This is a genomic window from Streptomyces griseoflavus, from assembly GCF_014649995.1.
Lineage (GTDB): Bacteria > Actinomycetota > Actinomycetes > Streptomycetales > Streptomycetaceae > Streptomyces > Streptomyces griseoflavus.
The window spans coordinates 54,755-110,748 of the sequence record NZ_BMUC01000003.1; the positions used below are offsets into that span (position 1 = coordinate 54,755).

At 74.1% G+C, this 55,994-nt stretch carries 49 protein-coding genes, 1 tRNA gene and 3 pseudogenes (2 of these 53 running past the window's edge); 26 read left to right on the forward strand and 27 right to left on the reverse strand.

Annotated elements, in window-relative coordinates; genetic code table 11:
• The 3 genes in view from IE172_RS08880 to IE172_RS08890 are tightly spaced (at most 58 nt apart) and all read left to right on the forward strand, a layout consistent with a single transcriptional unit that may run on beyond the window.
• Positions 1–126, forward strand: partial view of a PRC-barrel domain-containing protein gene (locus IE172_RS08880; RefSeq protein WP_190096577.1) — the final stretch only. 453 nt of this gene lie to the left of the window's left edge; 126 of the gene's 579 nt are visible here — the last part of the coding sequence; its start codon lies beyond the left edge, outside the window; the stop codon is at positions 124–126.
• Complete coding sequence (locus tag IE172_RS08885) at positions 126–557, forward strand: PRC-barrel domain-containing protein (RefSeq protein ID WP_190096941.1); 432 nt, start codon at positions 126–128, stop codon at positions 555–557. Before IE172_RS08880 ends, IE172_RS08885 begins: the two co-directional genes overlap by 1 nt.
• Before the next feature lie 58 nt (positions 558–615).
• Complete coding sequence (locus IE172_RS08890) at positions 616–1,890, forward strand: streptophobe family protein (protein ID WP_190096578.1); 1,275 nt, start codon at positions 616–618, stop codon at positions 1,888–1,890.
• 62 nt (positions 1,891–1,952) lie between these two features.
• Here the strand turns inward: IE172_RS08890 and IE172_RS08895 are convergent, their stop codons facing one another.
• Entirely contained in the window at positions 1,953–2,363 is a 411-nt protein-coding gene (locus IE172_RS08895) for a hypothetical protein (RefSeq protein WP_190096579.1), read from the reverse strand.
• A gap of 367 nt (positions 2,364–2,730) precedes the next feature.
• Between IE172_RS08895 and IE172_RS08900 the strand changes: the two genes are divergently transcribed.
• Positions 2,731–3,114 carry a nuclear transport factor 2 family protein gene (locus IE172_RS08900; RefSeq protein ID WP_190096580.1) on the forward strand — a complete coding sequence of 128 codons (384 nt, stop codon included), beginning with the start codon at positions 2,731–2,733 and terminating at the stop codon, positions 3,112–3,114.
• A 21-nt stretch (positions 3,115–3,135) separates the two neighbouring features.
• Here IE172_RS08900 and mgrA read toward each other — a convergent pair whose 3' ends face one another.
• Complete coding sequence (gene mgrA / locus IE172_RS08905; RefSeq protein ID WP_190096581.1) at positions 3,136–4,128, reverse strand: L-glyceraldehyde 3-phosphate reductase; 993 nt, start codon at positions 4,126–4,128, stop codon at positions 3,136–3,138.
• Positions 4,129–4,256: 128 nt separating this feature from the next.
• Between mgrA and IE172_RS08910 the strand changes: the two genes are divergently transcribed.
• Entirely contained in the window at positions 4,257–5,141 is an 885-nt protein-coding gene (locus IE172_RS08910; protein WP_190096582.1) for a LysR family transcriptional regulator, read from the forward strand.
• 27 nt (positions 5,142–5,168) lie between these two features.
• Positions 5,169–5,684, forward strand: a complete 516-nt coding sequence (locus tag IE172_RS08915; protein ID WP_190096583.1) for a mycothiol transferase — start codon at positions 5,169–5,171, stop codon at positions 5,682–5,684.
• On the opposite strand, the gene IE172_RS08920 is transcribed toward IE172_RS08915, so the two are convergent.
• The 7 genes from IE172_RS08920 to IE172_RS08950 form a co-directional block, all read right to left on the reverse strand.
• Complete coding sequence (locus tag IE172_RS08920) at positions 5,648–6,745, reverse strand: adenosine deaminase (protein ID WP_190096584.1); 1,098 nt, start codon at positions 6,743–6,745, stop codon at positions 5,648–5,650. The genes IE172_RS08915 and IE172_RS08920 overlap by 37 nt on opposite strands.
• 45 nt (positions 6,746–6,790) lie before the next feature.
• Positions 6,791–7,183 (reverse strand): VOC family protein, encoded by a 393-nt coding sequence (locus IE172_RS08925; RefSeq protein WP_190096585.1) that lies wholly within the window; start codon positions 7,181–7,183, stop codon positions 6,791–6,793.
• A 105-nt stretch (positions 7,184–7,288) separates the two neighbouring features.
• A complete protein-coding gene (locus tag IE172_RS08930; RefSeq protein ID WP_190096586.1) occupies positions 7,289–8,659 on the reverse strand; it encodes a PI-PLC domain-containing protein in 1,371 nt (456 codons plus the stop codon).
• Positions 8,660–8,759: 100 nt separating this feature from the next.
• A complete protein-coding gene (locus tag IE172_RS08935; protein WP_190096587.1) occupies positions 8,760–9,650 on the reverse strand; it encodes a glycoside hydrolase family 19 protein in 891 nt (296 codons plus the stop codon).
• A 232-nt stretch (positions 9,651–9,882) separates the two neighbouring features.
• A complete protein-coding gene (locus IE172_RS08940) occupies positions 9,883–10,062 on the reverse strand; it encodes a DUF8839 family protein (protein WP_190096588.1) in 180 nt (59 codons plus the stop codon).
• 139 nt (positions 10,063–10,201) lie between these two features.
• Positions 10,202–12,286, reverse strand: coding sequence for an MMPL family transporter (locus IE172_RS08945; RefSeq protein WP_190096589.1), 2,085 nt, complete (start codon positions 12,284–12,286; stop codon positions 10,202–10,204).
• Positions 12,287–12,401: 115 nt separating this feature from the next.
• Complete coding sequence (locus IE172_RS08950) at positions 12,402–12,920, reverse strand: MarR family winged helix-turn-helix transcriptional regulator (protein ID WP_190096590.1); 519 nt, start codon at positions 12,918–12,920, stop codon at positions 12,402–12,404.
• A gap of 158 nt (positions 12,921–13,078) precedes the next feature.
• Between IE172_RS08950 and IE172_RS08955 the strand changes: the two genes are divergently transcribed.
• Both IE172_RS08955 and IE172_RS08960 read left to right on the forward strand, forming a co-directional pair.
• The gene (locus IE172_RS08955) at positions 13,079–13,519 is read left to right on the forward strand and encodes an SPW repeat protein (protein WP_190096591.1); all 441 of its coding nucleotides are present in this window, start codon (positions 13,079–13,081) and stop codon (positions 13,517–13,519) included.
• A gap of 132 nt (positions 13,520–13,651) precedes the next feature.
• Positions 13,652–13,915, forward strand: a complete 264-nt coding sequence (locus IE172_RS08960) for a GlsB/YeaQ/YmgE family stress response membrane protein (RefSeq protein ID WP_190096592.1) — start codon at positions 13,652–13,654, stop codon at positions 13,913–13,915.
• 245 nt (positions 13,916–14,160) lie between these two features.
• Here IE172_RS08960 and IE172_RS08965 read toward each other — a convergent pair.
• A pseudogene (locus IE172_RS08965) lies at positions 14,161–14,937 on the reverse strand (GNAT family N-acetyltransferase); the annotation flags it as partial.
• An 84-nt stretch (positions 14,938–15,021) separates the two neighbouring features.
• On the opposite strand from IE172_RS08965, the gene IE172_RS08970 reads away from it, so the two are divergent.
• A complete protein-coding gene (locus tag IE172_RS08970) occupies positions 15,022–15,507 on the forward strand; it encodes a nucleoside deaminase (RefSeq protein WP_190096593.1) in 486 nt (161 codons plus the stop codon).
• Positions 15,508–15,651: 144 nt separating this feature from the next.
• Here IE172_RS08970 and IE172_RS35235 read toward each other — a convergent pair whose 3' ends face one another.
• On the reverse strand, positions 15,652–16,275 hold the full coding sequence (locus IE172_RS35235; RefSeq protein ID WP_229885902.1) for a chaplin: 624 nt from the start codon (positions 16,273–16,275) through the stop codon (positions 15,652–15,654).
• Positions 16,276–16,574: 299 nt separating this feature from the next.
• On the opposite strand from IE172_RS35235, the gene IE172_RS08980 reads away from it, so the two are divergent.
• The 3 genes from IE172_RS08980 (at position 16,575) to IE172_RS08990 (ending at position 21,484) form a co-directional block, all read left to right on the forward strand.
• Positions 16,575–18,176, forward strand: coding sequence for an alpha/beta fold hydrolase (locus tag IE172_RS08980; protein ID WP_190096942.1), 1,602 nt, complete (start codon positions 16,575–16,577; stop codon positions 18,174–18,176).
• Between the two features lie 495 nt (positions 18,177–18,671).
• On the forward strand, positions 18,672–19,769 hold the full coding sequence (locus IE172_RS08985) for a baeRF3 domain-containing protein (protein ID WP_190096595.1): 1,098 nt from the start codon (positions 18,672–18,674) through the stop codon (positions 19,767–19,769).
• A 293-nt stretch (positions 19,770–20,062) separates the two neighbouring features.
• Positions 20,063–21,484 (forward strand): PP2C family protein-serine/threonine phosphatase, encoded by a 1,422-nt coding sequence (locus IE172_RS08990; protein ID WP_190096596.1) that lies wholly within the window; start codon positions 20,063–20,065, stop codon positions 21,482–21,484.
• Between the two features lie 27 nt (positions 21,485–21,511).
• Here IE172_RS08990 and IE172_RS08995 read toward each other — a convergent pair whose 3' ends face one another.
• Positions 21,512–23,002, reverse strand: a complete 1,491-nt coding sequence (locus IE172_RS08995; protein ID WP_190096597.1) for a DNA-binding protein NsdB — start codon at positions 23,000–23,002, stop codon at positions 21,512–21,514.
• Between the two features lie 235 nt (positions 23,003–23,237).
• Here IE172_RS08995 and IE172_RS09000 point away from each other — a divergent pair, with 235 nt between their 5' ends.
• Positions 23,238–24,365 carry an aminoglycoside phosphotransferase family protein gene (locus IE172_RS09000; RefSeq protein WP_190096598.1) on the forward strand — a complete coding sequence of 376 codons (1,128 nt, stop codon included), beginning with the start codon at positions 23,238–23,240 and terminating at the stop codon, positions 24,363–24,365.
• Positions 24,366–24,607: 242 nt separating this feature from the next.
• Positions 24,608–26,578 carry an N-acetylmuramoyl-L-alanine amidase gene (locus tag IE172_RS09005; RefSeq protein WP_431995544.1) on the forward strand — a complete coding sequence of 657 codons (1,971 nt, stop codon included), beginning with the start codon at positions 24,608–24,610 and terminating at the stop codon, positions 26,576–26,578.
• 57 nt (positions 26,579–26,635) lie between these two features.
• On the opposite strand, the gene IE172_RS09010 is transcribed toward IE172_RS09005, so the two are convergent.
• From IE172_RS09010 to IE172_RS09025, 4 genes are all read right to left on the reverse strand, one after another.
• Complete coding sequence (locus IE172_RS09010) at positions 26,636–27,133, reverse strand: glycosyltransferase family protein (protein WP_189558752.1); 498 nt, start codon at positions 27,131–27,133, stop codon at positions 26,636–26,638.
• A gap of 56 nt (positions 27,134–27,189) precedes the next feature.
• Positions 27,190–27,792 (reverse strand): CGNR zinc finger domain-containing protein, encoded by a 603-nt coding sequence (locus IE172_RS09015; RefSeq protein WP_190096599.1) that lies wholly within the window; start codon positions 27,790–27,792, stop codon positions 27,190–27,192.
• Between the two features lie 85 nt (positions 27,793–27,877).
• On the reverse strand, positions 27,878–28,774 hold the full coding sequence (locus tag IE172_RS09020) for a universal stress protein (RefSeq protein WP_190096600.1): 897 nt from the start codon (positions 28,772–28,774) through the stop codon (positions 27,878–27,880).
• Between the two features lie 129 nt (positions 28,775–28,903).
• Positions 28,904–29,146, reverse strand: coding sequence for a DUF397 domain-containing protein (locus tag IE172_RS09025; RefSeq protein ID WP_145870994.1), 243 nt, complete (start codon positions 29,144–29,146; stop codon positions 28,904–28,906).
• A gap of 239 nt (positions 29,147–29,385) precedes the next feature.
• Between IE172_RS09025 and paaK the strand changes: the two genes are divergently transcribed.
• On the forward strand, positions 29,386–30,666 hold the full coding sequence (gene paaK, locus IE172_RS09030) for a phenylacetate--CoA ligase PaaK (protein ID WP_190096601.1): 1,281 nt from the start codon (positions 29,386–29,388) through the stop codon (positions 30,664–30,666).
• Positions 30,667–30,687: 21 nt separating this feature from the next.
• Here paaK and IE172_RS09035 read toward each other — a convergent pair.
• A pseudogene (locus IE172_RS09035) lies at positions 30,688–30,993 on the reverse strand (TetR/AcrR family transcriptional regulator); the annotation flags it as partial.
• Positions 30,994–31,143: 150 nt separating this feature from the next.
• Here IE172_RS09035 and IE172_RS09040 point away from each other — a divergent pair.
• The gene (locus IE172_RS09040; RefSeq protein WP_190096602.1) at positions 31,144–32,922 is read left to right on the forward strand and encodes a serine hydrolase domain-containing protein; all 1,779 of its coding nucleotides are present in this window, start codon (positions 31,144–31,146) and stop codon (positions 32,920–32,922) included.
• A 10-nt stretch (positions 32,923–32,932) separates the two neighbouring features.
• On the opposite strand, the gene IE172_RS09045 is transcribed toward IE172_RS09040, so the two are convergent.
• From IE172_RS09045 to IE172_RS09055, 3 genes are all read right to left on the reverse strand, one after another.
• A complete protein-coding gene (locus IE172_RS09045) occupies positions 32,933–34,501 on the reverse strand; it encodes a phytoene desaturase family protein (protein ID WP_190096603.1) in 1,569 nt (522 codons plus the stop codon).
• Positions 34,502–34,548: 47 nt separating this feature from the next.
• Positions 34,549–36,822, reverse strand: coding sequence for a serine/threonine-protein kinase (locus tag IE172_RS09050; RefSeq protein ID WP_190096604.1), 2,274 nt, complete (start codon positions 36,820–36,822; stop codon positions 34,549–34,551).
• Between the two features lie 117 nt (positions 36,823–36,939).
• On the reverse strand, positions 36,940–37,311 hold the full coding sequence (locus IE172_RS09055) for a four-helix bundle copper-binding protein (RefSeq protein WP_190096605.1): 372 nt from the start codon (positions 37,309–37,311) through the stop codon (positions 36,940–36,942).
• A 116-nt stretch (positions 37,312–37,427) separates the two neighbouring features.
• Here IE172_RS09055 and IE172_RS09060 point away from each other — a divergent pair, with 116 nt between their 5' ends.
• The 5 genes from IE172_RS09060 (at position 37,428) to IE172_RS09080 (ending at position 41,795) form a co-directional block, all read left to right on the forward strand.
• Entirely contained in the window at positions 37,428–37,808 is a 381-nt protein-coding gene (locus tag IE172_RS09060) for a DUF6479 family protein (protein WP_190096606.1), read from the forward strand.
• Positions 37,809–38,051: 243 nt separating this feature from the next.
• Positions 38,052–38,558, forward strand: a complete 507-nt coding sequence (locus tag IE172_RS09065) for a SigE family RNA polymerase sigma factor (protein WP_190096607.1) — start codon at positions 38,052–38,054, stop codon at positions 38,556–38,558.
• Between the two features lie 11 nt (positions 38,559–38,569).
• Positions 38,570–39,064, forward strand: coding sequence for a superantigen-like protein SSL4 (locus IE172_RS09070; RefSeq protein ID WP_190096608.1), 495 nt, complete (start codon positions 38,570–38,572; stop codon positions 39,062–39,064).
• Positions 39,065–39,234: 170 nt separating this feature from the next.
• On the forward strand, positions 39,235–40,533 hold the full coding sequence (locus tag IE172_RS09075; protein WP_190096609.1) for a glycosyltransferase: 1,299 nt from the start codon (positions 39,235–39,237) through the stop codon (positions 40,531–40,533).
• Complete coding sequence (locus IE172_RS09080; protein ID WP_229885904.1) at positions 40,530–41,795, forward strand: putative hexosyltransferase; 1,266 nt, start codon at positions 40,530–40,532, stop codon at positions 41,793–41,795. The genes IE172_RS09075 and IE172_RS09080 overlap by 4 nt, the downstream gene beginning before the upstream one ends.
• 73 nt (positions 41,796–41,868) lie before the next feature.
• Here the strand turns inward: IE172_RS09080 and IE172_RS09085 are convergent, their stop codons facing one another.
• Positions 41,869–42,225 (reverse strand): peptidoglycan-binding domain-containing protein, encoded by a 357-nt coding sequence (locus tag IE172_RS09085; protein ID WP_229885906.1) that lies wholly within the window; start codon positions 42,223–42,225, stop codon positions 41,869–41,871.
• Positions 42,226–42,572: 347 nt separating this feature from the next.
• Between IE172_RS09085 and IE172_RS09090 the strand changes: the two genes are divergently transcribed.
• From IE172_RS09090 to fdh, 3 genes are all read left to right on the forward strand, one after another.
• Positions 42,573–43,445 carry a 4Fe-4S dicluster domain-containing protein gene (locus IE172_RS09090; protein WP_190096611.1) on the forward strand — a complete coding sequence of 291 codons (873 nt, stop codon included), beginning with the start codon at positions 42,573–42,575 and terminating at the stop codon, positions 43,443–43,445.
• Complete coding sequence (nrfD, locus tag IE172_RS09095) at positions 43,442–44,434, forward strand: NrfD/PsrC family molybdoenzyme membrane anchor subunit (RefSeq protein ID WP_229885908.1); 993 nt, start codon at positions 43,442–43,444, stop codon at positions 44,432–44,434. Before IE172_RS09090 ends, nrfD begins: the two co-directional genes overlap by 4 nt.
• A 71-nt stretch (positions 44,435–44,505) precedes the next feature.
• Complete coding sequence (gene fdh / locus IE172_RS09105) at positions 44,506–47,769, forward strand: formate dehydrogenase (protein ID WP_229885910.1); 3,264 nt, start codon at positions 44,506–44,508, stop codon at positions 47,767–47,769.
• A 3-nt stretch (positions 47,770–47,772) separates the two neighbouring features.
• Here the strand turns inward: fdh and selD are convergent, their stop codons facing one another.
• Positions 47,773–48,798 (reverse strand): selenide, water dikinase SelD, encoded by a 1,026-nt coding sequence (gene selD, locus IE172_RS09110; protein ID WP_190096613.1) that lies wholly within the window; start codon positions 48,796–48,798, stop codon positions 47,773–47,775.
• A 56-nt stretch (positions 48,799–48,854) separates the two neighbouring features.
• Here selD and IE172_RS09115 point away from each other — a divergent pair.
• A tRNA-Sec gene (locus IE172_RS09115) sits at positions 48,855–48,947 on the forward strand.
• Between the two features lie 86 nt (positions 48,948–49,033).
• Here IE172_RS09115 and IE172_RS09120 read toward each other — a convergent pair.
• Positions 49,034–50,740: pseudogene (locus tag IE172_RS09120) on the reverse strand (GTP-binding protein); the annotation flags it as partial.
• Positions 50,741–50,745: 5 nt separating this feature from the next.
• Positions 50,746–52,065, reverse strand: a complete 1,320-nt coding sequence (selA, locus tag IE172_RS09125; protein ID WP_190096614.1) for an L-seryl-tRNA(Sec) selenium transferase — start codon at positions 52,063–52,065, stop codon at positions 50,746–50,748.
• A 239-nt stretch (positions 52,066–52,304) separates the two neighbouring features.
• Between selA and IE172_RS09130 the strand changes: the two genes are divergently transcribed.
• On the forward strand, positions 52,305–52,691 hold the full coding sequence (locus IE172_RS09130; RefSeq protein ID WP_190096615.1) for a hypothetical protein: 387 nt from the start codon (positions 52,305–52,307) through the stop codon (positions 52,689–52,691).
• A gap of 237 nt (positions 52,692–52,928) precedes the next feature.
• On the opposite strand, the gene IE172_RS09135 is transcribed toward IE172_RS09130, so the two are convergent.
• From IE172_RS09135 to IE172_RS09145, 3 genes are all read right to left on the reverse strand, one after another.
• Positions 52,929–53,948 (reverse strand): hemolysin family protein, encoded by a 1,020-nt coding sequence (locus IE172_RS09135; RefSeq protein ID WP_190096616.1) that lies wholly within the window; start codon positions 53,946–53,948, stop codon positions 52,929–52,931.
• Positions 53,945–55,285 (reverse strand): hemolysin family protein, encoded by a 1,341-nt coding sequence (locus IE172_RS09140; RefSeq protein ID WP_190096617.1) that lies wholly within the window; start codon positions 55,283–55,285, stop codon positions 53,945–53,947. Before IE172_RS09140 ends, IE172_RS09135 begins: the two co-directional genes overlap by 4 nt.
• Positions 55,286–55,502: 217 nt before the next feature.
• Positions 55,503–55,994 carry the final stretch of a hemolysin family protein gene (locus IE172_RS09145; RefSeq protein WP_190096618.1) on the reverse strand. The gene runs 534 nt beyond the window's last position, so 492 of the gene's 1,026 nt are visible here — the last part of the coding sequence; the start codon falls outside the window, past its right edge; the stop codon is at positions 55,503–55,505.

Here is a 55,994-nt window from a genome sequence, read left to right on the forward strand (position 1 = left end):
GAGGTGTCGGGCGTCAGCGGCCGGACGCTGGTGATCCCGGCGCACGCGACGACGTACGTCACCGACGACGTGCCCGCCTTCACCGCCCGCGTCGGTGCCCGGCACGGCAGGGGTGCGGCGCGGTGATGCTGTTCTCCCGGGTGCGGGGGCTGCCGGTGCTGACCCCGGGCGACGCGGGCCGGGTCGGCGTGGTGCGGGCACTGACCGTCGGCGCGGCGCCCTGGCGTGTGGCGTCCGTCCGGATCGCGCGCGGGCGGCTGCGCCGGGACGCGGTGGTGGCCTGGAGCGCGCTGGGCGCCGCCGGACCGGACCTGCTGACAGCCCGCTCGGCCGAGGACTCCGATCCGGTACCGGCTCATCACGAACTGGTGGGGAGCCGCGTGCTCACGGAGTGCGGTGAGGAGCGCGGCACGGTGCTCGACGCGGCGTTCGACCCGCTCACCGGGCGCATCGAGGCGGTGCTGACGACGTCCGGCGAGCTGACGCCCGACCGTCTGCTGGGTCTCGGGGACCACGCCCTGGTCGTGCGCACCGGGTCGGGCCGGCCGCCGGGCTGAGGCGCGCGGACGGACCTCCCGGCAGGCGGCGCCGACCCGCGCTGTTTAGCGTGCACACGTGAGCGCACGCACCTCTTCCGGCCCGGTGGTCTCCCGCCACGGCTGGGCGCACGCCCTGGTCACGGTTCTCGGCGCGCTGGCCGCCATGGGTGCGGTGGCCGCGCTCGGGCTGTGGGCGGCCGGTGCCGCGGACCTTCCGGGCGGTGCCTTTCCCCAGGTGCTCGCGGCGACCCTGGTGACGGCCGTCGGCGGCACGGTGCGGCTCTCCGGGGACGCCGGCGGACTCGCCGGCACGGAGGGCGGTCTGTCCGTCGTCCCGCTGTCCGTCACCCTCACGGGGGCGCTGGCCGTCGGCTGGGGGTTCCTGCGTCCGCTGCGTCACCGGGCGGTCGCCGGGGCGCCCGAGCTGGGCTGGTGGGCGGCGCGGATCGCCGTGCTGTGGCTGCTCGCGCTCGTCGGTCTGGCGCTCGCCGCACGGCACACCTTCGAGATCCCGCTCGGGGACGGACCGCTGGGGGACCTCGGTGAGCTGTTCGGGTTCCGGCCGGTGGTCGGCTTCGCCGCCGACGTGCCGCTGACCGCCCTGATCGGTCTGGTGTGGCTGGCGGGGGTGCTGCTCGTGGCGTTGATGGTGTCCCGCGGCGCGCCGCTGCCGGCGGAGCTGCTGCGCGTGCAGGCGTCGGTCCGTCCCGCGGCGCTCGCGATGGTGCGGCTGCTGCTCGCCACGGTCGTGATCGCTCTCGTCGTGGCGCTGGTCGTGGCCGCCACCCGGGGCCACCCGGTCGAGACGTTCGCCGTGATCCTGCTCGGGCTGCCCAACGTGGCCTGGCCGGCGCTGACCGTCGGGCTCGGTGCCACCTGGGAGGGCAGGGTGGAGGGCCCGTTCGGGCTGCCGATGCCGCACGTCCTCGACGAGGTGCTGCGCACCCCGGACCTCTCCGAGGTGAACCTGGGCACGCTCGTCGAGCAGGGCGGGGCGCAGTGGTGGTGGCTGCTGGCGGCGGACGCGGTGCTGCTGCCGGCCGCCGCGTTCGTGATGGCGGCCCTGTCCCCCGCGCGCGTCCGGGTGTGGCAGCACGCCGTGCGCCTGGCGGTGGCACTGGCGCTCACGGTGCTGATGATCTGCCTCACGGCCCGGATCTCCGCGCGGATCGGCCTGTCCGTGCTCGGCATCGGAGACCTGGGCGAGGGATTCTCCGGGGAGGTCGTACTGGCGCCGCGGCTGTGGAGCGCCCTGGGACTGGCCCTGCTGTGGGGGCCGGCCGCCGGGTTCGTGGGAGCGGCGGCGGCACGCGCGGTGCGCCGGCGGGGCGGCGGGGCGGCGGACCGCTGAACCGCTCCCCGGGCGGTGCGGGGACCGGTCGGGCGACCGGAGCGGCGGGGCCGGAGCCCGTCTCAGGCGACCGGGACGCCGAGCGCGCGGGCGGCGCGCTGCATGCGCAGGGCGTCCACGGATTCGGCCAGCAACTCGTACTCGGTGGTCTCGTCCCCCGTGGCCAGCCGCACCAGGCGTCCGGCGGCGAGTGCCTCGGCCACCTCCTCCTGCCGCACCACGTCACCGCACCAGGCACGCAGCACGGCGGGTACGTCGGGCACGCCGTCGGGGACGGGGACGAGCGCGCCCGGCGGTAAGTGCTCGGCGTCCGGGCACGGGTCGAGCCGCTCGGCGATCCAGGAGGCACGGTCGCGCAGCCACCAGAGGGCCAGGGCCAGGGTGGGCGCGCGGTAGGTGCCCAGGGGCACGCCGATGCGCCGTCCGTCGCAGACTCCGTATGCCGTGACGTGGCACAGGAATTCGTCGTGCACGTTCCCTCCCCCGCTGCGTCGCGGGCCTGCCGGTACGGGCCGGCTGCCCGCCCCTGGGGCTCGCGTGCTGTGCGTGAGGGCGCCGTCGCGCGGTGTGAAGCGCTCTCCTTGTCGAGTATGTTCACGGCTGAATCACTGTCACCATGGGTTTCCGGCCAGTCTCTTGGCATATTCACGGCCATCTCTGGCCGAAACGATGCGTCCCGTGGCCGACGGTGCGCATGACCCGACCGGCGCTCCGGACCGGCGCCGGGCCCGGTGCGCATGACCCCGCGGGTGATCGACCGCGGCCACCGGCCGGGGGCTGTGTGTGCGTACCGGGTCACCGGGACCCGGTCCACACACCACGACGCCAGGGGGCCTTTCGATGAGCGCGCACACCCACGACTACGACGCCGTCGTCGCCCGCTGCTTCGAGGCCTGGAACGCCGACGGCGGCGAGGCGCGCGCCAAGGCGGTCGCCGAGGCAGGGACGGCCGACGGCCGCCGCACCGGCCCGGTGGCCGACGCCACCGGCCACGAGGCGGTCACGGCGGTGATCACCTCCGCGCGGGAGCAGTTCCCCGGTTTCGCCTTCCGGCTCCTCGGCGCCGTCGACGGGCACCACGACACCGCGCGCTTCTCCTGGGAGCTGGTGGGCGAGGCGGACGGTTCGGCCCCCGTCGCCGGATCCGATGTGCTCACTCTCGGCCCCGGGGGCCGGATCCGTGCCGTGTACGGCTTCCTCGACCGGGTGCCCGAGAGGGCGTGAATCCGGCCACCCGGTCCGTGACTACGCCTTCACGACCGCGTCGATGCGGGACAGTTCGTCCTCGGTGAAGCCGAGGTTGCGGGTGGCGGCCACGCTGTCCTCGAGCTGCTCCGGGCTGCTCGCGCCGACCAGCGCGGAGGTCAGCCGGCCGCCCCGCAGCACCCACGACAGCGCCATCTGCGCCAGCGTCTGGCCACGGGATCCGGCGATCTCGTCGAGTGCCCGCAGCCGTCCCACCAGCTCCTCGGTGAGGGCGTCGCCGTTCAGGAAGGGGCTGTCGCTCGCGGCCCTGGAGTCCTCGGGGATGCCGTCGAGGTAGCGGGCGGTGAGCAGGCCCTGTTCGAGCGGGGAGTAGGCGATTGAGCCCACTCCGAGCTCGTCCAGGGCGTCCATCAGCCCCTCGTCCTCCGGACGGCGGTCGAGCATCGAGTAGCGGGGCTGGTTGATCAGCAGCGGGGTTCCCAGTTCGCCGAGGATGCGGGCGGCCTCGCGGGTCTGCTCCGCCGAGTAGTTGGACACGCCGACGTAGAGCGCCTTGCCCTGCTGCACCGCCGAGTGCAGGGCCCCCATCGTCTCCTCCAGCGGAGTCTCCGGGTCGAAGCGGTGCGAGTAGAAGACGTCGACGTACTCCAGGCCCATCCGGCCCAGGCTCCGGTCCAGCGAGGACAGTACGGACTTGCGCGAGCCCCATTCGCCGTACGGGCCCGGCCACATCAGGTAGCCGGCCTTGGTGGAGATCACCAGCTCGTCGCGGTACGGCGCGAAGTCGGCCCGCAGCGCCTCGCCGAGGGCGGACTCGGCCGCGCCGGGCGGCGGCCCGTAGTTGTTGGCCAGGTCGAAGTGGGTGACGCCCAGGTCGAAGGCGCGGCGCAGGATGGCGCGCTGTGTCCCGGCCGGACGGTCGGGGCCGAAGTTGTGCCACAGGCCGAGCGAGAGCGCGGGGAGTTTCAGGCCGCTGCGTCCGGTGCGCCGGTAGGGCATGTCCGCGTAACGGTCGGGGTGTGCGGTGTACAACGCGACTCCAGGGGGGTTGGCACACGTCTCGGCGGTTCCGTCGAACCGCTCGTCCCACTCTGTCGTGACCTGCGGGCAGTGGTCCAACAGAAGAATCCGATGGAATTCAGCGGATACGCTTCTCAATCATGGAACTGCGTCACCTCCAGCACTTCGTGGCCGTCGCCGAGGACCAGCACTTCACCCGTGCGGCGGAACGGCTGATGGTCTCCCAGTCGGGCCTGTCCGCGTCCATCCGTGCCCTGGAGCGCGAGCTGCAGACGCCGTTGTTCGTCCGGACGACCCGCAGGGTGACGCTCACCGAGGCCGGACGGGCGCTGCTCGCGGAGGCGGAGCGGATCCTGGCACAGGTGCGGGCGGCGCACGAGGCGGTGGCCGCGGTGCAGGGGGTCCTGCGCGGCACCCTGGCCCTGGGCTCGGAGCAGTGCATCGCCGGGGTGCACGTGGCGGAACTGCTCGCCGCGTTCCGGCGGCGGCACCCCGATGTGGAGATCCGGCTGCGCCAGTGGGGCTCGGCCGCGCTGGCCGAGGAGGTCGCGGCGGGCCGGCTCGACCTGGCCTTCGCCTACCGGACGGAGGCCGACCCGGAGCACCTGCGGTCGGTTCCCCTGACCAGCGAGCCGATGACCGTGCTGTGCCATCCGGGCCACCGGCTCGCCCGGGCCGGGACGCCGGTGACCCCGCGGGACCTGGCCGACGAGGTCTTCGTCGACTTCCACCCCGACTGGGGTCCGCGCCGTGTCACCGACGCCGCCTTCACCGCCGCGGGCGTACGGCGCACGGTGGCGCTGGAGGTGAACGACGTGCACAGCCTCCTCGACCTCGTCGACGAGGACCTGGGCGTCGCGGTGGTGCCGCGGCACTTCCGGCACAAGCGCGAGGCGCTGACCGCGCTCCCGCTGAAGGACACCGACGAGGCCGCGTACGAGACGGTCGCCCTGGTGCCGTCCCCGCGGGCGGCCAGCCCGGCGGCGCGGGCGCTGATGGCCCTGCTGGACGGCGGGGGCGCGTGACCCGCCCGGATGCGCGAAGGTGGGGGCATGCATGCCAAGGACATCCTCATCGACGGCTTCGGCCGCGTCCGGGAAGAGGTGCACGCCGCCGTCGAGGGCCTCGGCCCCGGCGAGCTGAACGCCCGGCCCGGCCCCGACGCCAACTCCGTGGCCTGGCTGGTCTGGCACCTCACCCGGGTCCAGGACGACCACGTCGCCGACGCCTTCGGCCACGAGCAGGTGTGGCTCGCCGAGGGCTGGCACGAGCGCCTCGGGCTCGGCCTGCCCCGCCATGACACCGGGTACGGGCACACCTCGGCCGAGGTCGCCAAGGTGCGGGTCGACTCCGGTGACCTGCTGACCGGCTACCACGACGCGGTGCACGAACGCACCCTGCGCGCACTGCGCGCCCTGGCCGCCAAGGACCTGGAGCGCGTCGTCGACGAGCGCTGGGACCCCCCGGTGACGCTGGGCGTACGGCTGGTGAGCGTCGTGTCCGACGACCTGCAGCACGTCGGACAGGCCGCCTACGCCCGGGGGCTGGTGCTCAGCGCCGCGTCGTAGCCGGGCAGGATCACGTCCCGGATGAGGGCGTTGCGCTCGTCGAAGGGGAGGAAGGCGCTCTTCACGGCGTTCACCGTGACGGTCCGCAGGTCCTCGACGCTCCAGCCGGCCTCCTCGGCCAGCAGGGACATCTCGCGGGTCATGGTGGTGCCCGAGACGAGACGGTTGTCGGTGTTGAGGGTGACGCGGAAGCCGAGGTTCTTCAGCGCGGTGACCGGGTGTTCGGCGATCGAGGCGGCGGCGCCGGTCTGGAGGTTGGAGGTGGGGCACATCTCCAGGGCGATCCGGCGGTCGCGGACCCAGGCGGCGACCCGGCCGAGCTTGCCGGCCGCGAGGTCGGGGATGTCCTCGGTGATGCGCACGCCGTGCCCGATGCGCTGGGCGCCGCACACCTGGACGGCCTGGTGGATGCTGGCCAGGCCGTGGGCCTCGCCGGCGTGGATGGTGAACGGCACGTTCTCGCGGCGCAGGTGTTCGAAGGCGGCGAGGTGGTCGGCGGGCGGGAAGCCGTCCTCGGCGCCGGCGATGTCGAAGCCGACGACACCGGCGTCCCGGAAGGCGACGGCCAGGTCGGCGGCCTCACGCACGCGGTCGAACATCCGCATGCCGCAGAGCAGGGTGCCGACCCGGACGGGGGTCCCGGCGGCCGCCGCCTTGGCCATGCCGGCGGCGAGACCTTCCTGGACGGTCTCCACGACCTCGCCCATCGACAGCCCGCCCCGGGTGTTCAGCTCCGGGGCGTAGCGCACCTCGCCGTAGACGACGCCGTCTTCGGCGAGGTCGAGGACGTACTCCTCGGCGGTGCGCAGCAGGCCCTCGCGGGTCTGCATCACGGCGAGGGTGTGCTCGAAGGTCGCTATGTAGCGCACCAGGTCGCCCGAGTTCGCGGCCTCGGTGTACCAGGCCGCGAGCTCGTCGGGGTCGGTGGTGGGCAGGGTGTGGCCGACCGCCTCGGCGAGCTCCACCACGGTGGCGGGGCGCAGACCGCCGTCGAGGTGGTCGTGCAGGACGGCCTTGGGGAGGCGGCGGATCACAGCGTTGTCTACGCGCGTAGCGGTCATGGCGGGACCTTCCTTGAGCAGGCGGTGGGGAGCGACGGGAGAGGGTCAGGCGGAGGGCTGGAGCAGGTCCCAGCGGTTGCCGTAGAGGTCCTGGAAGACGGCGACCGAACCGTACGGCTCGTGACGCGGCTCTTCCAGGAGAGTCACGCCGGCGTCGGCCATCCGCGCGTGGTCGCGGGCGAAGTCGTCGGTGTACAGGAAGAATCCGACGCGCCCGCCGGTCTGGTCGCCGACCCTGGCCCGCTGCGCCTCCCCCTTGGCGCGGGCGAGCAGCAGTGCCGTTCCGGTGTGCGCGGCGTCCGGTTCGACGACCACCCAGCGGCTGCCGTCCGGCCGTGGCGTGTCCTCGGCGAGCCGGAACCCGAGGGCCGCGGTGAAGAAGCGGACCGCCTCGTCGTAGTCGTCGACGACGAGGGTGACCAGGGGGATGCGTCTCATCGTGACCTCTCGCAGGGGATTGACCGGAGAGGTTATACGTAAAACCACCGGCCGCGCCAATCCCGTCCCCGGGGCCGCTTCCCGGGGACGGGACCGGCGCTCCGGCTATGGATGGACGTACGTCTCGAGGGCGGCGACGGCGGAGGCGGGATCACCGAGGTCGTAGCGGTCCACGGCGAGGTAGGTGGGCTTCTTCCGGGCGGCCGGCTGACAGAAGCGGCGGGCCCGGTCGGCGAGCTTGGCGTTGTCGGTGCCGGCCGTGGAGGCGACGGCGGCGTCCCGGAAGTGGTTCATCACGAACAGGGGGCGGAAGCCCGGCTCGGTGCGGGTCAGCGGGATGTTGGTGCCCGCGTCGTACCAGCGGCTGTGACAGGACCAGTCGGAGGTGCCCACGCCCGGCCCCATGGACCAGTGGTTCTCGACGGTCCACTCGCGCTGGTACATGACGCCGAAGGTGTCCCGGGTCAGCCCGGCCGCCTGGTCGGCGGCGCGGGTGCGGTCGGTGAAGATCAGCAGCCGCTGTCCCGCGGCGGCCAGCTCACCCATGGTCGGCCAGCCGTTCTCGCGGACACCGGTGCGGTCCGGCCGGTACAGCACGTCCGACAGCCCCTGGACGCGGGCGAGTTCGGCTCGCAGCACGCCGGGGTCGACGTAGTCCTCCAGGAAGACGGTGACGAACTGGTCGGGGTGGGCGCGCAGGAAGTCCACCATCCGCTGGAGGTCGACCCACAGGGCGACGGGTCTGCGGACCAGGGTGCAGCTGTTGTGGCAGAGGATCGCGCCGTCCGGGGTCTGGTGGATGTCCATCATGAACCCGCGGACGCCGTCGGCGAGTTGGCGTTCGATGCCACGGTTCTGGTTGGGGAAGAGGTCGACGAAGGGCGGGGCGAAGCCGCCGTCGACGCCGTTGGCGTAGGCGTTGTGGGCGGTGAGGAAGGTGACCTGGTCCAGGGTGCGCCGCTCCCGGGGCGGCGCGGGCCGGGTCACTGGGTCGGCCGGGGTGAGGTACCAGCCGGCGAGGTCGCCGCCGCCGGGGCCGACGGCGAGCGGGGCGGGGTGGTTGGCGCCGGAGGGTTTGGGGGCGACGGTGAGGCGGTGACCGGTGCCGGGGACGGTGAGCGTGAACCGGTCGGCGCCGGCGGGGGCGATCTCCCAGCGCGCCTCCGGGCTCGCGCACGGGACGGTCCGGGCCAGGGCGCCGGCCCGGCCGAGGCAGGTGCCGGGGCTGTCGCTGTTCTCCAGCGTGCCGTCGGCACGCAGGTTCCACTGCTGGCGGTCCTCGTCGCCGCGTGGCCGGTGCTGTTCGACCGCGCCCGACCGGTCGGCGGCGTTCAGTCCGGTGGTGGCGCTCTGGACGTAGTAGGTACCGGGTGGCGGGACGGCGTCGGATGCGGCGACGGGTGCCGGTGCCACGATCGTCGCGGCCAGCGCGGCGGCCGAGACGGTCGTGGCGAGCAGGGCGTGGGGGGTGCGCATGGTGGGTGCCCCTTCGTCCGGGCGCGGCCGGGCGCGCGCGAGGCGCGCGCCGGGCCGTGCGGATGGTCAGGGGCATGACACCACGGAGCGCGGTGCCGCGTCAGCAGTACAGGTTGCCGCCGGGTGTGGTTCCGAGGAGCTGGGTGAACTGCTGGTACTTGGTCACCCGGCTCTGCACCTGCGCCGGGTTCTTCCCGTCGCACTCCACCCAGCCGTTGATGGCACGGATGGTGTGTCCGAATCCGGCCTGGTTGACCATGGCGCTGTGCGCGGTCATCGAACCGGGACCGGTCTGGGTGTTCCAGTACCACAGGGCCGTCTTCCAGGCGACGGCGGAGTCGTTCTGCACCAGCCAGGGGTTGTTCAGCAGGTCGATGCCGAGCGCGTCGCCCGCGGCCTTGTAGTTGTAGTTCCAGCTCAGCTGCACCGGCCCGCGGCCGTAGTACGCGGCCTGGCCGGCCGGACAGCCGAACGGCTGCCCCCAGTCGCAGTAGTGCGGGTAGTTGGCGGTGTTCTGCTCCACGATGTGCACCAGGCCGCCGGTCTCGTGGTGGACGTTGGCCAGGAAGGCGGCGGCCTCCTGCTTCTTCACCGTGTCGCTGCCGGTGGTGGCGAAGCCGGGGTAGGCGCTCAGCGCGGCGACGAGCCCGCTGTAGCTGTAGAAGCCGTTCCGGTTCGGGAACATCTGGTTGAACTGCGCCTCGGTCACCACGAACTTCCCGGCGGGCGTGCCGGGCCCGTTGTCGCAGGCGTAGGGCTCCCAGTACCAGGTGCTGATGACCGGGTCGTAGCCCGGATTGCCGTGCTCGGCGATGTACGCCCGGCCGTCGGTGTAGCGCACGATGTCACCGGCGTTGTACCACTTACCGGCCACCCAGGTGGCATAGCTGGAGCACGCGGCGGCGGACGCGGTGGCGGCGGGGAGGAGCACGGGGGCGCTGCCGGCGAGGACGAGGGCGGCGGTCACGGCGGCGATGCGGCGTCTCGACAAGGGGTCAACTCCTTCGCGGAACACGGCCGTTCCCGGGCGAGGACAGGCCCGGACGGGTCCTGTCGGCGTGCGCCGGCATGACCGGGCACGGCGCGGGCCGGCCGCGGTGGGGGGTGTCGAGCACACTCAACCGCCTTGGTCTGTACCAGTCAAGGGTTTAGACCAGTGATCATGCCGGTGCCCGGTGACTCCCTGGGGAGTCACCGGGCACCGGCGGGTCCGGCGGGCGGGGTCAGCCGTCCTCTTCGGGCGGGACCACCACGAGGAAGGCGTCCGACTCCAGATCCATGACGACCGTCGCGGGCTCGCCCCCGGCGCGGTGCCGGGCCGCGCACTCCTCGGCGGGCCAGGATCCGCGCGGGGACCCTGCGGGGAACCGCTCCAGCACCTTCGCTTCCGTCACGGCGGTCATGTCGGTGGACACCTCCTGTCGGCCCGCGGCCCGGAGCACCGTCCGGTACCGCCCTTCCTCCGTGTGCTGCGGTTGCCCCGGATCGCGGCGGACATGTACGGGCCGACCCGCACGGGTTGCGGCTCCGGCCGCGGGGCGGTCAGTTCCGCGCCTCCTTGCGCTCCCTGGAGATGCGGCCCGGCCACCAGGCGACCGGCCCGAGGTCCAGGGCGAGGGCGGGCACCAGCAGGGAGCGGACGACCAGTGTGTCGAGCAGCACGCCGAAGGCGACGATGAAGGCGACCTGCGCCAGGAAGGCCAGGGGGATCACCCCGAGCGCCGCGAAGGTCGCGGCCAGCACCACACCGGCCGAGGTGATCACCCCGCCGGTGCTGACCAGTCCGCGCAGCACGCCCTGACGGGCCCCGTGCCGCAGCGACTCCTCCCGGACCCGGGACATGAGGAAGATGTTGTAGTCCACGCCGAGGGCGACCAGGAACACGAAGCCGTACAGCGGCACCGAGGGGTCGGTGCCCGTGAACCCGAACAGCGGGAACACGAGGGCGGAGACGCCGAGCGTGGCGAGGAAGTTGACCGCGACGGTGGCGACGAGCAGCGCGGGCATCAGCAGCGAGCGCAGCAGCACGGTCAGCACCAGGAAGATGACGACGAGGACGACGGGGACGATGAGCCCGCGGTCCCGCTCGGCCGTCCGCAGGGTGTCGTACTGCTGGGCGGTGTAGCCGCCCACGAGGGCGTCGGCGCCGGGGACGTCGTGCAGGGAGGTGCGCAGCCGGGCCACGGTGTCCTTGGCGGCGTCGCTGTCGGAGGCGGCGTCGAGGGTGACGTCGACGCGGACCCGCCCGTCGACGACCAGCGGTTCGCCGCCGGGACGCCCGGAGGCGGTGACGCCGGCCGCCGAGGCGACCCCGTCGGTGTCCTCGGCCGCGGCCACGACCTGCTCCAGCCGGCCGGCGTCGGCGATGACCACGGTGGGGTTGCCGGAGCCGCCGGGGAAGTGCTCGGAAAGGGTCTCCTGGGCGGCCACGGAGGGCGCGTCGTTGACGAAGGTCTCGTCAAGCGGGACGCCCTTGGAGGTGAGGGCCGGCGAGAAGGCGGCGAACACCACGAGGCCCGCCAGCGTGAACGCCCACACCTTGCGCGGGGCGCGGTCGACGAGGGAGGCGACCCGCTGCCACAGGCCGTCACCGGTCCGTCGTTCCTCGGCGCTGTGCGGCTTCGCCGGCCAGTAGGCGGCGCGGCCCAGCAGGACCAGCACGGCGGGCAGAAAGGTCAGGGTGCTGAGCACCGAGCAGACGATGCCGATCGCGCCGACCGGGCCGAGCGCACGGTTGTTGGTGAGGTCGCTGAGCAGGAGCGCCAGCAGGCCCAGCACGACGGTGGCGGCGCTGGCCACGACGGCGCCCCAGGTCTGCTTCAGCGCGGACCGCATGGCGGTGAACCGGTCGTGACCCGCCAGTTCCTCCCGGAAGCGGGCGGTGAGCAGCAGGGCGTAGTCGGTGGCGGCGCCGATGACGAGGATGGACAGGATGCCCTGCACCTGGCCGTCGACCCGCACGATGTCGTTCTTCGCGAGCGCGTACACCACCGCGCAGGCCAGGGCGAGCGCCATGACCGCGGAGATGATGATCACCAGGGGCAGCAGGACGCTGCGGTACACCAGGACGAGGATCACCAGGACGGCCGCCAGGGCGACGCCGAGCAGCAGCCCGTCGATGCCGGCGAAGGCGTCGGAGAGGTCGGCCTGGGTCGCGGCGGGGCCGGCCACCTGGACCGTGGTGCCCTCGACCTGACCGGCCGCCGTCCGGATGCGTTCGAGCACCTCGGCCAGCTGGTCCCCGTCGGCGGGTTCGAGCTGGACGACGCCCTGGAGCGCCTCGCCGTCCTCGGAGGGGAGCGCCGGGGAGGTCTTGCCGACGACGCCCGGTGTGCCGGCGAGGGAGGCGAGCGAGCGGGTGGCCTCGGCCTGCCGGTCCTTCACCTGGCCGTCGCCGTCGGCGGTCCACAGCACGATCGCCGGGAGCGTCTCGTCCTGCCGGAAGGCCTTCTGCTGCTCGATGACCTCCGTGGACTCGGCGCTGCGGGGCAGGAATCCGGCCTGGTCGTTGGTGGCCACCTCGCCCAGCCTGCCCGCGTAGGAGCCGAAGGCCCCGCCGATGCCGAGCCACACGACGACCAGCAGGACGGGGACGAGCCGGCGGGCCCATCGTGTTGAGGCGTTCATCGCTCTCCAGGTGCGGCGGTAATCATCTGAATGAAAAACAATCTCAATGATTGAAATAGATTGCGGTGGTGATCGTAGACCACACCGGTTCCGCCGTCGCCGTCAGGCCCTGCGGTCAGGACCGCCCGGAGGCGTCACGGAGCGCCAGTTCCTCGTTCAGCGCGGTCAGAAACCTCAGCGCGACCGCGAGTTCGGCGTCGTCGAAGCGGGCGAGGGCCGTCCCCGCCGCCTGCGCGAGCGGACGGAAGTAGCTCCGGGCCGCCGGCTTGGCGTCGGCCGCGTAGTACAGGTGGACCACCCGGCGGTCGCTGCTCTCCCGGACCCGGGTGACGTGCCCGGCGCGCTCCAGCCGGTCCACGCACGCGGTCACCGCACCCGAGGTGAGCCCCAGGTGCTCCCTGAGCCGGCCGGGGGTCATCGGCTCGTCGGCGTCGAGGATCGCCGCGAGCGCCTGCACGTCGGTGACGTGCAGTCCGTTGCGGTGGGCGAAGCCGTGGACCATGCGGTTGATCTCGCCGTTCATCCGGCGCAGCTGCACGGCGAAGGCCTGGAGGTCGGCCGGTCCCGGCGCCGGGGGCCCGCCCGGTCCGCCCCGTCCCGCCGTCCGCCGCTCCGTGTCGTCTGCTCTGGCCACGGGATCACCCTATAGAAGCCCTCGCGGTCGCCCGCGCCCCCGTCACACCTTCCACTCAGCTCTACACATAAAGGGAAAATAAGTACAGAATGGAAGGGCGCGGCACTTACCGCACACCGCACACAGCGGTCAGGCCCGCTAGTCGAAGGAGACGACTCATGGCCAACGTCTCGCACCCGCGCGGTGACATCAGAAGCCACCCCGACGCACCGGAGATGCGGGCACGGTACGACCGTGTGCTCGGCGGTCGCGACGTGGCCCTCGTGGACGGTCCGGTCTTCCTGCTCGGCCTCTACTGCGCGGTGTCCCCGTGGATCCTCCACTACACGACGAGCCAGCCCGCCCTCGTGACCCACAACCTCGTCGTGGGCATCGCGATCGGGGTGCTCGCCCTGGGGTTCACCGCGGCCCCGGCGCGCATGTACGGCCTCAGCTGGGCCATGTGCGCCGTCGGCGTGTGGATGATCATCTCGCCGTGGATCGTCGGCAGCAGCCCTGACGCCGGCGTCATCTGGAACAACGTGGTCATCGGCGCCCTCGCCGTCGTACTGGGCGCGTCTTGCGCCGTCACGGCGGCCCGGAGCGCACCCAAGCCGTAGGCCCGCGGCGGAAGGAGAGCCGAGCGCCGGTCCGCGTCGGAGGCGGGCCGGCCCTCTCACGTCCGGCCCGGAGTGTCCGGGCGGCGAGGGGGCAGACGCACTGACACGGAGGACTCGAGGAGAAGGGGCGAGATGGAGATCGACGGCATCATCAGTGCCATCGTCATCGGCATTGTCATCGGCATTCTGGGCCGGCTCGTGGTTCCGGGCCGGCAGCGCATCGGAGTCCTGTGGACGATCCTCGTCGGCATCGCCGCCGCACTCCTCGGGTCGGCGATCGCCGCCGGCTTCGGGGTGGCCGACACCGACGGTGTCGACTGGGTGGAGTGGCTGATCCAGATCGGCCTGGCCGCGGTGGGAGTGGCCGCTCTGGACCGGTCGAAGGCCGGCCGCTAGACGGTCCGCCGGCTCGCCGGAACGGCATCCGGCCGCATCGTCGGCGACGGGACGGCCACTGTTCGCACCTGCTCGGTGCGGCGTCCCCGTGTCTCGTCGGGCGGTGTCGGCCGGATGCCGTTCTGGCCGACACCGCCCGAACGCCGCCGAGTCCCCGGCGCGGGGCCCGGCAGGTCTCCGGCCGCGTCGGAGGACGGAACGAGGACGCGCCCGGGACGGCGCCCCCGTCGCGCGGGGCCTTGTCGCCCGACCGCGTACCGGTACGGGGTGGTCGTGGTCAGGGCGGCGAAACCGAGGCGTTCGAGGATGGGGCGGCTCTGTCCGGAGGCGTCCGCCTGGAGGTAGCGGTAGCCGCGGTCCGCGGCTGCCCGGGCCCGGTGCGCCACCAGGGCACGGTAGACGCCCCGCCCCCGCCAGTCACGCACGGTGCCGCCGCCCCACAGCCCGGCGAAGGGCACGCCCGGCGTCAGTTCCATGCGTGCCGCGCCGACCGGTTCGTCGCCGGCCAGGGCGAGCACGGCGACGACGGTGGCGGGGCAGGCGGTGAGCTGGTCGAGCAGTTGCCCGCGGAGCCACGAGGCGTCGGCGCCGAAGGCCTTCTCGTGCACCCCGGCCACCAGGTCGACGCCCGCCCGGTCGGTGACGGGCACGATGCGCACGCCCCCGGGCGGCTCGGCGTCCAGGGTGAGCCCGGCGGACTCGCCGGTCATCACCGTCTCCTCCGGCTCCGGCGTGAACCCCGCCGCCACGAGCCGCTGCCCGAGATCCACGGGCAGGTCGTGGCCGTACAGCTTCCACTCGAACTCGCGCCCGAGCCCGGTGAAGTACGCGACCTGCTCCGCGATCACCGCGTCGGCGTCCGTCATCTCCGGGGCGGACCAGAGGATGCCGTTCCAGCCGTGCGTGGGAGCGGTGCGGCGCACCACGGCGCCCACCCGCTCGACGCGGACGCCGGGGCCGTCGGGCCGCGCCCGCTCGCGCATGTCACGGTCGAACAGGGCGAGTACGGCGGCGTTGTCCATGCGGGCGACTCCACCACGGGCCGGTGCCGGCGGCAACGGGATTAGGGTGACCGTGGATCAAGACCCTCGTGAGGAGGCAGGACCATGGTCGTGAAGGACGACGAGCTGCCGTACCTGCGGCGCTGCGTGGAGCTGGCGGCCGAGGCGCTGGAATCCGGTGACGAGCCGTTCGGTTCGGTGCTGGTCGCCGCGGACGGCACGGTGCTCGCCGAGGACCACAACCGCGTCGCCTCCGGGGACCGCACCCGGCACCCGGAGTTCGAGCTGGCGCGCTGGGCGGCGGCGCGCCTCTCCCCCGCCGACCGGGCCTCGGCCACCGTGTACACCTCCGGCGAGCACTGCCCGATGTGCGCGGCCGCCCACGCCTGGGTGGGCCTCGGACGCATCGTGTACGTCGCCTCCTCCGAGCAGTTGGCGTCCTGGCTGACGGAGCTGGGGGTGCCCGCCCCGCCGGTGCGGACACTGCCCGTCTCCGAGGTCGCGCCGGGTGTGACCGTGGACGGACCCGTCCCCGGGCTGACCGAGGAGATCAGGGAACTGCACCGGCGCTTCCACCGCCCGCGGGCCTGACCCGAGAGGGGTGTGCGGGCGGGACGGGCCGGTCCGTCACCCGTGCCGGGCGCGCGGCCCGCGCTTCCTCCCGCCGGACACGACCACGGGGCCCCGCCGACCCGGACGCCGGGGCCCCGTGAGCCTGGTCGTTCTCCCGGCCGGTCAGCCGACCGCCCCCGCACGGGCCCGGCGGTACAGCGCGGCCCCGCTCAGGAAGAGCGCCGCGCCGGTCGCGAGCACCGGCAGCGTCCGGTCGGCTCCCGTCTCGGCGAGGGCGACGGGCTCCCGCGCGGCCGTGTGCGGGAGCGGAGCAGGCAGGGTCCGCGGCGGCGTGGCGGGCTCCGGCCGTTCCGGACGGTCCGGGCTCTCCCCGGAGACGTTGCCGGAGGAGTTGCCGGCCGCGGGGTTGCCGACGCCGGCCACGTTCACGCTGTTGCCGCTGACGTTGACCGGGAGGTCCACGGGCAGCTGCACCCCGTTGCCGGACAGCACGCCCGGGGAGCCCTGTGTGTCGCTCCCGGCCGTCGCCCCGGTGGAGGAGGAGTCCGCGGAGGCGCCCTTGCCCCCCGCGTCCTCGTTGACGCAGGTGTTGCCCGCGGCGGGGTTGAGGAGACCCACCACGTTCACGGTGTTCCCGCACACGTTCACCGGGACGTGCACCGGGAGCTGGAGGGTGTTCCCCGCCACCACCCCGGGTGAGCCGACCGCGGCGCCGTCCGCCCCGGCGTCGGCGTACGCCGGCATCGCCACGGCCATCGCGCCCGACGCGGCGGCGACGGCGATCACACCGTTTCGGGTAACCCGTCTCATAGGTTCCCTGCCCTTCCAGAGATGGTCGCGAGCGCTCGCCCGCACCGGATAGAACGCGACTGCGGCATCCGGGTTATGGCTCATCCGTATGCCGCAGCCGGTTCACCCCATCGGGGGTCCCGCCGCTCGAACCCCGGGCAAAGTCCCTCGAACCCCTGACGGACGAACAGCCGGACCGGGCAGGCGGCAAGGCCCGGGTCCGGCCGACGGGCAGAGGCCGCGGCGCCCGCTTATGGTGGGCGAGGGTGCCGGTCGGAGCGTCCCTGGAGGCATCGATGCTGGTCAAGCTGTCCGAGCGACTCCGTCTCCGGCGCCGCGCGTTGCGCCCCTCGGTCCGGCGCTGCGCGTCCGCCGGAGTGGTCGGACTGGCCCTGCTGGGCGCCGGCCTGACGGTGACCAGCCACACCGGCTCGGACCTCGACCGGTTCTACGACCAGAGGGTCACCTGGTCCGCGTGCGAGGGCATGGACCTGCCGAAGGACCTGCAGTGCGGAAAGATCACCGTCCCGCTCGACTACGCGGATCCCGGACGGGGCACCCTCGAACTGGCCCTGGCCCGCTACCGGGCGAACGGCGACCCCAGGGGTTCGGTGGTGCTGAACTTCGGCGGCCCGGGCGGTTCCGGGGTACTGGGCCTGGCCCACGGCCGCAAGGACTTCCTGGGGCTGACCGACGACTACGACGTGGTCTCCTTCGATCCCCGCGGCGTCGGCCTCTCCTCACCGGTCAGCTGCGGCACCGACGCCACGAACCAGGCGCTGGAGGCGACCGACGGCGAGGAGGCGGCCGATCCGCGTGCGGCGCTGCGGCAGTTGCGCGAGGTGGCCGCCGCGTGCGCCGAGCACTCGGGACCCGTCCTCGAGCACATCGGCACCGTGGACGTCGCCCGCGACCTGGACGTCATGCGCCAGGCCCTCGGCGACAAGAAGCTCAACTACCTGGGATTCTCCTACGGAACCCGGCTCGGCGCGGTGTACGCGGCCAAGTACCCGGACAAGGTGGGGCGCATGGCACTGGACGGGGTGGACACCCTGACGGAGTCGCTGGCCGAGCAGGGGCTGGCGAGCGCGCGGGGGCAGCAGACGGCGCTGGAGAACTTCCTCACCTGGTGCACCGGGGAACTGGCCTGTCCGTTCGGCCAGGACGCGCGCAGCGCCCGTTCCCAGGTCGTGGACCTGGTCGACTCGCTCGACGAGAACCCGGTGCCGACCGACTTCGGTTACGAGTTCACCGGTCAGGACCTGGTCGGCGCCATCGCGCAGGGCCTGTACACCAAGCAGATGTGGCCGCTGCTGCAACGGGCGCTGGCCGAACTCGTCGAGGACGGGGACATCAGCGGGGTCGAGGCCCTCGCGACCGGCGGTGCGGGGCTGCCCGTGCCGCGCCGGGCCGACGAACCCCTCACCGACCCGGAGGAGGTGCCGCTGGACAACCTGCCGGCGGCGCTGATGGCGGTGAACTGCGCGGACGACCCGGACCGGCCGGACGCCGAGCGGCTGACCCGGGACGTGGCCCGGTTGCGGGCGGCGTACGAGGAGGCCTCCCCGGTCTTCGGCCCGTACCGGCTCGCCCAAGTGGTGCTCTGCTACGGCCGTCCCAAGGGCACCGACTTCATCCGGGAGCGGGTCAAGGACGTCGACACGGCGAGGATGCTGCTGGTGGGCACCAGGGGCGACCCCGCGACCCCGTACCGGTGGACGGTGCAGACGGCCGAGCGGCTCGGTTCCGCGGCCGTGGTGCTGGACAACCGCAACGAGGGGCACACCGGCTACGGATCGTCCGACTGCGTCCACCGCAAGATCGACGACTTCCTGCTGCACGGCTCGCTGCCGCCGAGCGGCAGCTCCTGCGGCAGCGAGAACGAGGACCGCCTCTGACCGCCTGCCCGAGCCCTCTCGGCGCGGACGCTGCCACTCCGGACCGGCCCGACGGCCGGTCACCCGGACCCGTCCCCGGCGGTGTGCCATGAGCCCCCGCGGGCACGGAGGCACGGTCGGTTCCGCTGTCGAACCGACCTGACCGCCCCGCCGGGGCGACGTGTCGGCAGGCGCCTACGGCGACCGGACTCTGCTGACGGTGCCGCCGGCCGCCCGGCGGTCGTCCCGCCTCACGCGGCGAAAGGGCCGCCGTCCGCGATCGTCCCGCCCTCGGGCAGGAGTCGTACCCGCACCCACGGGCCGGCCGGGTGTGCCACCCGTCCCCGCCGCGGCGGCGCCCGGTGGGCGGCCGGCCCTGCACCACCGCCGCTCCCTCCCGCGCCGTGCGTCCGGCGGCTCTCCCCCACCGGTCGACGCGCCACGACCGGGCCGTGCCGGCGGGTGCGGGGCTTTGCCCCAAATGCCCTAGCGTGGAATTCGCCCTATGGTGCTGTCATGGAGCACGATCTGAGTCCCGCGACCCTTGCCGAGCTTCGCCGTCCGCGCCCCTACCCCGCGGTGTCCGTGCTGACGCCGACGCACCGGCGCGACCCCCTCAACACCCAGGACGCCGTCCGGCTGCGCAACATGGTGGCCGAGGCGAAGAAGAAGCTGGAGGACGATCCCGCGGTCACCAGGGACCGGCGCGCCGACGTGGCCCGGCAGCTCGACGAGGCGCTGGCGGAGGTCGACCTGACGCACTCCGAGGACGGCCTGGTGATCTTCGCCGCGCCGGGCGAGCACCAGGTGTGGTCCCTCGCGCGCAGCGTGCCCGAGCGGGTCGTCCTCTCGGACACCTTCCTGACCCGCAACCTGGTCTCCGCCCACACGGCGGAGCAGCCGTTCTGGGTGCTGTCCGTGTCCGCCGACCGGGCCACCCTGTGGAGCGGCGGGGCGGACCGTGTCGTCGAGGAACGGATCGGCGCCTTCCCCCTCGTCCGCGAGGAGCCGAACTTCGACCCCGAGCGGCAGGAACGGACCGGCAATCAGCCGAGCAACTTCCGGGACGAGGACACCCGGCGGTTCCTGCGCGAGGCCGACACGGCGATGGGGGCCGTCCTGCGCCACCATCCGCGGCCGCTGTACGTCACCGGCGACCCCGCCGCCCTGTCCCTGCTGGGCGAGGCCGGCAGCGTCACGGCCAAGGACGCCGTGCACGTCCCGCACGGCGGGCTGGCGCAGGGGACACCCGAGGCGGTGTGGCAGGCCGTGCTGCCGGTCCTTCAGGACGAGGCACGCAAGAGCACCGAGGACGTGTCCCGGTCGCTGGAATCGGCCCGTGGGCGCAAGGAGTTCGCGGCGGGCGTGGACGAGCTGTGGCAGAGCGCCCGGGAGGGCCGGGTCCGGCTGCTGGCGGTCGAGGAGAACTACCGGATCACGGTGCGCGACGCCGGCGAGCACCTGGTCGTCGCCGAGGACGGAGACCTGGACGCCCGCGAGGACATCGTCGACGAGATCGTCGAGCAGTGCCTGGAGACGGGCGCCGAGGTCCGCTTCGTCCCGGACGGCACCCTCGGGGACGCGGACGGCATGGCCGCCGTCCTGCGCTACTGAATGCGGGGCTACCCGCCGGTCACCTCCCACACAAACACCTGAACGTAGAACATGTGCACGGGTGGATCCGTGACCCCGGATCCACCCCAAGTCACTTGAGTACCATGGGAGTTGAGGAACCGAACGCGTCCCGGACACGCACCTCCGGGTAGCCCGGGAAGACGGTGGCATATGCCAAAGGCACCGCCTTGTCGGGTGTTGCCGAATCTCTTACAGGCTCTCGCGGGCTGTGCAACAGTCGTTACGGTCCCTCGTCCGCCCGAAGGCCGTATCGTCCCGCATCGGAGTGCGTCATGCCGTCCCACCTCTCCGCGGACCGCCCCGCCGCCCAGCCGCCGCCGCGCGGCCCGGTGGACGCGCTCATCTCGCAGGCCCGGCGGCTCAAGGGCGACGTGGATGCCGTACGACGCGGCACCCCGGCGGACACGGCGGACCCGACGGAACGCTGGCGGCGCGCCCTGTACGACCTGGCGCTCCACCAACTGAACGACCTGGACCAGCACTTGGCGCAACTGCGGGAGCACCCGCCGGCCGTGCCCGGTCCGTCCGGCACGCCCGCCGCGGCTTCCGTGCCGCGTCACGGCTCCCTGCTCAGCCGGGTCGGCAGCGCCGAGTGGAACCTGCTCACCGACGAGGTGAGCTGGTCCGCCGAGCTGTACCGCATCCTGGGCCGCGACACCGCGCTGCCCCCGCTCACCCTCGACGAACTGCCGTCGCTGGTCGTCGAGGAGGACCGCCCCTCTCTGACCGCGATGGTCACCGGCTGTCTCGTCGACGGCCGGCCCATCGACGGCGAGTTCCGCGTGCTGCGCCCGGACGACGGCGTACGGACCGTGCACATGATGGGCGAACCGGCGCTCGGCGCCGACGGCAGCACCGCCTCGATGTGGGCCGTGCTGCGGGACGTCAGCGAACTGCGCCGCCGCCGGCGGGCGGTGCGCGAGACCCGTGACTCGCTGCACCGCCACCGGAAGGCCACCACTCGGACCGGACACCGGCTCGCGGACGGGCCGCGGGAGGCCGTGCCGCCACCGTGGCGCGGCTCCCTGCGGCTCCCGCCCGACGGGCCGCCGGCCCTGGACATCGCCGCCGCCCACCTGCCGCCCTCCGCACACGCCCCGGCCGGCGGCGCCTGGTACGACGCCCTGGAACTGCCCGACGGCACCACACTGCTCGGCGTCGGCGACCTGACCGGACACGGCTCCGGCGACGCCTCCGGCACGGCGATGCTGCTCGGCGCCATGCGCGGGATGGCGATGACCGGCACCGAACCGGGCCCCCTGCTCGCCTGCCTGAGCCGGTTACTGGACGCCGGCGCGCAGCCGTCCCTGGGCAGCGCCCTCTGCCTGCGCTACCGGTCCGCGACCCGCACCCTGGTGTGGGCGCAGGCGGGACACCCCGCACCGCTGCTGTTCCGCGGCGGAAGGGGGCGGGCACTGGAAGCGCCCCGTGGCGTACCGCTCGGCGCCGCCCCGGACCCCTCGTACGGACAGGCCGACGAGACCCTCGAAGCCGGCGATCTGCTGCTCCTGTACACCGACTGGCTGGTGCCCGGGCACGCCGGAGCGACCGCCGCCGAACGGCTCCTGACGCTCGCACCCCGCCTCGCCGAAGCCGGCAGCGCGCAGGACTGCGTGCGGACCGTGATCCGGGAGTGCGGAGAGGAAGAACGCGCCGAGCACGCCTGCGTCCTGGTGGCACGGGTCGCCTCGTAGCCCCGGCCCACGGGGACCGCGGGGCCGTCACGCCCGCGCGCCGGCGCCCTTGCCCCGCGGCCTGGGCAGCGCCAGCTCGATCTCCTCCCTCAGTTCCTGGATCCTCGGATACGTGGAGTACTCGGCGGTGAGCCGGTACATCTGGCGCAGCCGGTCCCAGGTGCGGCGCGAGGAGTTCTGCCCCATCGACACCAGGGCCAGCCGCGCGAACCGGTCCGCCTGCTCGGGGTCGTCGGCGATGAAGCAGGCGGAGGCCATGGACAGGAAGTCGAAGATCTTCGACCTCTGCTGCGCCTCGACCCGGAGCGCCAGGGCCTTGTCCGCGTAGTGCTGGGCGTGCGCGGCGGCGTCCGGCTCGAACTCCGCGAGCGTCCGGTACGCCAGGGCCTGCATGCCGTACAGGTCCGCCTCGTTGAACAGCTGCATCCAGTTCGGCGGCGGCACGTCACCCTTGTCGGAGACGAACAGGTCCTCGGCGCGGCCCAGGGTGCGGCGCATCGCCTGGCCCTTGCCCATGGACGCCTGCGCCCACGCCTCGATCGTGTGGAACATGGCGCGGGTGCGCGGCAGGACCTCCTCGCCCGAGCCGGACTGGGCGAGCTTCATCAGGTCCAGTGCCTCGTCGGGCCGCCCGAGGTGCACCATCTGCCGGGCCGCCCGGGACAGGGCCTCGCCGGCCCGCGGGCGGTCGCCGCCCTCCCGGGCCGCGTGGGCGGCGATGACGAAGTACTTCTGGGCGGTGGGTTCCATGCCGACGTCGTGGGACATCCAGCCGGCGAGCACCGCGAGGTTGGCGGCGACGCCCCACAGGCGCCGCTGGAGATGGGGTGGGTGATGGTAGGCGAGCATGCCGCCCACCTCGTTGAGCTGGCCGACCACCGCCTTGCGCTGGAGGCCCCCGCCCCGGGCGGCGTCCCAGGCGCGGAACACCTCCACGGAGCGCTCCAGTTCCTCGATCTCCTGCGAGCCGATGGGGGCGGCCTCGTAGCGGTCGAACCCGGCGGGTTCGGCGTGCAGGGGGTCGTGGAGGCGGGGAGCGTCGGCGGTCAGGGCCGGATCGGTGTGCAGCCAGTCGTGCATGGCGCTGCTGAGTGCGGAGCCCGCGGTGAGTGCGGCACCCGCGCCCACCAGGCCGCGTCGGTTGAGCATGAGGTCCATTCCCGTGAATTCGGTGAGGACCTCGGCTGTCCGCTCGGGCGCCCACGGCACTCCGTCGGGATGTTCCGCACTCCCGGGGCGTGGCCGTTTCCCCGTACGCCCGTGCCGGACCAGACCGAGATCCTCGATGGTCACGACACGGCCGAGACGCTCGGTGAACAGAGCCGCCAGCACCCGCGGTACGGGATCGCGCGGGATCTCTCCCATGTCGATCCACCGCCGCACCCGGGAGGTGTCGGTCGCCAGCTGGGGGTGGCCCATGGCCGCCGCCTGCCGGTTGACCAGCCTCGCGAGTTCGCCCTTGGACCAGCCGGCCAGGCCGAACAGGTCCGAGAGCCGGGTGTTGGGTTGTCCGCTCACGTCAAGCCCCCAGGTTCTCGGCTGAGTTGACAGTAGCCCGGTGCGGGTTGCCGGGCGACTATTCGCCAGGGTTCGCCAGGGTGCGCCAGATGGTGTGCCAGGGGCCATCCGGTGTCGAGTAGGAACGCGCCACCACGACCCCGTCGCCGCAGGGGCATTCCCCCAGGGTGCGCCCGGGCGGCCGGGCCGGGTGGTGCACTGACGTCGCAGGCACACGAAGGGATCTGTATCACCCATGTACGCAGCATCGTCCTCCGTGTCCGCCCCGCCCCGGCCGCTGCGCCCCCGTCCGTCGGACAGCGGCCCCTACCTCGCTCCCGCGCGTCCGGCTGCCCCCGTCCTCGGCGCGGGCAGCGCACGGCGCACGGCGGGAGCGGGCACCCAGCCGCTCAGCGGGAGGCTCGACCTGTCCGGTCCGCAGGGCGCCCAGCTGCGCACCGCGCTCGCCTCGGTGCACCGCATCTGCCCGGAGTTCGCGCCGGTCCAGGTGCTGCGCCGCACCGGCAGGTCCGTCCTCCTGGTCGGCACCACCGGGCGCAGCACCGCGGTGGCCAAGTGCTTACTGGACCACTCCCCCGCGTGGAGCGAGCGGATCCGCCACGAAATAGCGGCATACCGCTCGTTCGTCCGGCACCGCCCCCCTGTGCGGGCGCCCCGGCTGATCGCGGCGGATCCGGACAACTGCACGCTGGTGATCGAGCGGCTTCCCGGCCGGGTGGCGTCGCTCCAGCGGCACCCCGCGGAGGCGCCGCCGCGGGCGGACATCAGGGCGGCACTCGGCGCGATCTGCCGGCTGAACTCCTGGCGGCCGCCGGCCGGGACGTTCGACGCGCCGCTGGACTACGCGGCTCGCATCTCCCGCTACCACGAGCTGGGGCTGCTCACCGACCGGGACCTCGGCGACCTGCAGAAACTCCTGCACGGCATCGCGCTGGCGACCGGGCGCCAGGGCATGGGCCAGTTCTGCCACGGCGACGCGCTGCTGTCGAACATCCTGATCTCACCGGCCGGCCCGGTGCTGGTGGACTGGGAGCACGCGGGCTGGTACCTGCCGGGCTACGACCTGGCGACGCTGTGGTCGGTCCTCGGGGACGCGCCGGTGGCCCGCCGCCAGATCAGTCAGATCGCCCAGTCGGCCGGCCCCGCCTCGCGGGACGCCTTCCTGGTGAACCTGATGCTGGTGCTGACCCGGGAGATCCGCACCTACGAGACGGCGGTGCAGCGCTCGATGCACGACGCGGCCCCGGCCACGCACCCCGGCGGCGCGCCCTCCGGCGAGGAGCAGCGGCTGCTGCTGCGCCGCCTGCACGACGACTGCCAGCTCGCCCGGCGGGCCGTGCGCGCGGCGGTGGGCACCCGCTGAACCCGTTCGACTGCCCGTGGCGGCGGGCAGTCGAACGAGGGAGGAACCCCGGGCCCGACGGGCCGCGCCACCTCCACCCCGGGGGACCATTGGTGTACGCCACTGACGCACCGCAGGCCCCGGCCAGGCGGACGATGCACGCCCCTGAGCATGATTGACGGACGGTCAGCCGACCGGTAGCACTGACTCGCACCGCTCGGCTCCACACGGCGTTCCGTGCCCGTCCGCTCCAGGAGGCTGCATTGCGACCACCCCCCACCGACCCCGCCCGCGCGACCGGCCGGACCCCCCTGAGCGGGAGGGCCCCCATCGTCCTGCGCGCTCTCGCCGCCGCCGCGCTGACGCTGCCCCTGCTGGGCGCCGCGCCCGCTCCCGCCCCGCCGGCCGCCTCCGGCCTCCAGCAGGCGTTCGCCGACGCGTCCGCCCGCTACGACGTGCCGCAGAGCGTGCTGCTGGGCGTCTCCTATCTGCAGTCCCGGTGGGACGCGCACGGCGGGGCGCCGAGCGTGACCGGCGGCTACGGGCCGATGCACCTCACGGACGCCCGTACCGCGCTCGCCGCGTCCGGGCACCACAGCGAGGGCACGGAGGACCCCCGCGGCGACGACGCCCGACCGCGGCCGCGTCCCGAGACGCGGGCGCCGCGCACCACCGACCTGCCGGACCGGCTGACCACACTGCCGGAGGCGGCCCGGCTGACCGGTCTCAGCCCCGAGCGGCTGCGCGAGGACCCCGCCGCGAACGTGGCGGGCGGCGCCGCGCTGCTGGCCGAGGCACAGCGGCGGGTGGGTGTGCCGGGGAGCGACGACCCGGCCCACTGGTACGCGGCCGTGGCGCTCTTCTCCGGCGCCGACGACAGCGCGACGGCCGCCGCGTACGCGAACGACGTGTTCGAGGTGATCCGGGCCGGCGAGGCACGGGTCACGGACGCGGGCCAGCGCGTCGCGCTGGCCGCCCGCCCCGGCCTGGTGCCCGACACCTCGGCCCTGGGCCGTGCCGGACTGCGGGGGACCTCCGCCGCCGGGACGGAGTGCCCGAGGACCGTGTCGTGCGAGTGGATCCCGGCACCGTACGAGGAGTTCGGGGACGGCGACTACGGCAACCACGACCTGGGGAACAGGCCCGCCTCGCAGCCGATCCGGTACATCGTCGTCCATGACACGGAGGGCGCCTGGGAGGGCGTCCTCGACATGGTGCAGGACCCCACCTACGTGTCCTGGCAGTACAGTCTGCGCTCCACCGACGGGCACATCGCCCAGCACGTGAAGGCGAAGGACGTGGCCTGGCACGCGGGCAACTGGTACGTCAACGCCGGATCGATCGGTCTGGAGCACGAGGGCTTCCTGGCGGAGCCGGACGCCTGGTACACCGAGGCGATGTACCGGTCCTCGGCCCGGCTGGTGAAGTACCTGGCCGGGAAGTACCGCATTCCGCTGGACCGGCAGCACATCCTCGGCCACGACACGGTGCCGGGACCGACCGCGGCCACCGTCCCCGGCATGCACACCGACCCGGGACCGTACTGGGACTGGCGGCACTACTTCGACCTGCTGGGCCGCCCCCTGGAGGCGACGGCCGGCCGGAACTCCGGCGTGGTCACCGTCCGGCCCGACTACGCCGTCAACCGGCCGGTCTTCACCGGCTGCGCGAGCGCGGGCGAGCCCTGCGCGACGCACGGGTCCAGCGCGGTGCGACTGTACTCCGACCACGACGAGAGCTCCCCGCTGATCAGGGACGTCGGCCTCGGCTCGGCGCCGACCACCGGGGTGAACGACCTGTCCTCCCGGGTCTCCACGGGGCAGCAGTACGCGGTCGCCGGCCGGTGGGGCGACTGGACCGCCATCTGGTACCTCGGCCAGAAGGCGTGGTTCAGGAACCCGGCGAAGCAGCCCACCGCGGTGCCCGCCAAGGCCCGGGTCGTCACCCCGAGGGAGGGACTCGAGTCCGTGCCCGTGTACGGCAGGGCGTACCCGGAGAAGGAGGCCTACCCGGAGGGCGTGCCGGCGCAGACGGTGTCACCGCTGCCGTACACGGTGCTGAAGGGCCAGAAGTACGTGACCGGGGGCAAGGTGCCCGGTGAGTACTACTACGCGGTGGCCTTCGACGGGGCGTCGCACCGGGTGGTGCGGGGCGAGGACCAGTACTACGAGATCCAGTTCGGCCACCGGGTCGGCTTCGTGCGGGCGGCGGACGTGACGGTCGAGTCGTCGTAACGGCGCGGCGGGCGTGACGGTACGGGGCCGGGTTCCGTCGGAATCCGGCCCCGGGTGTCAGCCCTGCTGGAACAGTTCCGCGGGCAGGGGCTTGAGGAGGGCGTACAGGTCGTCGGTGATGGGGCGGTCCCAGGCGGCGATGGTCACCAGGACGTTGTCGCTGCGGTCGAACTGCACACAGGAGATCCGGCCCTCGGACAGCTTGACGCGGCGCACGATCAGCAGGTTGTCGCCCTGCATCACCGGCACGTCCTCGGTGCCGACGACGGTCACCTCCTCGTCGTTCTCCAGCGCCAGCAGCAGCTGCCCGACCTCGAAGGGGACCTCACCCTCGGGGACCTCCCGGGCCGGGGAGCCCTCGGGCAGATTGCCGATGATCATCGCCGGGCCGCGGCCGCCGAACAGGTCGTACCGCAGGAAGACACCCTGGCAGCTTCCGTCGGGGGCGGGCAGCAGCCCGGCGCCCAGATTGCCGGGCCAGTCGCCCGGGTCCATGGCCAGAACGTCGAAGTCGGGCCCGGCGGGCGTGGCACTGCGGCGGCGGAGGAACGACATGCCGCCATGGTACGTGCCCGGACCGGCATGCGGACGCTCGGGCGAGGCCCGTGGGTCTACCCCGCCCGCCGGTGCCGCTCGTGGTGGCGGGCCACCCGGGCGCGGTTGCCGCAGGACGGCTTGCACCACTCCTGACGCGGGTGTTCCTTGAGGAAGTAGCGCACACAGCGCGGGGCGTGGCAGGCGCGCAGCCGCTCCCGCTCGGGGCTCGCGAGGAACCCGATGGCGGCCCGCGCCAGCACCGCGGTCAGGTGGTCCCCGCCGTCCGGGACGGGCCGGCGCCGTACGACGGGGTCCCCGCCCTCGTCCCAGGTGAGGACCGGGACGGTGGGGGTGCGGGCGGCCGCCTCGTTCACGCGCCGCAGCGCCTCGGGGACGGTCAGGAGGCGGGCGCTGTCCGCGGGGCCGGGCGGCGCGGGACGGACGGCGTGGGCGAACAGGGTTCGCACGGCGCCGCGCAGGTCGCGGACGGCGGTGAGGCCGTGGGGGTCGGCCGTGTAGCGCGCGGTGGCGGCGAGCGTGCGGGGGTGCGCGTGGACCCAGGCGGTGAGGGCGGCGGGGTCGGTCAGGTCGTCGGCGACTCCGCCGGCGCCGTCGTGGCGGATGGTGAGGACGAGGTCCAGCGCGAGCTGGGCGTCCCTGCTGATCGGGTCCCGCATGCACCCGATGATAGAGGCGCGCCCTCACCCCCCGACCGCCCCCTCACCGGCGGTACGGGCCGTCCCGGCGTGGGGACGTGCCCGGTCACGAGCCCTCCGCCGGACTCGGCGGGACCACCGCCACCGGGCTCTCCGCGTGGAGCAGGACCGCCTGGGTGACGGACCCCATCATCCGGGCGGGCGCCAGCAGACGGCGCCGGTGTCGTCCCACGATCACCAGCTCCGCGTCCCGGGACGCCTCGACCAGGTGGCCCGCGGCATCCCCCGGCAGCACCACGACCTCGGCCGTGACACCGGGGTGCCGTCCCCGGTGCGGTGCGAGGAACCCGTCGGCGAGGATCCTCGTCTCGTGTTCGACCGCGTCCTGGTCGATGTGCGGGGGCGGCAACTCCCCCGGCAGCATCCAGGTCTGCAGCGGCCACGGATAGGCGACGACGATCCGCAGCCGGCCACCGCGCAGCGCGGCCTCGGCGAAGGCGAAGCCGAGCGTGGCCTCGTCGGGGCTGTCGGCGTTCATGCCGGCCACCACGGGCCGGCCGGGCCGGACGGGCGCCCCGTCGTCGTCCGGTCCCGGGCGGGGCACCACGACGACGGGGCACTCGGCGTCCCGGGCCGCCGCCAGCGAATTGGAGCCGAGCAGCAGACTCGCGAAACCACCGCGCCCCCGCGAGCCGAGCACCAGCAGTCCGGCCGTCGCCCCCATCTCGGGCAGCAACGCGCCGGGCGCCCCCTCCAGGGCGACGTACTCGACGGCCGGGAGGGCGTCCTGCTTCGCCAGGTGTGCGCGCACCTGGTGGAGGACCGGGTCCTCGTCGGGGTCGGCGACCGCCGGCGCCTCGGGCTGCGCCCAGGGGGCGTACTGGCGCACGTGCGCGATCCGCAGCGGGGCCTCGCGCCGGCGGGCGGCGTCGAGGGCCCACTCCAGGGCACGCAGGCTGTCTTCCGAACCGTCGACCGCCGCGACGACCGGCTGGGTACTCATCATTGCTCGCCTCCGGAGTACGGACCTTCGCCTTCCGCGGGCCAGCCTGACTCAGGCACGGCCCGGTTTCGGCACTTCAGCTCGCGTGTCCGGAAAAACGCGCGGAACACGTCCCGCGGTGGCCGCGGCTCACGTCAGGTCGAACTCCCCTTCCCGGGCCCCGGACACGAACGCGCCCCATTCGGCGGGGGTGAAGATCAGGGAAGGGCTCTCCGGGCGGCCACTGTTGCGCATGGCGATGAATCCCTCCACGAAGGCGATCTGGACATCCCCCCTGCCTCGACTGCTGGACTGCCACTGCGCGTTGCTCAGGTCCAGGTCCGGCTTGTCCCAGCCCGTGAGCGGGCGCTGCTGGGTGGTGCTCTCGGCCACGTCCGTGCTCCTCCCGATTCGTCGTCCGCGGTCAGCCTAGCGACCGGGTCCGGCCGCCGACAGGCCGTGGAGGAAGTACCGGTGGGCGGCGGGGGCGCGGCGAGGGCCCCACGGCCGCCGCGCGGAAAAGGCCGGGGTCACGCTCTTGCCCCGGGTGCCGGTGGCCTGACTTACTGATGCCGGAGGATCGACCGAATGATCGGTCGTCCGGATCGGAGCGACTGCGAGGTGCGGGTGTGATGACGGACGTGGCGGAGCGGCTCGACCCCGAGGGCCTGCGGACGCTCCAGCTGGAACGGCTGCGGGCCTCACTGCGGCACGCGTACGACCACGTGCCGTTCTACCGGAAGTCCTTCGACGACGCGGGCGTCCGGCCGGAGGACTGCCGCTCCCTGGCCGATCTGGCGCGCTTCCCGTTCACCACCAAGGCGGACCTGCGGGACCACTACCCGTACGGGATGTTCGCCGTGCCGCGCGACCGGGTCCGCCGTATCCACGCCTCCAGCGGCACCACCGGCCGCCCCACGGTGGTCGGTTACACGGAGGGCGACCTGTCCCTGTGGGCGGACCTGGTCGCCCGCTCGATCCGGGCGGCGGGCGGCCGGCCGGGCGACGTGCTCCACGTGGCGTACGGGTACGGCCTGTTCACCGGCGGTCTGGGCGCCCACTACGGCGCCGAGCGGCTCGGCTGCACGGTGGTCCCGGCGTCCGGTGGCATGACGTCCCGGCAGGTCACACTGATCCAGGACCTGAAACCGTCGGTCATCATGGTGACACCGTCCTACATGCTCACCCTGCTCGACGAGTTCGAGCGGCAGGGTGTCGATCCGCGCTCGACGTCCCTGCGCGTGGGCATCTTCGGGGCCGAGCCGTGGACGGAGCGGATGCGGCAGGAGATCGAGGAGCGGTGCGCGATCGACGCGGTCGACATATACGGGCTGTCGGAGGTGATCGGTCCGGGTGTCGCGCAGGAGTGCGTGGAGACCAAGGACGGACTGCACATCTGGGAGGACCACTTCTTCCCGGAGGTCGTCGACCCGCTCACCGGTGAGGTCCTCCCCGACGGGGAGCGGGGCGAGCTGGTCCTCACCTCGCTCACCAAGGAGGCGATGCCCGTCGTGCGGTACCGGACGCGGGACCTGACCCGGCTGCTGCCGGGCACCGCCCGGGTGTTCCGGCGGATGGAGAAGGTCACCGGGCGCAGCGACGACATGGTGATCCTGCGCGGGGTGAATCTCTTCCCGACGCAGATCGAGGAGATCGTGCTGCGCACCCCGGGCGTGGCACCCCACTTCCAGCTGCGCCTCACCACGCGCGGCCGTCTGGACGCGCTCACGGTCCGTGCGGAGGCCCGTCCCGGCGCGGACCAGGTGACGCGGGACGCGGCCGCGCGGTCCATCGTGGCGGCGGTGAAGGACGTCATCGGGGTCTCGGTGGACGTGGAGATCGTCGACCCGGAGACGGTGGAGCGGTCGATGGGGAAGATCCGCCGGATCGTGGATCTGCGGGAGCGGGAGTGAGGAGCGGGCGGGCCACCCGTCGGCCACGATCCGTTCGACCGCGGCCCGCACCAGCCCGTCGCGCTCTTCCGGCGTGAAGACGCCGGGCAGGGTGAGCTGTTCGACGATCAGCCAGTTGAGCGTGAGGTGGAGCAGCCTGACGGCCATCGCGTCACCGGGGAGACCGGAGCCCTCGTGGTGGCGGACGTTGGCCTCCATGTCGGCCCTGACCCGTTCGGTGAGCACCTGGCGCAGTCCGGGCCGGCGGGTGGCTTCCAGCCGGAGTTCGAGAAGGGCGAGACAGCCGGTGCGGAACGAGGCGGTACGGCTGACCAGTTCGCGCATCAGCGTCGCCTAGACCTGCCGGCCGGGGCACCTCGGGCGGCCACGCGCGTCCCATTGACACCGGCCGCCCATGACAGGAAAGTTTCACCCGCACGGCGGTCCTCGAAAAATTCCTTCAGCCCTCGCGCGGGGGCCCGACACGGGAGGAACCTGATGGCGGACGAAGGGGCGAGAGGCATCACCCGGCGTCAACTGGGCGCGGGCACACTGGCCCTGGGGGGCGCGCTGGCGTTCGCGGCCCTGCCGGCCGACCCCGCGTCGGCGGCCGCACCCGCACGGGGCGGCGGGCCGGCCCTGCGGCACGGATCGGCGCGCCGCGCCGGCCTGCTGTCCGCCCCGCTGCGGCAACTGGTCACCGACGCCGAGGCGTTCCTCGCCCCCTCCCCCGAGCACCCCTGGTACGCGGGGGCGGTGCTGCTCGCCGGGCGCGGCGGCACCGTCGCGCTGCACCGGCCCATCGGCATGGCGGTGCGCTACCGGGCGTACGACGAGGAGACCGACAGCGGTGTGGAGTTCCCGCCGGACCAGCAGATCCCGATGGCCGAGGACACCGTCTTCGACCTGGCGTCGGTGTCGAAGCTGTTCACCTCGATCCTCGCCGTGCAGCAGATCGAACGGGGCCGGCTGGAACTGGAGGCGACCGTCGCCTCGTACCTCCCGGACTTCGGCCGCGCGGGCAAGCAGGACATGACGCTCCGTCACCTGCTGACCCACACGTCGGGTTTCCGCGCCTGGATCCCGCTGTACGACGCGCCCACGTACGAGGAGAAGGTGCGGCTCGTCCTCGACGAGGCGCCGACCGGTCCGCCCGGGACGGTGTACCGCTACTCGGACCTCAACCTGATCTCGCTGCAACTGGTCCTGGAGCAGGTCACCGGCCGCCCCCTCGACGTCCTCCTGCGCGAGGAGATCACCGGCCCGCTGGGCATGCGCAGCACCCGTTACAACCCTCCCGCCTCCTGGAAGCCCCGGATCGCCGCAACCGAGGACGCCCGCAGACCGTGGTCCGGCCTGGACCGGGGGCTGGTGTGGGGTGAGGTGCACGACGAGAACGCCCACAGCCTGGGCGGGGTCGCCGGCCACGCGGGGGTGTTCTCCGACGCCTGGGACCTGGCGGTCCTCGGCCGGACCCTCCTCAACGGCGGTGCCTACGGCCGGGCGCGGATCCTGGCGCGGGAGTCCGTGGAACTGATGTTCACGGACTTCAACACCGCCTTTCCCGGCGACGGGCACGGCCTGGGCTTCGAGCTCCACCAGCACTGGTACATGGGCGCGATGGCCACCCCGCGCACGGCCGGCCACACCGGCTTCACCGGAACGTCCCTGGTGCTGGACCCGACGACCGACTCGTTCCTCGTGGTGCTGGGCAACTCCGTCCACCCGGTGCGCGGCTGGCGTTCCGGTTCGGCACCCCGGGTGGCCGCGGCGAACCAGTTGGCCCGCGCCGTGCCGGTCCGGCCGGCCCGGGGCCGCACCGCGTGGTTCTCGGGGATGGCGAGTGCGGCCACGGCCACGCTCACCCTGCCCGCGCTGGACACCTCCCCGGGCGGGGCCCGGTTGCGCTGCCCGCTGTGGTGGGACACGGAGCCCCGCGCCGACGTCCTCGCCCTGGAGGCGTCCACGGACGGCGGCGCCGGCTGGCAGCCGGTGCCGTTCACCACCGTGCGCCGCGACGCCGGACCGGAGACGCACCCGTCGGGCACGGCCACCGGCTGGTCCGGGCGGGTCTGGCACGAACTGACCGCCGCCCTGCCCGCCGCACGGGACCTCACCCTGCGCTGGCGGTACACGACGGACCGGCTGTACGTCGGACGCGGCGCCTACGTCGGCACCCTGCGCGTCGAGGGCCCCGGCGGCCGGCTGTTCGACGAGACGCGCCCGGCCGACGCGGCGCGTGTGCGGGCGCGGGGGTGGACGCGGTCGGCCGACTGACCCGGCTCCGTCAGACCCGCCCCGCCTCCAGGACCGCCATGGCCGCGTTGTGTCCCGGTACGCCGCTCACCCCGCCGCCCCGCACCGCGCCCGCGCCGCACAGCAGGACGTTGGCGTGCCGGGTCTCCACGCCCCAGCGTCCGGTGCCCTCCTGGGCGTGGGGCCAGGAGAGCTCGCGGTGGAAGATGTTGCCGCCGGGCAGCCCGAGGTCGCGTTCCAGGTCCAGCGGGGACCTGGCCTCCAGGCACGGGCGTCCGTCGGCGTCGGTGGCCAGGCAGCCGGCGAGGGGTTCGGCCAGGTGGGCGTCGAGCTGGGCGAGGGTCGACGTCAGCAGTTCCTCGCGCACGGCCTCGTTGTCCCGTTCGAACAGCCGCGCGGGGGTGTGCAGTCCGAACAGGGTGAGTGTGTGGTGGCCCCGCGCGGCCAGGTCCGGGCCGAGGATCGTCGGGTCGGTGAGGGAGTGGCAGTAGATCTCGGAGGGCGGTGCGGCGGGCAGCTCACCGGCGGCGGCCTGGGCGTGGGCGGCGGCGAGCTGCCCGTACCCCTCGGCGATGTGGAAGGTGCCGGCGAACGCCTCTCGCGGGTCGACGGAGCTGTCGCGGAGCCTGGGCAGCCGCTCCAGCAGCATGTTCACCTTGAGCTGGGCGCCCTCGGCCGGCGGCGGGGGCGTGTCGCCGGTCAGTCGTGCGAGCTCCCGCGGGGAGGCGTTGACCAGGACGTGCCGCGCGCCGACGACGCCCTCACCGGCCGCGGTGCGGTGGGTGACCTCGGCCGTGCGGCCGTCGGTGTCGACGCGCACCGCCTCGTGGCCGGTGGCGAGGACCGCCCCGGCGGCGCGGGCCGCGTCGGCCAGCGCGTCGGTCAGGGCGCCCATGCCGCCGACCGGCACGTCCCAGGCACCGGTCCCGCCGCCGATGACGTGGTAGAGGAAGCAGCGGTTCTGCGCGAGCGAGGGTTCGTGGGCGTCGGCGAAGGTGCCGATGAGGGCGTCGGTGAGGACGACGCCGCGCACCAGGTCGTCGGCGAAGCGTTCCTCGATCGCGATGCCGAGGGGTTCCTCGAAGAGGATCCGCCAGGCCTCCTCGTCGTCGACGGTGCGGCGCAGTTCCTCGCGGGTGGGCAGGGGTGCGGTGAGGGTGGGGAAGACGCGGCGGGCGACGCGGCCGGTCATGTCGTAGAAGCGCTGCCAGGCCCGGTACTCGCGGTCGGAGCCGGTGAGCCGGGCGAACGCCTCGCGGGTGCGCCGCTCGCCGCCGCCGACGAGCAGCCCTGTGTGCCGCCCGCCGCGTTCGGTGGGGGTGTACGAGGAGATGGTGCGGGTGCGCAGCCGGACGTCGAGCTCCAGATCCTGGACGATCTTCCGGGGCAGCAGGCTGACCAGGTACGAGTACCGGGAGAGCCGTGCGTCGACGCCGGCGAACGGGCGGGTGGAGACCGCCGCGCCGCCGGTGTGGTCCAGCCGCTCCAGCACCAGTACGGAGCGCCCGGCCCGGGCGAGGTAGGCGGCGGCGACGAGGCCGTTGTGGCCTGCGCCGACGATGACGGCGTCGTACGTCCGGGGTCCCTCGGCTGCGTTCATGGTCCTTCGTAACACGCGGTGATCCGCACCGGCCAGGCGCGGTGCCGTCACGCCCCTCCGGCCGCTCCGGGCCGACGCGGGGCCGCCACCCTGCGGTGCAGCTCGGCGGCCTCCTCGCCGCGGCCGAGCCGCTCCAGGCAGTGCGCCTCGTCGCTGCGGGCGGCGAGGGTGTCGGGGTGGTCCGCGCCGAGGATCCGCTCCCGGGCGTCGGCGACGTCCCGGTACTCGGCCAGGGCCTCCGCCCAGCGGCCCAGCCAGCCGAGGCCCACGGCGACCTCGCGGCGGCTGACGAGCGTGTCCGGATGGTCCGCGCCGAGGACCCGCTCGCGCAGCGCGCACACCTCGCGGGATTCGGCGAGGGCGTCCACCCAGCGGCCGAACCGGCCGAGGTTGACTCCGATGCCGTGCCGGGCACGCAGGGTCTCCGGGTGGGTGGGCCCCTGTACGCGGGTGCGGTCCTCGACGAGGCCGCGGTACAGGTCGAGGGCCTCACCGGTGCGGCCGAGCCGTCCCAGGCCGATGCCGATCTCGTAGCGGGCGGCGAGGGTGTCGGCGTGGTCGGGACCGAGGACGGCGGCCCGGGCCCCGGCGACCTCCCGGTAGGTCTCCAGGGCCTCCTCCCAGCGGCCCAGCCGGCCGAGGGTGTAGGCGACCTCGTGGCGGGTGACGAGGGTGTCGGGGTGCTCGGGTCCGAGAACCCCGGCGCGGGCCTCGGCCACCTCGCACGCCATCGCGTACGCGTCCTCCAGGCGGCCGAGCCGGCTGAGGTTGAAGGCGAGGTTGTGGCGGCAGCGCAGGGTGTCGGGGTGCTCGGGCCCCATGGTCCGCTCGCGGGCGGCGAGCACCGACAGGTAGACCTGGTGGGCGTCGAGGGACCGGCCCAGCTGGGCGAGGACGTACGCCATCTCCTGACGGGCCGCCAGGGTGTCGGGGTGGTCGGCGCCGAGCGCGCGGATACGGGCCCCGGCCACGTGCTTGTACGCGCGCAGGGCGTCGGCGGCGCGGCCGGTGCGGCTCAGGGCGAACGCGACCTCGTAGCGGCTGGCGAGGGTGTCGGGGTGTTCCGGGCCGAGGAGGTGCTCGCGTTCGGCGGCGACCGCGCGGTGCACCTCACCCGCCTCCGTCCAGCGGCCGAGGCGTCCCAGGCTCAGGCCCGCGCTGTGCCGCCCCGCCAGGGCGGTCAGCGCCTCGGCCGCCGGGGCCGGCCGCTCCTCGGTGACGGGCTGCGGCCGGGGACCGGTGTCGGGGCGGGCGATCCATTCGCCGGACAGGCCGGCGGCCGGGTCGGGGGGTGAGGTGGCGGGAGCGGCACCGGCGGCCTTGCGGCCGGTGGTCATGCCGCGCGTCCAGGACGGCAGGCGGCCCGCGCGGCCCGCCCGCGCGGGTTCCTCCACGCGCACCGTTCCGGCGGTCCCGCCGGCCTTCCCCGGCGGGCCGGTGAGGCCCGTCCCGGCCGCCACCACGGCGGGGGCGGACCGCAGCCCGCCGATCCGGTCGGCGAGTTCCCGGGCGCTGTCGGGCCGCGCACCGGGCTCCTTGGCCAGCAGGTCCAGGATGATCCGCTCCAGGCGCTCGGGCAGGTCGGCGCGGTGACCCCGCGGCGGCAGGGGCGGGGTGTCGCGGTGGCCGACGAGGATCGCCCAGGCGTCGTCGAGGTCGAACGGCGGTACCCCGGTGGCGATCTCGTAGAGCACACATCCGAAGGAGTACAGGTCGCTGCGCCGGTCGACCTCGGAGCCGCTGATCTGCTCGGGCGACATGTAGTGCGGGGTGCCCATGGCGACGCCGGTGCCGGTCAGCCGGGAGGTGAAGCCGATGTCGTGCCCGAGCCGGGCGATGCCGAAGTCGCAGATCTTCACCGTGCCGTCGTCCAGCCGCACGATGTTCGCGGGCTTCAGGTCACGGTGCACGATGCCCTGGTCGTGGGTGTGGGCGAGGGCCGCGGCGACCTGCCCGGCGATCTCCACCACCTCCTCGACCGGCAGCGGATGCTGTTTGTTGTCCTCCAGGAGCTGGCTGAGGTTGCGGCCCTGGAGCAGTTCCATCACCAGGTACAGCACGCCGTCGGACTCGCCGAAGTCGTGCACGACGGTGATCCCCCGGTGCTGCAGGGCCGCCGCCACCCGGGCCTCGCGCCGGAACCGCTCGCGCAGCACGCGGCCGAACGACTGGTCGTGCTGCGCCCCGACGGGCTTGAGGCACTTCACCGCGACGTGCCGGCCCAGTGACTCGTCCCGTGCCCGCCAGACCTCCCCCATGCCGCCGCGCCCGATCCGGTCGAGCAACCGGTACCGGCCGTGGATCAGCCTGCTGTCCCCCATCTCCTCCGCCCGCCCCCGTCGCAGTCCGCCGCGCCCTCCCCTGGCCCGTCCAGTATGGCGACAAGTCGCCCGGTTCTGTACGGTGCCGGACGCGTGGCCCCGGAACCCGGGGGCCGGTCAGGCGAGGGTGGCGAGGAACTCGGTGCAGGCCCGGGCGCAGGCGCGGCAGGCCTCAGCGGTCTCCTCCGCCCCGGCGTGCCCGTCGAACACCTGAGCGCTCTCCAGGCACATCTGCCGGCACCACTCGACCTGGACGCGGATGGTCTCCTCGTCCACCTGGTTCTGCTCGGACAGCACACGGCAGGTCGCGTCGCAGACCTCCGCGCACATGATGCCCTTGCGCCGTACCAGTTCCTGGTTCTCGGTTCCGTCGGGATCCACCAGACTGGCCCGCGTCGCGCAGGCCCGTGCGCACTCGGTGCAGGCCTGGGCGCAGGCGAACCGGTCCTCCAGGAACCGGAACAGCTCTTCCTGCGATGTCGTCGTCACAGAGCGCGGGTAGCCGCCGCCCCGGCGGCCAAACGTCGTTCGGCGCTCGGACGGCGCGGGCGTCGCCGCGGCGGGGCGAGCGGGTTCACGCCCGGGAGCGGGGGTACCCGCGAGCCATGACGAACACCTCATGGATGGAGACGGCAGACCTCGCGGCGAGCCGCGGCGCGCTCGGTATCGGCCTGGGCGCGGCGGCCCTGGTGGTGGTGGCCCTGCTGATCGGCATGTTCGCCTTCGGCAGCCGCCGGACCAGGAACAGCACGACACGCAGGCCCCGGCCCGAGGAACAGCCGCGGATGCCCGAGGGCGGACCGGTCCACGAGGTACGGGAGCGGCGCGAGCCGGACGAGGTGCCCAGAAGCGACGAGCGGCTGACGCCGCACGAGCTGAACGGCCACGGCAACGCCGGCAGCCGCGCCGGTGCCTCACAGGAACGGCCCCGCTGGGACGACGGCAGCAGCGGGTCGTTCGGCAGCGGCGGACCGGGCAGTCACTGACCGTTCCGCCCCCGCGGACACCACCGGGCCCCCGCGGGAGGGAGCCGGAAGGTGACCGCCCGCGGGCAGGCAGGACAGGGCGGGCCGTGCGCCCCATCGATCGCCGGAAGGCGGTCATGGGCGCACGGCCCGCCCTTTCGCATGTCCGGCAGTGAGGTGGATCACAGCCTTCGGGTGCATCGTTCCGCCGGGTCCCGAGTCTTTGTGTGGGTGTAAGGGGTTGTCGCAGGCGGGACGGTGGGGATGGAGCGGTTTCGGGCCGACGGCTTCGACGAGTTCGTGGCCGCGCGCTGGTCGGCGCTGCTCCATGTCGCGCGGCTGCTCACCGGCGGCGACCGCCAGCGTGCCGAGGACCTGGTCCAGGAGGCCCTGGTGAAGCTGTGGTTCGCGTGGCCGAGGGTCGCCGAGCAGGCACCGGAGGCGTATGTGCGCCAGGTGCTGGTGCGGATGGCGGCACGTTCGGCGCGCCGGCGCTGGTGGGGCGAACGCCCGGTGGGAGAGCTGCCCGACCGGGCCGGGCCGGGCGATGTGTCCGCGGCCGTCGCGGAACGCTCGCGGCTGGAGGCCGCGCTGGCCCTGCTGCCGCCGCGGCAGCGGGCCGCGGTGGTGCTGCGCTACTGCGAGGACCTGCCCGAAAGCCAGGTCGCCCGGGCCCTGGGCTGCCCGGTCGGCACGGCCCGCTCCCACGCCTCGCGCGGAGTGGCGCGGCTGCGGCAGATCCTGTCCGACTCCGTACGGCCCGTGGGATGAGGGGAGAAGCGATGGACGACTTCGAGCGCGAGCTGACGCGCATGATGCGCGACGGCCGGCGGCACGCCCCCTTCGAGCCCGGGCAGCGGGCCCGGCTGTACCAGGGGATCCGGGTGCGCCGCCGGTCGCGGGTGCTGTGGCGGGCCGGCGGCTCGGCCCTCGCCGTGGCCGGGCTGAGCATCGGACTGTCGCTGCTGCCCGGCACCGGCTCCCGCTCCCTGCCCGCCGACCGGCCGCCCCCGCCGGCGACGAGTCCGACGTCGCCCCCGCCGTCCCCGCTCCCGACGGCCACCGCCCCCAGCACCTCGCTCCCGCCCACGGGCGTGCCGGGGACCACGGCGCCCGGCTCCGGCGGCACACCCACCTTCCCCCCGTCCGGCACGCCCGGCGCGACCCCCTCGGCGACGGCCACTCCGTCCTCGCCGCCGCTCCCCACGCGGGCGCCGAGCACACCACCGTCCACCGAGGAGGCGGAGAGCCCTTCCACGACGGCCCGCAGCGGCTGACGCCCGTACCCGCGCCTCCCGCCCGGGGTGCCGTCCCCGGCTCACCCCCGGGGGCCCGTCCGTCCCGGGACCACTTCACCCGACCAGCGACCGGGTGCCTCCGGCATGCCCTCACGGGCCCCACCAGGGCCCCGCCGTGCCGTGCGCCCAAGGAGACCGTGAGACCCGTCATGAGAACCGCGAAGCGGCCGGCCCCGGCCGGCTGCCGCACGACCGCCGCGTCCGCGGCCCGGGAAACCCTGCCGCGCCGGGCCCCGCTGCCCCCGCACCACCCGGACCCCGTCCTGGAGGTGGTGGTGCCCGTGCACAACGAGGAGAACGACCTCGAGCGCTGCGTCCGCCGGCTCCACGCCCACCTGGCCGGGACGTTCCCGTATCCCTTCCGGATCACCGTCGCCGACAACGCCAGCACGGACCGCACCCCGCTCATCGCCGAACGGCTGGCCGGGGAGCTGCCCGGGACCGGATGGCTGCGGCTGGCCGAGAGGGGACGCGGCCGCGCCCTGCACACCGCCTGGTCGCGGTCGCCCGCCCCGGTGCTCGCCTATCTGGACGTGGACCTGTCCACCGACCTCGCGGCCCTGCTGCCGCTGGTGGCCCCGCTGATCTCCGGGCATTCGGACATCGCGATCGGCACCCGGCTGGCACGCGGCTCCCGGGTGGTGCGCGGGCCCCGGCGCGAGATCATCTCCCGCTGCTACAACGGGCTGCTGCGGGGCACCCTCGCCGTGGGGTTCACCGACGCCCAGTGCGGATTCAAGGCCGTACGGCGTGACGTCGCCGAACGGCTGCTCCCGCTGGTCGAGGACCGGGAGTGGTTCTTCGACACCGAACTGCTGGTGATCGCCGAACGCGCCGGGCTGCGCATCCACGAGGTGCCGGTGGACTGGGTGGACGACCCCGACAGCCGCGTCGACATCCTCGCCACGGCCCTGGCCGACCTGCGCGGCATGGCCCGGCTGGGGCGTGCCCTGACCCGGGGCCGGCTGCCGCTGGCCGCGCTGCACCGCGCCGAAGGGCTCGACGCGGCGGCCGGACTGCCGCCCGCCCTGCTCCCCCAGCTGCTCCGCTTCGCCGCCGTCGGTGCCGCCAGCACCCTGTTCCACCTGCTGCTCTTCCTCGCGCTGCGGCCCGCCGCGGGCGCCCAGGCGGCCAACGCGCTCGCCCTGCTGGCCGCCGCCGTCGCCAACACGGCCGCCAACCGCCGGCTCACCTTCGGGGTGCGGGGGCGGGGCGGGGCGCTGCGCCATCAGCTCAAGGGGCTGGCGGCCTTCCTGGCCGGCCTCGCCCTCACCAGCGGTTCGCTGGCCGTCCTGCACCGCGCCGCGCCCGGCGCGGACCGGCGCGTGGAGCTGCTGACGCTGGTGGCCGCCAACCTCGCCGCGACCCTGCTGCGTTTCCTCCTCCTGCGGGCCTGGGTGTTCCCCGGCCACCGCGCCCGCCGTACGACAGGATCCTCCGCCTCATGACCACCGTCGCCGCACCCGGGTCCGGCCCGGCCGCGGTCCTCCCCGACGCCTCGCCTCCGGTCGCCCCCTCCCGGCGCGAGCGGCTGCGCCGGGCCGCCGCGTACTGCGGTCCGGTGTTCGCGGTGTACGGGGCGCTGAAGCTCACGGGTTTCGCCGTCTTCATGTTCCTGCTGGACTCCGCCGGCGACTTCCGGGAGAAGCATCCGCGGTTCGGCGGCGGCGCGCATCCCTGGGACGTGCTGGGCAGCTGGGACGGCTGGTGGTACCAGCAGATCGCCCTGCACGGCTACGACCCGGCGCTGGAACCGGTCCCCGGCGCCACCGGCATGATCACCCTCCAGGGCAACTCCGCCGCGTTCTTCCCCCTGTACCCGGCGCTGATGCGGATCGTCTCGGAACTCACCGGACTCGGCCCGTACGGCGCCGGCATGACCGTGTCGGTCGTCTTCTCCTTCGTCGCGGCGCTCGGCATCCACGCCGTCACCGCCCGGCTGGGCGGGTACCGGGCCGGTCTGGTCGCCGCCGGCCTGTGGGCGGTGTGGCCCGGCTCCGGTGCGGAGTGGGCGGTGTACTCCGAGTCCGTCTACACGGCGCTGGCCGCCTGGGCCTGCTACGCCGTGATGACCCGCCACTGGCTCACCGCCGGGGTGCTGACCTTCACCGCCGGGCTCGCCCGGCCCACCGCGGTGACCCTGGTCGCCGCGCTCGCGGTCGCCGGACTGTTCGCGGTGCTCCGCCGCCGGGAGGGCGTACGGCGTCCGCTGGCCGCGGTGCTGATCGCCCCGCTGGGCGCGGTCGGCCATCTGGGCTGGGTGGGCCACCGGATGGGTGACTGGGGCGGCTACAGCAAGCTCCAGGAAGGCGCGTGGGGCCACACGTTCGACTTCGGCCGGCACAGTTTCGACGTGCTCACGTCCGTACCCGTGGGTCACTTCGACTACCTGTTCGCGATGCCGATGGAGGACACGATCGGCGTCGGGGTGGTGCTGCTGGTGCCGGTGCTGACCGTGCTGCTGGCGCGGCTGCGTCCGCCCGCCGTGCTCGTCGTGTACACGGTGCTGTCGTACCTGATGGTGATGGCCACCCAGCAGTACTTCGGCAACGTCTCCCGCTACCTCCTCCCGTTGTTCCCCGTCCTCGTTCCCCTCGCCGTGGCGATGAGCCGGCTGAAGTGGCCCTCGCTGCTCACCGTCCTGGGCACGGCGGCCCTCGCCTCCGGCTCGTACGCGGGGTATGTCCTGTTCGAGCTCGGCGTGCCCTAGCCCGGCGGTGGTGCCGGCGGGTGAGGGGCGGGGCCGGGGTGTGCAGCCCCGGCCCCGCCCCTCTGGCCCCCGGTCAGAAGGCGCGCAGCTTGGCCCAGGTCTTCGGGCCGACCTGGCCGTCCCACTCGGCGGAGTTGTTCGGGAAGGCCTTCTTCTGGAAGGCCCGCACCCTGCTGTACGTGGTGTCGCCGAACTGGCCGTCCCGTGCGAGGTTGTAGCCGTGGAGCCACAGCAGACACTGCACCTCGACGACACGGTTGCCGCTGTGGCCGTACTTGGTCAGCGCGGTGCCGGAGTACCAGACCTTGCCGCAGTCGTAGTCCGCGGCGGCGGTCGCCGGCTGGGCCAGGGCCGCCGGAGCGGCGGCCAGGGCACCGCCGGCCAGGGCGGCGGACAGGACCGCGGTGGTGATCGCCTTGCTCATACGCATGGTCGTCTCCTCTTCCGGCCCCGGACCGGGCTCCCCCGTCGGGCTCCACATCGGTCCGGACGCCGCACGCCGGTGCCGGGTGGTACCGGTCCGCCGTGCCGGGAACGACGCTACGCAGCGCGCGGCCGCGGATCGTCACACGACGGGCCGACCTCGCCCCACACCACGGGCGGTACCCGCCGGCGACCTCCAACCAGCGCTGTACACCGCCGGTCCGACGTACGCCGTCGCACCTGCGCCCGAGGAGGCGCCGGCACCGCGACCGGGACCCGCGGGCGTCCGCCCGCCCGTCGTTTCGGCCGGGCCCGGCGGGGGCACCCGAGGGCGGCCGACACGGGAGGTTCCGTATGACGGACGACGTCGCGCGCGAAGCGGGGCACGCCGATCCGCCGCCGCGCATGGGGTTCTTCACCGACACCTCGGTGTGCATCGGCTGCAAGGCGTGCGAGGTCGCGTGCAAGGAGTGGAACGCGATCCCCGAGGACGGTCTCGAACTGACCGGCATGTCGTACGACAACACGCAGGGCCTCGGCGCGAGCACCTGGCGCCACGTGGCCTTCATCGAGCAGCGGGTGCCGGCGGCCCCCGGCGGCCACGAGGACGTCGACGTCTTCGACGCCGCCCGGGATCTCGCCGGCTCCCCCGGCGGCGACCAGGTGCGCTGGCTGATGTCGTCCGACGTGTGCAAGCACTGCACGCACGCCGCCTGTCTCGACGTGTGCCCCACCGGTTCGCTGTTCCGCACCGAGTTCAGCACGGTCGTCGTGCAGGAGGACATCTGCAACGGCTGCGGCTACTGCGTGTCCGCCTGTCCCTACGGTGTCATCGAGCGGCGGCCCGACGACGGACGCGCCTGGAAGTGCACCCTGTGCTACGACCGGCTCGGCGTCGGCATGGAACCGGCGTGCGCCAAGGCCTGCCCGACCGACTCCATCCAGTTCGGCCCGCTGGAGGAACTGCGGGAGCGTGCGGCGGACCGGGTCGCGCACCTGCACGCCACCGGGGAGGGCGACGCCCGCCTGTACGGGGAGGACCCGCAGGACGGGGTCGGGGGCGACGGCGCGTTCTTCCTGCTGCTGGACGAGCCGGAGGTGTACGGGCTGCCGCCCGATCCGGTGGTCACCACACGCGATCTGGCCGGCATGTGGCGGCACGCCGCCGCGGCCGCCGCCACGCTCGCCGCGCTGGCCGCCGCCGGTTTCGCCGGGAGGTCACGATGAGCGAGGTCACGCGGGGCGGCCCGAACGGCGGCCGGCGCCGTCGCCGGGGGCGCGGCGAACGGGCCATGGTGCCGGACGCCGAGTTCGCCTCCTACTACGGCCGGCCCGTCCTGAAGCGGCCGGAGTGGCAGCCGCTGGACGTCGCCGGCTACCTCTGGCTGGGCGGGCTCGCCGGGGCGTCGTCGCTGCTGGCCGCGGGGGCAGACGTCACCGCCCGGCCGGCGCTGGCCCGCACGGCGAAGCTCGGCTCGGCGGGAGCGATCACCCTGTCGCTGGCGGCGCTGGTGCACGATCTGGGCCGCCCGGCGCGCTTCCTCAACATGCTCCGCGTCTTCAAGCCGACCTCCCCGATGAGCGTGGGGTCGTGGCTGCTCGCGGCCTACGCGCCGCTGACGATGGCCGCGGCCGCCGCCGACGTCGCGGGCCGGTACCGGATCGCGGGTGCCGCCGCCACGGCGTCCGCCGCCGCGCTCGCCCCGGCGGTCGCGACGTACACCGCCGTGCTGATCTGCGACACCGCGGTCCCCTCGTGGCACGAGGGGTACCGCGAGATGCCGTTCGTCTTCGCCGGCTCCGCCGCCACCGCGGCGGCCGGCTGGGCCCTGGCCGCCGCACCGCCCGGGCAGACCGGCCCCGCCCGCCGCACGGCCGTCCTGGGCGCGGTGCTCGAACTGGGCGCCTTCCGGCTGATGAAGCGGAACATGGGACTCGCGGCCGAGACGTACGACAGCGGCCGGCCCCGCGGGTGGCTGCGCGCGGCGGAGGGGCTCACCGCCGGCGGTGCCCTGCTCGCGGCCCTCGCGCACCGCCGCGGCCGGGTGTGCGCGGCCCTCGCGGGCACGGCCCTGCTGGCCGGATCCGCGGCGCTGCGGCTCGGCGTGTTCCACGCCGGCGTGGCGTCGGCCGAGGACCCCCGGTACACGGTCGTACCTCAGCGGGAGCGGCTGGCAGCCCGGTCACGGACCGGGAAACCCGAGGAGGCCGGGTGACCCCGATTGAAGCACGGAGGCGCGGGTACTCCGCCCGGGCAGTCGCGTAGCAGCGCGGAAAGGCAGACGTCATGGGCGTGCGCACCTGGATCGATTCCTGGCCGGTCTACCGCCAGCTCAAGGGCACCGACCCGCTGGGCCGCGGAGCCGCCGCCAAGAGCGGACCGAGCGAACGGCTCGCGCCCCGGGTCGCCACGGCGGACCGGGTCGTGAAGTCGGTGTGTCCGTACTGCGCCGTCGGCTGCGGCCAGAACGTGTACGTGCAGGACGGGCGCGTCACCCAGATCGAGGGCGACCCCGACTCCCCGATCTCGCGCGGCCGGCTGTGTCCCAAGGGCTCGGCCAGTCTGCAGCTGACCACCGGGAGCGCGCGCGAGCACCAGGTGCTGTACCGGCGGCCGCACGGCGCCGACTGGGAGCGCCTCGACCTCGGCACGGCGATGGACATGATCGCCGACCGGGTGATCGAGGCCCGCCGGGCGGGCTGGCAGTGGGAGGTCGACGAGACCCGCACCCGCCGCACCCTGGGCGTCGCGAGCCTGGGCGGGGCCACGCTGGACAACGAGGAGAACTACCTCATCAAGAAGTTGTTCACCGCGATGGGCGCCGTGCAGATCGAGAACCAGGCGCGTGTTTGACACTCCTCCACCGTTCCCGGTCTGGGAACCTCGTTCGGCCGCGGCGGCGCGACCACCTTCCAGCAGGACCTGCAGCACTCCGACTGCATCCTCATCCAGGGCTCCAACATGGCCGAGTGCCATCCGGTGGGGTTCCAGTGGGTGATGGAGGCCAAGGCGCGCGGGGCGAAGGTGATCCACGTCGACCCGCGGTTCACCCGCACCAGCGCCATGGCCGACGTGCACGTACCGCTGCGGGCGGGGTCGGACATCGCCTTCCTCGGCGGGATCATCAACCACGTCCTGCGCACCGGCGCCTACTTCCGGGAGTACGTGGCCGCCTACACCAACGGCCCGGTGATCCTGCGCGAGGACTTCCGCGACACCGAGGACCTCGACGGGGTGTTCTCCGGGCTCGACCCCGAGGGCCGCGGCTACGACCCCGCCACCTGGCAGTACCAGGGCGTCGACGTGCAGGCCGCCTCGGGGCAGCGCGATCCTCAATTCGACCGGCGTGACGCCTCCGCCCCCGACGTCTCGGACGCGGCACACGGCGAGTCCCACGGCTCCGGCGGCGCGACCATCCCGGAGGGTCGGCCGGAGTCCGACGAGACGATGACCCACCCCCGCTGCGTCTTCCAGGTCCTCAAGCGGCACTACGCCCGCTACACGCCCGAGATGGTGGAACGGATCTGCGGTGTCCCCCAGGACGTGTTCCGCCAGGTGTGCGACATGGTCACCGAGAACTCCGGACGGGACCGCACCACCGCCCTCGCGTACGCGGTCGGCTGGACCCAGCACACGGTCGGTGTGCAGTACATCCGGGCGGCGTCCGTCCTGCAGAGCCTGCTCGGCAACATCGGCCGGCCCGGCGGCGGCATCCTCGCACTGCGCGGCCACGCCTCCATCCAGGGGTCGACGGACATCCCCACCCTGTTCAACCTGCTGCCCGGCTACATCCCGATGCCCTACGCCCACCGCGACCAGCGCCTGGACACCTTCGTGCGGGCCGACGCCGCGCCCAAGGGCTACTGGGGCAACATGCGCGCCTACCTGGTGAGCCTGCTCAAGGCGTACTGGGGCGACGCGGCGACGGCGGAGAACGACTTCTGCTTCGACTACCTGCCGCGGCTCACCGGCTCGCACTCCACGTACGAGACGGTCATGGCCCAGCTGGACGGCACGTGCAAGGGCTACTTCCTCATGGGCGAGAACCCGGCGGTCGGCTCCGGCAACGCCAAGCTCCAGCGCCTGGGCATGGCCGCCCTGGACTGGCTCGTCGTACGGGACTTCTCGCTCATCGAGTCGGCCACCTGGTGGAAGGACGGCCCGGAGATCGAGACGGGCGAGCTGCGCACGGAGGACATCGGCACGGAGGTGTTCTTCCTGCCGGCCGCCGCGCACACGGAGAAGGACGGCAGCTTCACCAACACCCAGCGGCTGCTGCAGTGGCATCACCAGGCGGTGCGGCCGCCCGGCGAGGCGCGCAGCGACCTGTGGTTCACCTTCCACCTCGGGCGGATCATCCGGGAGAAGCTCGCCGCGTCCACCGATCCGATGGACCGGCCGCTGCTCGACCTGACGTGGGACTACCCGACGTCCGGTGAGCTCGCCGAGCCGGACGCCGAGGCGGTGCTGGCCGAGATCAACGGCCGGGACGCCGACGGCAACCCGTTGTCGGGCTACGACCAGCTCGCGGACGACGGCTCCACCTCCTGCGGCTGCTGGATCTACTGCGGGGTGCACGCCGAGGGCGTCAACCAGGCGGACCGCCGCAGGCCGGGCGGGGAGCAGGACTGGGTGGCCGCGGAGTGGGGCTGGGCCTGGCCCGCCAACCGCCGGGTGCTGTACAACCGTGCCTCGGCCGACCCGGAGGGCAGGCCGTGGAGCGAGCGCAAGGCGCTGGTGTGGTGGGACGCGGAGCGGGGCGAGTGGACCGGACACGACGTCCCCGACTTCCAGAAGGGCAAGGCCCCCGGACACCGGCCGCCGGAGGGCGCGTCCGGCCCCGAGGCGCTGTCCGGGACCGACCCGTTCATCATGCAGGACGACGGCAAGGCGTGGCTGTACGTGCCGTCCGGCCTCACCGACGGGCCGCTGCCGACGCACTACGAGCCGCAGGACTCGCCGTTCCCGAACCTCCTGTACGGCCGGCAGCGCAACCCCGTACGGCATCTGCTGCGGCCGCCGCACCCGGACAACCGCTACCAGCCGAGCGGCGGCGAGCCGGGCAGCGAGGTGTTCCCCTACGTGGCCACCACCTACCGGCTCACCGAACACCACACGGCGGGCGGCATGTCCCGCTGGCAGCCGTACCTGGCCGAGTTGCAGCCGGAGTTCTTCTGCGAGGTGTCGCCCGAGCTGGCGGCCGAGCGCGGTCTGGAACACACCGGCTGGGCGACGATCGTCAGCGCCCGCGCGGTGATCGAGGCACGGGTGCTGGTCACCGACCGCATGCCCTCGCTGACCGTGCACGGCCGGCGTCTGCACCAGGTGGGGCTGCCCTACCACTGGGGCCCCAACGGCTACAGCACCGGTGACGCGGCCAACGAACTGCTGCACCTGTCCCTCGACCCCAACACGCACATCCAGGAGGCGAAGGCGCTGGCGGTCGACATCCGGCCGGGGCGCCGCCCGAGGGGACCGGCCGCCCCGGAGCTGGTGCGCCGTTACCGGCGGCGGGCGGGCATCGACGAGGAGACCGGCACCGCGATGTGAGGCTCACCTGAGCACGACGGTGTGAGTGCTTCTCGGGACGAGTTCGCCGATCACCGGCGCGCCGGGCACCTCGCCGGCCACCAGCAGCCCGCCGGAGGTCTGCGCGTCGGCGAGGAGCAGGCGGGTGTCCTCGTCCGTGCCGCCGAAGTCGGTGGAGGGCGTCACCCAGTCCAGGTTGCGGCGGGTGCCGCCGCTGACATAGCCGTCCCGCACGGCCTGCCGGGCCCCGTCGAGGCAGGGCACGGCGGCGGTGTCGATCACGGCGGTGACGCCGGAGGCGCGGGCGAGCTTGTGCAGGTGGCCGAGGAGGCCGAAGCCGGTGACGTCGGTGGCGCAGACCGCTCCGGCGGCGAGCGCGGCGGCCGAGGCGTCGCGGTTGAGCGCCACCATGGTGGCCACCGCCTGCTCGAACCGCTCACCGGTGGCCTTGTGCCGGTTGTTGAGCACGCCCAGCCCGAGGGGCTTGGTGAGCGACAGCGGCACGCCGGGGCGGCCGGTGTCGTTGCGCAGCAGCCTGCCGGGGTCCGCCAGTCCGGTGACGGCCATGCCGTACTTGGGTTCCGGGTCGTCGACGCTGTGCCCGCCGCCCACGTGGCAGCCGGCCTCGGCGGCGACGGCGAGCCCGCCGCGCAGGACCTCCCGGGCGAGGTCGAAGGGCAGGACGTCCCGGGGCCAGGCCAGGAGGTTGACGGCGAGGACCGGGCGCCCGCCCATCGCGTACACGTCCGACAGGGCGTTGGCGGCGGCGATGCGCCCCCAGTCGTAGGCGTCGTCGACGACCGGGGTGAAGAAGTCGGCGGTGGAGACGACGGCCGCGGGCGCGGCCCCGCCGCTCGCGGGCAGGGTGACCACGGCGGCGTCGTCCCCGGTCGCCGACCCGACCAGCAGCGGGGTGTCACCGGTGACGGGCGCCGGCGGAGCGAGGCCCGCCAGGACGTCCTCCAACTCGCCGGGCGGGATCTTGCAGGCGCAGCCGCCGCCGTGCGCGAACTGGGTGAGACGTACGGGCGCCTGGGTCGGGGAGTGCATGTGCCTGGCTCCTTGTCGGGGTTCGGGTGGGTGAGCCGGTAGCCTGGCCGGGCGGTGGAGGCGTGTGGGTGCCTGGTGGCCCTCCCGGTCTTCAAAACCGAGGTGCCCGAGGATCTCGGGCAGGCGGGTTCGATTCCCGTCCGCCTCCGTCCTCCGCGGCGTCGGGACGGCAGCGCCGGTGCCGGTCGTCGACCCGTTCGGTGAGTCCGCGCCGGTCCAGGAACTCCAGCAGCGGCACGGCCACCCTGCGGGTGGTGTCCAGGGCCTCGCGGGCCTCGCTCGGTGTGAAGGGCTGCGGCAGGCCGCGCAGGACGGCGGCGGCGCGGGTGCCGGCTCCGGGCAGCAGGACGATGCCGTCGGCGACCCGCAGCAGCGCGCCCGCCGTGACCGCGGCGGCCAGTTCCCTGCGTCCGAGGCCCAGTTCGGCCAGCCGTCCGGCCTCCGGGGCCCGGAAGGGCGACACCTCCAGCTCCGCCCGCAGGGCGTCCACGGCGGCCCGGACGCGTGGGGGGAGGGAGGGCCCCCGCTGCCCCGGGCCGTGCAGCCGTCCGTGGTCGCGGCGCAGCGGCACCGTGCCCGGGGTGCCGGCGAGGGCGTCGACGAGGGCCCGGTCCGGCAGTTCCAGCAGCCGGCGGGCCGCCTCGGTGGGCAGTCCCGGGTCCAGCGGGTGGTGCGCGGCGTGCCGTTCCACCTCGGCGCCCAGGCGGTCCCGCAGCGCCGCCCAGTGCCCGGGGTCGGCCAGCCAGTCCCCGGCGACGGGCGGCGCGGGGGCGGTCGCGCCCATGGCCTCCAGCTCGGTGCGGCGCACCAGGCGGCGCCGGCGCAGTTCCGCCGCGCCGTCGGGGGCGCCGGTCAGGTCCGCCAGTTCGGCGGCCCGCGCGCGGGCCGCCCCGCGCCGGGTCAGTTCAGGGGGCCGGACGTCCAGTACGGTCACCCGGCACGGGGCGCGCCGCCGCCCGCCGGGCTCGCGCAGCACCGCCCGGTCGCCGATGCGCAGGGGCAGCGGGCGGGCCGCCGTCAGCCGGGCCGTGTCCGTGCCGAGCGGCCGCAGGGTGACCGGCACCGCGGCGGTGCCGAGGTGCAGGGTGGACTGCCGGGGAAGGTCCCGCACGGGTGTTCCGGTGACCCGGACGTCGAACAGAGCGGTGAGCAGCCAGCGGTCCGGCGTCAGCAGCACCTGCCCCCGGCCGAGTACGGCGTCGGACGCGCCGTGGACGTTGACGGCCACCCGTGCCACCCCGGCGACGGCGGTACGGTCCTCGCCCAGGCACTGCAGCCCGCGCACCCGCAGCACGCTCCCGCCGTCCCCGGTCACCAGCCGGTCGCCGGTCCGCAGGGTGCCGGCGCCCAGGGTGCCGGTGACGACCGTCCCGTGACCGCGCATGGTGAACGCCCGGTCGAGCCACAGCCGTACGTCCGCGTCGGCCGGAGGGGCGGGCAACGCGCGGACCAGCGCGGCCAGTTCCTTGCGCAGCCGGTCCAGTCCCCCGCCCGTGACCGCGCTCACGGCGACGGAGGGCACGGCGCCGAGGGTGGTGGCGGCGATGCGCTCCAGGGCGTCCGCGCGCACCGGTCCGGGATCGGCCAGGTCGCTGCGGGTCACGGCGAGCACGGCGTGGCGCACCCCGAGCGCGTCGAGGATCTCCAGGTGTTCCTGCGACTGTTCCTGCCAGCCCTGGTCCGCGGCCACCACGAACAGCACCGCCGGTACGGGCCCCACGCCGGCCAGCATGGTGGCGACGAAGCGCTCGTGGCCCGGTACGTCGACGAGGGCCAGGTCCTCTCCGTCGGGCGGGTCGAGGCGGGTCCACACGAAGCCCAGGTCCAGGGTCAGGCCCCGGCGCCGCTCCTCCTCGAACCGGTCGGGTTCCCTTCCGGTCAGCGCCCGGGCGAGGGCGGACTTCCCGTGGTCGACGTGCCCGGCGGTGGCCAGCACCCGCATGCCCGTCACCTCCTCCCGACGGCCCGGACGGCCCCGGCGAGCCGCTCGTCGTCCGCCGCCGGCACCGCCCGCAGGTCGAGCAGGCACCGCCCGGCCTCCAGGCGCCCGACGACGGGTTCCGCTCCGGTGCGCAGGGCCGCGGCGTAGTGCTCGGGCAGCGACAGGGCCGCGCTGGGCAGGGTCACCCCGGGCGCTCCGCCGCCTCCCACGGTCGCCTCGCTGCTCACGGCCCGTACGTCGATGCCGTCGGCGGCCAGCAGGGCGGCGAGCCGCTCGGCACGCTCCGTCAGTCCTTCGACGGCGGCGTCGAGCGCCTGGCCGGTCGGGGTTCCGGGGCCGGTCAGGGTGGCCTCCAGGGCGGCCAGGGTGAGCTTGTCCACGCGCAGGGCGCGGGCCAGCGGGTGCCGGGCCAGGGCGCCGATCAACTCCTCGTGTCCGAGGAGCAGTCCGCACTGCGGTCCGCCCAGCAGTTTGTCGCCGCTCGCCGTGACGAGCGCCGCGCCGGCCTTCAACTGGGACCGGGCGTCGGGTTCTTCGGGCAGCAGGGGGTGCGGGGCGAGCAGGCCGGACCCGATGTCGACGACGACCGGGACGCCCAGCGCGGTGAGTTCGCCGACGTCCGCGGCCCGGGTGAATCCGGTGATGCGGAAGTTGGAGGGGTGCACCTTGAGCACGAAGGCGGTCTCCGGGCCGACCGCACCGGCGTAGTCGGCGGCGGTGGTGCGGTTGGTGGTGCCCACCTCGCGCAGTCGGGCGCCCGTGGAGACCAGCAGGTCGGGCAGGCGGAAACCGTCGCCGATCTCCACCATCTCCCCGCGGCTGACGACGATCTCCCGTCCGGCGGCGAGCGCGGTGGCGGCCAGCACCAGGGCGGCGGCACCGTTGTTGACGACGTGCGCGGCCCCGGCGTCCGGTACGGCGGCGCGCAGGGCGGCAAGCGCCGTACGGCCCCGGCGGGCGCGCACGCCGGTGCTCAGGTCGAGTTCGACGTCGGTGGGCCCGGAGGCCTCCCGCACGGCCTGCCGGGCCGCCGCCGAGAGCGGGGCCCGGCCCAGGTTGGTGTGCAGGAGAACGCCGGTGGCGTTGATCACCGGCCGCAGGCCGCCGGCCGATCCCGGCAGCAGCGAGAGGGCCGTGTCGGCGACCGCGTCCGGCGGCAGGGCGCCCTCGCGCGCCCGCTGTTGGGCCCGGTGGACGGCCGACTTCACCCGGGCGGTCCCCAGCCGGTGTGCGGCCCGGAGCAGGCGCGGATCGCGCAGCACGGCGTCGGTACGGGGGACGAGCCGCCGTACGTCCGCGTCTGCGCCTGTACCCGTGGGATCCACCCGCGTCCTCTCGTTCGGGCCCGGTGGCCGGACGGCCGGACCTTCATGGTCCACCAGTGCCCCGGGCCCGGGACCCGACACGCCGGACCGCAGGGGAGGTGCCTCGCGGACGGCCGGCGTGGTGCCGGGCGGAGGGACGGCGCGGGTCCGGTGCGGGAGGGGGCCGCGCGCGGAACGTCCGCCGGGTGCGCGGGCCGTGGCCGCAGTACGCTGGCCGCATCCGGCCCACGGGAGCTCCGATGTGGAAGCGCAGAAGGCACGCACGGCGTCCGGAGACCGTCGTACCGGAACTGTGCGACCTGTGCGCGAGGACGTTCCCCGAGGGCGAGGCGGTGCGCGGACACGTCGCGGACTCCTCCGCCGCCCACCCCACCGACGAGTGGCACGACGGTCTGCGCCTCGTCACCGCCTGCTGCGGGGCCCACCTCGACGTGCTGCGTGAGCTGTACGGGTGCCGTCCTTTCGTGGTCGAGGAACTCTGGGCCGCCAAGATCAGCCGGGTGATGACGTCCGGTCCGGCGGAGCTCTCCATGGACCGGCTCGCCCGCCGTACCGGCCTCGACGAGCCCGACATCCGGCGGGCCATCGCCTGGCACAACGAACGCCGCCGTCGGCTGAACGGGTGACCCGGTCCGGCGGCCCGCGACACCGCTCCCCCGCCCTCGCGGGCATGTGCCGAAGGGGAGCCCTCCCCGTCACCCTGCGCGGTACGGCTACGGGGCGGGAAGCGGTCCGCACGCGAGGGCGCCCCGCCCGGCCGGGGCCGGGCGGGGCGCGATCGACGACGCGGTGCGGCCGGGTGCCGTGCGTCGCGGGGCGAAGCCGGGGCTCCGCACACCGCGACCGCGGCAGGCCGGCGGCCCCTATGCCGCCTGGGGCTGCAGGAAGCGGGCCAGCAGGTCGTCCAGGGTCACCAGGCCGGTCAGGGCGCCGGAGGCGTCGCGGACGACGGCGAGCGAGGAGCGGCGGCGGCGCAGCAGGTCGATCGCCTCGGCGACCGTCGCCTCCTCGGTCAGGCCGGGGACCGGGCGGGCCAGCGCGCGGGCGCTGGTGACCCGGCCCTGCGCGCGGGCGACCACCGCGTCGCGGGCGTGCACCGAGCCGAGGACGGTGTCGTGCTCGCGGACCAGCAGCCGGGTGCGGTTGCGGGACGCCGCCACGCGCAGGATCTCGTCGAGGCCGGCGCCGCCGTCCACCCAGACGATGTCGGCGGCCGGCACCCTCAGCTCACGTACCGGGGTGTCGACTTCGGTCAGCGAGCGGGTCAGCAGGTCCGAGTCCGTCTCGCTGATCAGACCGAGCCGTTCGGACTCCGCGACCAGGTGGGTGAGCTGCTCCCGGTTGTGCACCGAGGCCAGCTCGTCGCGCGGGGTGACCCGGCACAGCCGCACGAGGGCGTTGCTCACCGCGTTCAGCACCCGGATCAGCGGCCGAACGACCTTCACCACGGCACGGAACGGCGGGGAGAGCAGCATCGCCGAGCGCTCGGGGTGGGCGATGGCCCACGACTTGGGGGCCATCTCGCCGACCACCATGTGCAGGAACACCACGACGATCATGGCCACGGCGAACGCCACCCCGTAGCTGACCGCGCTGGGCAGGCCCAGCTCGTGCAGCAGCGGGTCGAGCTCGTGCGAGATCGCGGGCTTGGACACCGAGCCCAGGCCCAGCGTGCACACGGTGATGCCGAGCTGGGCGCCGGCCAGCATCAGGGACAGCTCGCGCATGCCGGCCAGGGCCGCCTTGGCTCCGCCGCGGCCCTCGGCCGCCGCCTTCTCCATGCGGTGCCGCTTGGCGGCGACCAGCGCGAACTCGGCGGCCACGAAGAATCCGCTGCCGATCAGCAGCAGCACGGTGACGAAGAGCGCCATCGGGAAACTCATGCCTGCTCCTCCGTCTCCGCCGGTCCCCGCCGCTCGATCCGCACGCGTTCGGGCACGTGCCGGTCGAGGGTGCGTACGTCGATGACGGCGCTCGCGCCGTCGGACAGCTCGACGGTGAGCCGGTCCCCGATGGCCGGGAAGCGGCCGAGCCGGTCGACGATCAGGCCGGCCACGGTGTCGTAGTCGTCCTCCTCGGGCAGCTCGATGCCGGTGACCTCTGCCACCTCGTCGAGCCGGCGCCCGGCGTCCACCAGCCAGCCGTCGCCAACGGCGACGGCGACCTCGGTGACCGTGTCGGACTCGTCCGCGATGTCACCGACGAGTTCCTCGGCGATGTCCTCGTAGGTGACGATGCCGGCGACGCCGCCGTGCTCGTCGAGGACGACCGCGAACTCGTCGTCGCGCTCGCGCATCTGGGTCACGGCGTCGGGCAGCGGCAGGGTGTCCGGCAGCAGCAGCGGCCGCCGGGCGACCGAGCCCGCCGTGGTGGCGGCGAGGCGGCCCGCGGGCAGGCGCATCAGCTCGGCCACGCCGAGGACGCCGCCGATGTCGTCGGGGTGGTCGCCGAGCACGGGGTAGTTGGAGTGGCCGTGCTTGGCGATCAGGTCGACCGCCTCGGCGGCGGTGGCGTCCTCGCGGACGAAGACGGCGTCCACGCGGGGCACCATCACCTCGTTCAATGTGCGGTCGGAGAACTCCAGGGCGTGGTCGAGCAGGGCGGCGGTGTCCTCGGGCAGGGCCCCCTGCTCGTGTGACTCGCCGATCAGATGGCCGAGCTCCTCCAGGGTGGCGCCGTGGTGCAGTTCCTCGACCGGTTCGATGCCGACCCGGCGCAGCAGCTTGTTCGCCGTGCTGTCGAAGACGTGCACGAGGGGGCCGACGACCTTCAGGTAGGCGAGCGTGGAGCCGGCCAGCGACTTGGCCAGCCGCTCCGGCACGGCGATGGCGAGGTTCTTCGGGGCCAGTTCGCCCAGCACCATCTGCACGACCGTGGCCAGCACGAAGGCGAGCACGATCGCGATGCCGCTCACGGCGGCGTCGGGGATGCCGGCGCCCGACAGCACCGGCCTGAGCAGCGCGGACACCGAGGGCTCGGCGATGAAGCCGACCACCAGGCCGGTGACGGTGATGCCGAGCTGGGCGCCCGACAGCATGAACGACAGCCGCTCCAGCACCTTCAGGGCGCGGGCGGCCTTGCGGTCACCGGTCTCCGCCTCGCGGGCCAGGGCGAGGCGGTCGGCGGAGACGTAGGCGAACTCCTGGGCGACGAAGTAGCCGGTGCCCGCGGTCAGGACGAACACGGCCAGTACGCCGAGGAGGGCGTTCGCGGCACTCATCGAACACCATCCAGCCGTGTGCCGTGCTCAGGTGGTGCCTGGCGGGATGGTCGGGGACTGTGCCCCGGGGGGTCCGTCGGTCTGGCGGACAAGGACGTGCTCCTTCTGTGGGTGTGCAATGAGCCAACGTGCCCGGCCGGTGTGTTGTTCCCGGCCGGGCGGGCCGGTGTCTCGATCCCGGCCGGGCAGGCCGGTGTCCTGATCCCGGACGGGCGGGTCAGGCGGTGGCGGGGGCCGCGGGTCCGACCAGTTCGGACAGGACGTCCTCCATGGTCACGAACCCGATGACGGTGCCACTCTCCCCGACGACGGCCGCGAGGTGGCAGTCGTCGGCCCGCAGGGCGGTGAGCGTGTCGTCGAGCGGGGTGTCGATGCGGACCCGGGTGATCCTGTGCAGCGCGGCGCGCGGGAAGGGCCGGTCGCGGTCGGTGACGCCGAGGGTGTCCTTGACGTGCAGATAGCCGAGGAGGGCGCCGTCGGGGCCGGTCACCGGGAAGCGGGACAGACCCGCCTCGGCCGCGAGCCGTTCCAGCCGGGCCGGGGTGACGGTGTGGTCGGTGGTGCGCATCCGCTGCACCGGGACCAGGATCTCGCCGACCGGGCGGGTGCCCAGCTCCAGGGCGTCGCGCAGCCGCTGCCCGTCGGCGGGGCCGAGCAGGCCGGCCTCGCTGGAGTCGACGACCATCCGGGCGAGCTGGTCGTCGGTGAA

What these genes read in the sequence shown, in the direction of transcription:
- IE172_RS08885 (WP_190096941.1), top strand. Translation starts at nt 126, where the DNA reads ATGCTGTTCTCCCGGGTGCGGGGGCTGCCGGTGCTGACCCCGGGCGAC.
- IE172_RS08900 (WP_190096580.1), top strand. Translation starts at nt 2,731, where the DNA reads ATGAGCGCGCACACCCACGACTACGACGCCGTCGTCGCCCGCTGCTTC.
- IE172_RS08910 (WP_190096582.1), top strand. Translation starts at nt 4,257, where the DNA reads ATGGAACTGCGTCACCTCCAGCACTTCGTGGCCGTCGCCGAGGACCAG.
- IE172_RS08915 (WP_190096583.1), top strand. Translation starts at nt 5,169, where the DNA reads ATGCATGCCAAGGACATCCTCATCGACGGCTTCGGCCGCGTCCGGGAA.
- IE172_RS08920 (WP_190096584.1), bottom strand. Translation starts at nt 6,745, where the DNA reads ATGACCGCTACGCGCGTAGACAACGCTGTGATCCGCCGCCTCCCCAAG.
- IE172_RS08925 (WP_190096585.1), bottom strand. Translation starts at nt 7,183, where the DNA reads ATGAGACGCATCCCCCTGGTCACCCTCGTCGTCGACGACTACGACGAG.
- IE172_RS08930 (WP_190096586.1), bottom strand. Translation starts at nt 8,659, where the DNA reads ATGCGCACCCCCCACGCCCTGCTCGCCACGACCGTCTCGGCCGCCGCG.
- IE172_RS08940 (WP_190096588.1), bottom strand. Translation starts at nt 10,062, where the DNA reads ATGACCGCCGTGACGGAAGCGAAGGTGCTGGAGCGGTTCCCCGCAGGG.
- IE172_RS08945 (WP_190096589.1), bottom strand. Translation starts at nt 12,286, where the DNA reads ATGAACGCCTCAACACGATGGGCCCGCCGGCTCGTCCCCGTCCTGCTG.
- IE172_RS08955 (WP_190096591.1), top strand. Translation starts at nt 13,079, where the DNA reads ATGGCCAACGTCTCGCACCCGCGCGGTGACATCAGAAGCCACCCCGAC.
- IE172_RS08960 (WP_190096592.1), top strand. Translation starts at nt 13,652, where the DNA reads ATGGAGATCGACGGCATCATCAGTGCCATCGTCATCGGCATTGTCATC.
- IE172_RS08970 (WP_190096593.1), top strand. Translation starts at nt 15,022, where the DNA reads ATGGTCGTGAAGGACGACGAGCTGCCGTACCTGCGGCGCTGCGTGGAG.
- IE172_RS08980 (WP_190096942.1), top strand. Translation starts at nt 16,575, where the DNA reads ATGCTGGTCAAGCTGTCCGAGCGACTCCGTCTCCGGCGCCGCGCGTTG.
- IE172_RS08985 (WP_190096595.1), top strand. Translation starts at nt 18,672, where the DNA reads ATGGAGCACGATCTGAGTCCCGCGACCCTTGCCGAGCTTCGCCGTCCG.
- IE172_RS08990 (WP_190096596.1), top strand. Translation starts at nt 20,063, where the DNA reads ATGCCGTCCCACCTCTCCGCGGACCGCCCCGCCGCCCAGCCGCCGCCG.
- IE172_RS09000 (WP_190096598.1), top strand. Translation starts at nt 23,238, where the DNA reads ATGTACGCAGCATCGTCCTCCGTGTCCGCCCCGCCCCGGCCGCTGCGC.
- IE172_RS09010 (WP_189558752.1), bottom strand. Translation starts at nt 27,133, where the DNA reads ATGTCGTTCCTCCGCCGCCGCAGTGCCACGCCCGCCGGGCCCGACTTC.
- IE172_RS09015 (WP_190096599.1), bottom strand. Translation starts at nt 27,792, where the DNA reads ATGCGGGACCCGATCAGCAGGGACGCCCAGCTCGCGCTGGACCTCGTC.
- IE172_RS09020 (WP_190096600.1), bottom strand. Translation starts at nt 28,774, where the DNA reads ATGAGTACCCAGCCGGTCGTCGCGGCGGTCGACGGTTCGGAAGACAGC.
- paaK (WP_190096601.1), top strand. Translation starts at nt 29,386, where the DNA reads ATGACGGACGTGGCGGAGCGGCTCGACCCCGAGGGCCTGCGGACGCTC.
- IE172_RS09040 (WP_190096602.1), top strand. Translation starts at nt 31,144, where the DNA reads ATGGCGGACGAAGGGGCGAGAGGCATCACCCGGCGTCAACTGGGCGCG.
- IE172_RS09045 (WP_190096603.1), bottom strand. Translation starts at nt 34,501, where the DNA reads ATGAACGCAGCCGAGGGACCCCGGACGTACGACGCCGTCATCGTCGGC.
- IE172_RS09050 (WP_190096604.1), bottom strand. Translation starts at nt 36,822, where the DNA reads ATGGGGGACAGCAGGCTGATCCACGGCCGGTACCGGTTGCTCGACCGG.
- IE172_RS09060 (WP_190096606.1), top strand. Translation starts at nt 37,428, where the DNA reads ATGACGAACACCTCATGGATGGAGACGGCAGACCTCGCGGCGAGCCGC.
- IE172_RS09065 (WP_190096607.1), top strand. Translation starts at nt 38,052, where the DNA reads ATGGAGCGGTTTCGGGCCGACGGCTTCGACGAGTTCGTGGCCGCGCGC.
- IE172_RS09070 (WP_190096608.1), top strand. Translation starts at nt 38,570, where the DNA reads ATGGACGACTTCGAGCGCGAGCTGACGCGCATGATGCGCGACGGCCGG.
- IE172_RS09075 (WP_190096609.1), top strand. Translation starts at nt 39,235, where the DNA reads ATGAGAACCGCGAAGCGGCCGGCCCCGGCCGGCTGCCGCACGACCGCC.
- IE172_RS09080 (WP_229885904.1), top strand. Translation starts at nt 40,530, where the DNA reads ATGACCACCGTCGCCGCACCCGGGTCCGGCCCGGCCGCGGTCCTCCCC.
- IE172_RS09085 (WP_229885906.1), bottom strand. Translation starts at nt 42,225, where the DNA reads ATGCGTATGAGCAAGGCGATCACCACCGCGGTCCTGTCCGCCGCCCTG.
- IE172_RS09090 (WP_190096611.1), top strand. Translation starts at nt 42,573, where the DNA reads ATGACGGACGACGTCGCGCGCGAAGCGGGGCACGCCGATCCGCCGCCG.
- nrfD (WP_229885908.1), top strand. Translation starts at nt 43,442, where the DNA reads ATGAGCGAGGTCACGCGGGGCGGCCCGAACGGCGGCCGGCGCCGTCGC.
- selD (WP_190096613.1), bottom strand. Translation starts at nt 48,798, where the DNA reads ATGCACTCCCCGACCCAGGCGCCCGTACGTCTCACCCAGTTCGCGCAC.
- IE172_RS09130 (WP_190096615.1), top strand. Translation starts at nt 52,305, where the DNA reads ATGTGGAAGCGCAGAAGGCACGCACGGCGTCCGGAGACCGTCGTACCG.
- IE172_RS09135 (WP_190096616.1), bottom strand. Translation starts at nt 53,948, where the DNA reads ATGAGTTTCCCGATGGCGCTCTTCGTCACCGTGCTGCTGCTGATCGGC.
- IE172_RS09140 (WP_190096617.1), bottom strand. Translation starts at nt 55,285, where the DNA reads ATGAGTGCCGCGAACGCCCTCCTCGGCGTACTGGCCGTGTTCGTCCTG.